Annotated in this window: 60 protein-coding genes (2 of these 60 only partly in view); 29 read left to right on the top strand and 31 right to left on the bottom strand. The window is 72.2% G+C overall.

What is annotated here, in order from left to right; all coding sequences use genetic code 11:
• Both AB0B57_RS12480 and AB0B57_RS12475 read left to right on the top strand, forming a co-directional pair.
• Positions 1-581: the end of an MFS transporter gene (locus tag AB0B57_RS12480; RefSeq protein WP_357068290.1), read on the top strand. It extends 697 nt beyond the left edge of the window; the window shows 581 of its 1,278 coding nt (coding positions 698-1,278); its start codon lies beyond the left edge, outside the window; it ends in the stop codon at positions 579-581.
• Between the two features lie 75 nt (positions 582-656).
• The gene (locus tag AB0B57_RS12475) at positions 657-1,922 is read left to right on the top strand and encodes an MFS transporter (RefSeq protein ID WP_357068288.1); all 1,266 of its coding nucleotides are present in this window, start codon (positions 657-659) and stop codon (positions 1,920-1,922) included.
• A 372-nt stretch (positions 1,923-2,294) separates the two neighbouring features.
• On the opposite strand, the gene AB0B57_RS12470 is transcribed toward AB0B57_RS12475, so the two are convergent.
• From AB0B57_RS12470 to mshA, 3 genes are all read right to left on the bottom strand, one after another.
• Positions 2,295-3,218 carry a hypothetical protein gene (locus tag AB0B57_RS12470; RefSeq protein WP_357068449.1) on the bottom strand — a complete coding sequence of 308 codons (924 nt, stop codon included), beginning with the start codon at positions 3,216-3,218 and terminating at the stop codon, positions 2,295-2,297.
• Between the two features lie 541 nt (positions 3,219-3,759).
• Positions 3,760-4,275 carry a YbjN domain-containing protein gene (locus AB0B57_RS12465; RefSeq protein ID WP_357068286.1) on the bottom strand — a complete coding sequence of 172 codons (516 nt, stop codon included), beginning with the start codon at positions 4,273-4,275 and terminating at the stop codon, positions 3,760-3,762.
• 93 nt (positions 4,276-4,368) lie between these two features.
• Positions 4,369-5,733, bottom strand: coding sequence for a D-inositol-3-phosphate glycosyltransferase (gene mshA, locus AB0B57_RS12460; protein WP_357068284.1), 1,365 nt, complete (start codon positions 5,731-5,733; stop codon positions 4,369-4,371).
• Between the two features lie 203 nt (positions 5,734-5,936).
• Here mshA and AB0B57_RS12455 point away from each other — a divergent pair, with 203 nt between their 5' ends.
• Positions 5,937-6,704 carry an SDR family oxidoreductase gene (locus AB0B57_RS12455; protein ID WP_357068282.1) on the top strand — a complete coding sequence of 256 codons (768 nt, stop codon included), beginning with the start codon at positions 5,937-5,939 and terminating at the stop codon, positions 6,702-6,704.
• Between the two features lie 129 nt (positions 6,705-6,833).
• The gene (locus AB0B57_RS12450; protein WP_357068280.1) at positions 6,834-7,631 is read left to right on the top strand and encodes a class I SAM-dependent methyltransferase; all 798 of its coding nucleotides are present in this window, start codon (positions 6,834-6,836) and stop codon (positions 7,629-7,631) included.
• 236 nt (positions 7,632-7,867) lie between these two features.
• Here the strand turns inward: AB0B57_RS12450 and AB0B57_RS12445 are convergent, their stop codons facing one another.
• Positions 7,868-8,950: a UDP-N-acetylmuramate dehydrogenase gene (locus AB0B57_RS12445; protein ID WP_357068278.1), complete on the bottom strand. Its 1,083-nt coding sequence runs from the start codon at positions 8,948-8,950 to the stop codon at positions 7,868-7,870.
• 69 nt (positions 8,951-9,019) lie between these two features.
• Here AB0B57_RS12445 and AB0B57_RS12440 point away from each other — a divergent pair, with 69 nt between their 5' ends.
• The 4 genes from AB0B57_RS12440 to AB0B57_RS12425 all read left to right on the top strand — a co-directional run bounded on the left by AB0B57_RS12440 (position 9,020) and on the right by AB0B57_RS12425 (position 12,564).
• Positions 9,020-9,778, top strand: a complete 759-nt coding sequence (locus AB0B57_RS12440) for a maleylpyruvate isomerase family mycothiol-dependent enzyme (RefSeq protein ID WP_357068275.1) — start codon at positions 9,020-9,022, stop codon at positions 9,776-9,778.
• A gap of 278 nt (positions 9,779-10,056) precedes the next feature.
• A complete protein-coding gene (locus AB0B57_RS12435) occupies positions 10,057-11,064 on the top strand; it encodes a LacI family DNA-binding transcriptional regulator (protein ID WP_357068273.1) in 1,008 nt (335 codons plus the stop codon).
• A 188-nt stretch (positions 11,065-11,252) separates the two neighbouring features.
• Entirely contained in the window at positions 11,253-11,666 is a 414-nt protein-coding gene (locus AB0B57_RS12430) for a RidA family protein (RefSeq protein ID WP_357068271.1), read from the top strand.
• A gap of 1 nt (position 11,667) precedes the next feature.
• A complete protein-coding gene (locus AB0B57_RS12425) occupies positions 11,668-12,564 on the top strand; it encodes a GNAT family N-acetyltransferase (RefSeq protein WP_357068269.1) in 897 nt (298 codons plus the stop codon).
• 51 nt (positions 12,565-12,615) lie between these two features.
• Here AB0B57_RS12425 and AB0B57_RS12420 read toward each other — a convergent pair whose 3' ends face one another.
• Both AB0B57_RS12420 and AB0B57_RS12415 read right to left on the bottom strand, forming a co-directional pair.
• Positions 12,616-13,131 (bottom strand): O-acetyl-ADP-ribose deacetylase, encoded by a 516-nt coding sequence (locus AB0B57_RS12420; protein WP_357068267.1) that lies wholly within the window; start codon positions 13,129-13,131, stop codon positions 12,616-12,618.
• Position 13,132: 1 nt separating this feature from the next.
• Positions 13,133-13,924 (bottom strand): EI24 domain-containing protein, encoded by a 792-nt coding sequence (locus tag AB0B57_RS12415; protein ID WP_357068265.1) that lies wholly within the window; start codon positions 13,922-13,924, stop codon positions 13,133-13,135.
• 63 nt (positions 13,925-13,987) lie between these two features.
• Between AB0B57_RS12415 and AB0B57_RS12410 the strand changes: the two genes are divergently transcribed.
• Positions 13,988-14,956, top strand: a complete 969-nt coding sequence (locus AB0B57_RS12410; protein ID WP_357068263.1) for a WYL domain-containing protein — start codon at positions 13,988-13,990, stop codon at positions 14,954-14,956.
• On the opposite strand, the gene AB0B57_RS12405 is transcribed toward AB0B57_RS12410, so the two are convergent.
• The 6 genes from AB0B57_RS12405 to AB0B57_RS12380 all read right to left on the bottom strand — a co-directional run bounded on the left by AB0B57_RS12405 (position 14,947) and on the right by AB0B57_RS12380 (position 19,317).
• Positions 14,947-15,861, bottom strand: coding sequence for an SDR family oxidoreductase (locus tag AB0B57_RS12405; protein WP_357068261.1), 915 nt, complete (start codon positions 15,859-15,861; stop codon positions 14,947-14,949). The two genes, AB0B57_RS12410 and AB0B57_RS12405, sit on opposite strands and share 10 nt — an antisense overlap.
• Before the next feature lie 46 nt (positions 15,862-15,907).
• A complete protein-coding gene (locus AB0B57_RS12400) occupies positions 15,908-16,645 on the bottom strand; it encodes an alanyl-tRNA editing protein (protein ID WP_357068259.1) in 738 nt (245 codons plus the stop codon).
• Positions 16,646-16,656: 11 nt separating this feature from the next.
• Positions 16,657-17,544, bottom strand: coding sequence for an alpha/beta hydrolase (locus tag AB0B57_RS12395; RefSeq protein WP_357068257.1), 888 nt, complete (start codon positions 17,542-17,544; stop codon positions 16,657-16,659).
• Complete coding sequence (locus tag AB0B57_RS12390; protein ID WP_357068255.1) at positions 17,541-17,855, bottom strand: DUF2516 family protein; 315 nt, start codon at positions 17,853-17,855, stop codon at positions 17,541-17,543. Before AB0B57_RS12390 ends, AB0B57_RS12395 begins: the two co-directional genes overlap by 4 nt.
• Before the next feature lie 71 nt (positions 17,856-17,926).
• Positions 17,927-18,697, bottom strand: a complete 771-nt coding sequence (locus tag AB0B57_RS12385) for a hypothetical protein (protein ID WP_357068253.1) — start codon at positions 18,695-18,697, stop codon at positions 17,927-17,929.
• Positions 18,694-19,317, bottom strand: a complete 624-nt coding sequence (locus AB0B57_RS12380) for a helix-turn-helix transcriptional regulator (RefSeq protein WP_357068251.1) — start codon at positions 19,315-19,317, stop codon at positions 18,694-18,696. Before AB0B57_RS12380 ends, AB0B57_RS12385 begins: the two co-directional genes overlap by 4 nt.
• 111 nt (positions 19,318-19,428) lie before the next feature.
• On the opposite strand from AB0B57_RS12380, the gene AB0B57_RS12375 reads away from it, so the two are divergent.
• A complete protein-coding gene (locus AB0B57_RS12375) occupies positions 19,429-20,226 on the top strand; it encodes an alpha/beta hydrolase (protein WP_357068249.1) in 798 nt (265 codons plus the stop codon).
• 145 nt (positions 20,227-20,371) lie between these two features.
• On the opposite strand, the gene AB0B57_RS12370 is transcribed toward AB0B57_RS12375, so the two are convergent.
• The 4 genes from AB0B57_RS12370 to AB0B57_RS12355 form a co-directional block, all read right to left on the bottom strand.
• Positions 20,372-21,331: an asparaginase gene (locus AB0B57_RS12370; protein ID WP_357068247.1), complete on the bottom strand. Its 960-nt coding sequence runs from the start codon at positions 21,329-21,331 to the stop codon at positions 20,372-20,374.
• Positions 21,332-21,425: 94 nt separating this feature from the next.
• Positions 21,426-22,253 carry a 3-keto-5-aminohexanoate cleavage protein gene (locus AB0B57_RS12365; protein WP_357068245.1) on the bottom strand — a complete coding sequence of 276 codons (828 nt, stop codon included), beginning with the start codon at positions 22,251-22,253 and terminating at the stop codon, positions 21,426-21,428.
• Positions 22,254-22,276: 23 nt separating this feature from the next.
• Entirely contained in the window at positions 22,277-23,389 is a 1,113-nt protein-coding gene (locus AB0B57_RS12360) for a folate-binding protein (protein WP_357068243.1), read from the bottom strand.
• Positions 23,386-23,814, bottom strand: coding sequence for a Fur family transcriptional regulator (locus AB0B57_RS12355; RefSeq protein WP_357068241.1), 429 nt, complete (start codon positions 23,812-23,814; stop codon positions 23,386-23,388). Before AB0B57_RS12355 ends, AB0B57_RS12360 begins: the two co-directional genes overlap by 4 nt.
• Positions 23,815-23,883: 69 nt before the next feature.
• Between AB0B57_RS12355 and AB0B57_RS12350 the strand changes: the two genes are divergently transcribed.
• Positions 23,884-24,762 carry an aminotransferase class IV gene (locus AB0B57_RS12350; protein ID WP_357068239.1) on the top strand — a complete coding sequence of 293 codons (879 nt, stop codon included), beginning with the start codon at positions 23,884-23,886 and terminating at the stop codon, positions 24,760-24,762.
• A gap of 62 nt (positions 24,763-24,824) precedes the next feature.
• On the opposite strand, the gene AB0B57_RS12345 is transcribed toward AB0B57_RS12350, so the two are convergent.
• Positions 24,825-25,415: an FABP family protein gene (locus tag AB0B57_RS12345; RefSeq protein ID WP_357068237.1), complete on the bottom strand. Its 591-nt coding sequence runs from the start codon at positions 25,413-25,415 to the stop codon at positions 24,825-24,827.
• A 5-nt stretch (positions 25,416-25,420) separates the two neighbouring features.
• Positions 25,421-25,525 (bottom strand): small membrane protein MtfM, encoded by a 105-nt coding sequence (gene mtfM, locus AB0B57_RS12340; protein WP_030327764.1) that lies wholly within the window; start codon positions 25,523-25,525, stop codon positions 25,421-25,423.
• A gap of 12 nt (positions 25,526-25,537) precedes the next feature.
• Here mtfM and AB0B57_RS12335 point away from each other — a divergent pair, with 12 nt between their 5' ends.
• From AB0B57_RS12335 to AB0B57_RS12325, 3 genes are all read left to right on the top strand, one after another.
• A complete protein-coding gene (locus AB0B57_RS12335) occupies positions 25,538-25,912 on the top strand; it encodes a DsrE family protein (RefSeq protein WP_204942287.1) in 375 nt (124 codons plus the stop codon).
• Between the two features lie 79 nt (positions 25,913-25,991).
• A complete protein-coding gene (locus AB0B57_RS12330) occupies positions 25,992-26,372 on the top strand; it encodes an SCP2 sterol-binding domain-containing protein (protein ID WP_357068235.1) in 381 nt (126 codons plus the stop codon).
• Complete coding sequence (locus AB0B57_RS12325) at positions 26,369-28,423, top strand: glycogen debranching N-terminal domain-containing protein (RefSeq protein ID WP_357068232.1); 2,055 nt, start codon at positions 26,369-26,371, stop codon at positions 28,421-28,423. Before AB0B57_RS12330 ends, AB0B57_RS12325 begins: the two co-directional genes overlap by 4 nt.
• A gap of 19 nt (positions 28,424-28,442) precedes the next feature.
• On the opposite strand, the gene AB0B57_RS12320 is transcribed toward AB0B57_RS12325, so the two are convergent.
• The 6 genes from AB0B57_RS12320 to AB0B57_RS12295 form a co-directional block, all read right to left on the bottom strand.
• The gene (locus AB0B57_RS12320; RefSeq protein WP_357068230.1) at positions 28,443-29,306 is read right to left on the bottom strand and encodes a hypothetical protein; all 864 of its coding nucleotides are present in this window, start codon (positions 29,304-29,306) and stop codon (positions 28,443-28,445) included.
• A 191-nt stretch (positions 29,307-29,497) separates the two neighbouring features.
• Positions 29,498-29,818: a DUF1416 domain-containing protein gene (locus AB0B57_RS12315; protein ID WP_357068228.1), complete on the bottom strand. Its 321-nt coding sequence runs from the start codon at positions 29,816-29,818 to the stop codon at positions 29,498-29,500.
• 2 nt (positions 29,819-29,820) lie between these two features.
• The gene (locus tag AB0B57_RS12310) at positions 29,821-30,669 is read right to left on the bottom strand and encodes a sulfurtransferase (RefSeq protein WP_357068226.1); all 849 of its coding nucleotides are present in this window, start codon (positions 30,667-30,669) and stop codon (positions 29,821-29,823) included.
• 204 nt (positions 30,670-30,873) lie between these two features.
• On the bottom strand, positions 30,874-30,951 hold the full coding sequence (locus tag AB0B57_RS12305) for an Ms5788A family Cys-rich leader peptide (protein ID WP_310503780.1): 78 nt from the start codon (positions 30,949-30,951) through the stop codon (positions 30,874-30,876).
• Between the two features lie 90 nt (positions 30,952-31,041).
• Positions 31,042-31,830, bottom strand: a complete 789-nt coding sequence (locus tag AB0B57_RS12300) for a DUF2993 domain-containing protein (RefSeq protein WP_357068224.1) — start codon at positions 31,828-31,830, stop codon at positions 31,042-31,044.
• Between the two features lie 102 nt (positions 31,831-31,932).
• Positions 31,933-32,991, bottom strand: coding sequence for a hypothetical protein (locus AB0B57_RS12295; RefSeq protein ID WP_357068222.1), 1,059 nt, complete (start codon positions 32,989-32,991; stop codon positions 31,933-31,935).
• Between the two features lie 241 nt (positions 32,992-33,232).
• On the opposite strand from AB0B57_RS12295, the gene AB0B57_RS12290 reads away from it, so the two are divergent.
• From AB0B57_RS12290 to AB0B57_RS12245, 10 genes are all read left to right on the top strand, one after another.
• On the top strand, positions 33,233-33,952 hold the full coding sequence (locus AB0B57_RS12290) for a response regulator transcription factor (RefSeq protein ID WP_192580148.1): 720 nt from the start codon (positions 33,233-33,235) through the stop codon (positions 33,950-33,952).
• Positions 33,953-34,106: 154 nt separating this feature from the next.
• Entirely contained in the window at positions 34,107-34,970 is an 864-nt protein-coding gene (locus AB0B57_RS12285; protein WP_357068220.1) for a polysaccharide deacetylase family protein, read from the top strand.
• Positions 34,971-35,060: 90 nt separating this feature from the next.
• The gene (gene mshD / locus AB0B57_RS12280; RefSeq protein WP_357068218.1) at positions 35,061-35,987 is read left to right on the top strand and encodes a mycothiol synthase; all 927 of its coding nucleotides are present in this window, start codon (positions 35,061-35,063) and stop codon (positions 35,985-35,987) included.
• Positions 35,988-36,277: 290 nt separating this feature from the next.
• Entirely contained in the window at positions 36,278-37,378 is a 1,101-nt protein-coding gene (gene pstS, locus AB0B57_RS12275) for a phosphate ABC transporter substrate-binding protein PstS (protein ID WP_357068215.1), read from the top strand.
• A 39-nt stretch (positions 37,379-37,417) separates the two neighbouring features.
• Positions 37,418-38,509, top strand: coding sequence for a phosphate ABC transporter permease subunit PstC (gene pstC / locus AB0B57_RS12270; protein WP_357068213.1), 1,092 nt, complete (start codon positions 37,418-37,420; stop codon positions 38,507-38,509).
• A complete protein-coding gene (pstA, locus tag AB0B57_RS12265) occupies positions 38,506-39,594 on the top strand; it encodes a phosphate ABC transporter permease PstA (RefSeq protein ID WP_357068211.1) in 1,089 nt (362 codons plus the stop codon). Before pstC ends, pstA begins: the two co-directional genes overlap by 4 nt.
• Before the next feature lie 17 nt (positions 39,595-39,611).
• Complete coding sequence (pstB, locus tag AB0B57_RS12260; RefSeq protein ID WP_357068446.1) at positions 39,612-40,388, top strand: phosphate ABC transporter ATP-binding protein PstB; 777 nt, start codon at positions 39,612-39,614, stop codon at positions 40,386-40,388.
• Positions 40,389-40,501: 113 nt separating this feature from the next.
• On the top strand, positions 40,502-41,605 hold the full coding sequence (locus tag AB0B57_RS12255; protein ID WP_357068209.1) for a histidine kinase: 1,104 nt from the start codon (positions 40,502-40,504) through the stop codon (positions 41,603-41,605).
• The gene (locus AB0B57_RS12250; RefSeq protein WP_357068207.1) at positions 41,602-42,282 is read left to right on the top strand and encodes a response regulator transcription factor; all 681 of its coding nucleotides are present in this window, start codon (positions 41,602-41,604) and stop codon (positions 42,280-42,282) included. Before AB0B57_RS12255 ends, AB0B57_RS12250 begins: the two co-directional genes overlap by 4 nt.
• Positions 42,283-42,356: 74 nt before the next feature.
• Positions 42,357-43,886 (top strand): tannase/feruloyl esterase family alpha/beta hydrolase, encoded by a 1,530-nt coding sequence (locus AB0B57_RS12245; RefSeq protein WP_357068205.1) that lies wholly within the window; start codon positions 42,357-42,359, stop codon positions 43,884-43,886.
• Positions 43,887-43,937: 51 nt separating this feature from the next.
• On the opposite strand, the gene AB0B57_RS12240 is transcribed toward AB0B57_RS12245, so the two are convergent.
• Entirely contained in the window at positions 43,938-44,771 is an 834-nt protein-coding gene (locus AB0B57_RS12240; RefSeq protein WP_357068203.1) for an NUDIX hydrolase, read from the bottom strand.
• A gap of 223 nt (positions 44,772-44,994) precedes the next feature.
• Between AB0B57_RS12240 and AB0B57_RS12235 the strand changes: the two genes are divergently transcribed.
• Positions 44,995-45,963 carry a Gfo/Idh/MocA family oxidoreductase gene (locus AB0B57_RS12235; RefSeq protein ID WP_357068201.1) on the top strand — a complete coding sequence of 323 codons (969 nt, stop codon included), beginning with the start codon at positions 44,995-44,997 and terminating at the stop codon, positions 45,961-45,963.
• 53 nt (positions 45,964-46,016) lie between these two features.
• On the opposite strand, the gene AB0B57_RS12230 is transcribed toward AB0B57_RS12235, so the two are convergent.
• The 3 genes from AB0B57_RS12230 to AB0B57_RS12220 all read right to left on the bottom strand — a co-directional run bounded on the left by AB0B57_RS12230 (position 46,017) and on the right by AB0B57_RS12220 (position 48,731).
• Positions 46,017-47,030, bottom strand: coding sequence for an inorganic phosphate transporter (locus AB0B57_RS12230; RefSeq protein ID WP_357068198.1), 1,014 nt, complete (start codon positions 47,028-47,030; stop codon positions 46,017-46,019).
• A gap of 4 nt (positions 47,031-47,034) precedes the next feature.
• Positions 47,035-47,661, bottom strand: a complete 627-nt coding sequence (locus AB0B57_RS12225) for a DUF47 family protein (protein ID WP_053655020.1) — start codon at positions 47,659-47,661, stop codon at positions 47,035-47,037.
• Between the two features lie 128 nt (positions 47,662-47,789).
• A complete protein-coding gene (locus AB0B57_RS12220; RefSeq protein ID WP_357068196.1) occupies positions 47,790-48,731 on the bottom strand; it encodes a PPK2 family polyphosphate kinase in 942 nt (313 codons plus the stop codon).
• 259 nt (positions 48,732-48,990) lie between these two features.
• On the opposite strand from AB0B57_RS12220, the gene sigJ reads away from it, so the two are divergent.
• Positions 48,991-49,956 carry an RNA polymerase sigma factor SigJ gene (sigJ, locus tag AB0B57_RS12215; protein ID WP_357068194.1) on the top strand — a complete coding sequence of 322 codons (966 nt, stop codon included), beginning with the start codon at positions 48,991-48,993 and terminating at the stop codon, positions 49,954-49,956.
• Between the two features lie 19 nt (positions 49,957-49,975).
• Here sigJ and AB0B57_RS12210 read toward each other — a convergent pair whose 3' ends face one another.
• The gene (locus tag AB0B57_RS12210) at positions 49,976-50,482 is read right to left on the bottom strand and encodes a DUF402 domain-containing protein (RefSeq protein WP_357068192.1); all 507 of its coding nucleotides are present in this window, start codon (positions 50,480-50,482) and stop codon (positions 49,976-49,978) included.
• A gap of 101 nt (positions 50,483-50,583) precedes the next feature.
• Between AB0B57_RS12210 and AB0B57_RS12205 the strand changes: the two genes are divergently transcribed.
• Positions 50,584-52,788, top strand: a complete 2,205-nt coding sequence (locus tag AB0B57_RS12205; RefSeq protein ID WP_357068190.1) for an ATP-dependent DNA helicase — start codon at positions 50,584-50,586, stop codon at positions 52,786-52,788.
• A gap of 13 nt (positions 52,789-52,801) precedes the next feature.
• Here the strand turns inward: AB0B57_RS12205 and AB0B57_RS12200 are convergent, their stop codons facing one another.
• On the bottom strand, positions 52,802-54,187 hold the full coding sequence (locus AB0B57_RS12200) for an AI-2E family transporter (RefSeq protein WP_357068187.1): 1,386 nt from the start codon (positions 54,185-54,187) through the stop codon (positions 52,802-52,804).
• Positions 54,188-54,281: 94 nt separating this feature from the next.
• On the opposite strand from AB0B57_RS12200, the gene AB0B57_RS12195 reads away from it, so the two are divergent.
• A complete protein-coding gene (locus tag AB0B57_RS12195) occupies positions 54,282-54,620 on the top strand; it encodes a co-chaperone GroES (protein ID WP_145778711.1) in 339 nt (112 codons plus the stop codon).
• 93 nt (positions 54,621-54,713) lie between these two features.
• Positions 54,714-54,881 carry a hypothetical protein gene (locus tag AB0B57_RS12190; protein WP_357068185.1) on the top strand — a complete coding sequence of 56 codons (168 nt, stop codon included), beginning with the start codon at positions 54,714-54,716 and terminating at the stop codon, positions 54,879-54,881.
• 23 nt (positions 54,882-54,904) lie between these two features.
• Here AB0B57_RS12190 and AB0B57_RS12185 read toward each other — a convergent pair whose 3' ends face one another.
• A protein-coding gene (locus AB0B57_RS12185; RefSeq protein WP_357068183.1) for a PrsW family intramembrane metalloprotease crosses the window boundary here: on the bottom strand, positions 54,905-55,498 show its 3' end. 888 nt of this gene lie beyond the right edge of the window; the window shows 594 of its 1,482 coding nt (coding positions 889-1,482); its start codon lies beyond the right edge, outside the window; the stop codon is at positions 54,905-54,907.

The following is a 55,498-nucleotide window of genomic DNA, read 5'->3' as shown; positions in this document are numbered from 1 at the left end:
TCCTCCAGCACATCTCGATGCTGCCAATCGCCATGGGCGACGACGGCCTGAGTCCGGCCACCTACGGCTCGGTGATCGCGCTCAACGGTGTCCTCATCGTGGTCGGCCAGCTCTTCGTGCCTCGACTGATCCGGGGTCGGAGCCGATCCCACGTGCTCGCGCTGGCATCCGTGGTGATGGGCGTCGGGTTCGGGCTCACCGCGTTCGCCGGCACCCCCTGGTTCTACGGGCTGACCGTGCTGATCTGGACGGTCGGCGAGATGCTCAACTCGCCGTCCAACTCCACACTGATCGCCGAACTCTCGCCGGCCGAGCTGCGCGGTCGCTACCAGGGCGTGTTCTCCCTGTCCTGGCAGATCGCCGGGGCCAGCGCACCGATCCTCGGCGGCCTGGTGCGCGAGCACGCCGGCAACGACACGCTCTGGTACGGCTGCGCCGCGCTCGGCGTACTGACCGCGGTGGCCCACCTGGTGTCCGGCCCGGCCCGGGAGCGGCGGGCCGCCGCGCTGCGCCGCTCCGGCGAGGCGCTGGCACCTGTCGACACCCGCCGGACGCCGCAACCCGCCGAGGCGGCCGCCTGACGACTGGCGCCGGGGCGGCCCGGGTTCCTACTCTGCACTCGAAACAGTTAAGAAAGCGAACTGTCGGGAGGACGAGTGCACGCCCTGCGGCGCCTGTGGCACGACACCGCAGGTGGGCTCCCCGCCACCTTCTGGTACCTCTGGGCCGGCCTGCTGATCAATCGGGCCGGCGCGTTCGCCATGCTGTTCCTGTCGCTCTACCTCACCGACGTACGCGGGGCGAGTCTCGGGCTGGCCGGCACGGTCGTCGGCGCGTACGGGGCCGGCGGCGCGGCCGGCGTGCTCCTCGGCGGTGTCCTCGCCGACCGGTGGGGCCGCCGGGCGACCCTGCTCGCCGCACACCTGACCACGGCCGGCCTGATGGTGGCCCTCGCCTTCAGCAAACCCCTGCTCCTGATCGCGGTGCTCTCCGCACTCGTCGGCGTGGTCCACTCGATGCCCAGCCCGGCGTTCGTCGCGGCGATCGTCGACGTGGTGCCCGCCGAACGCCGCTCACGCGCGTTCAACCTCCAGTTCTGGGCGTTCAACCTGGGCATGGCGGTCGCCTCGCTGCTCGCCGGAGTGCTGGCCGAGGCAAGCTTCACCGCGCTGTTCCTGGTCGACGCCGGTGCCACCCTGACCGCCGCCGCCGTGATCGGCTGGAAGGTGCCGGAGACCCTGCGGCTGGCCGCCCCACCCGCCGACAGCCCGACACCCACGGCGATCCGGCCCCGTCGACCGGGACTGCACACCGCGCTCACCGACCGCACCTTCCTGGTCTTCGTCGGGCTCACCTTCGCGCTGGCCGTGCTCACCATGCAGACGTCGACGATCATGCCGCTGGCCATGCGCGCGGACGGCCTGGGCCCGTCGGCGTACGGGCTGGTGGTGGCGCTCGGTGGCGCGCTGATCGTGATCGGGCAACTGTTCGTGCCCCGGCTGATCGACAGGCACCGCAAGGACGTCGTACTGGCCGCCTCCACCGCGCTGCTCGCGCTCGGTTTCGGGGTGCTCGCCGTCGCCGACGAACTGGCCGTCTACCTGATCGCCGCCGTGGTCTGGACGATCGGCTCGATGCTCGCCGCCCCGCCCAACGCGCAGATCAACGCCGACCTGGCACCGCCGCCGCTACGCGCGCGCTACCAGGCGGTCTTCTACCTGACGTTCCCGGCCGCGGCATTCGTCGCTCCCACCCTCGGCGGGGTGAGCCTGCAGCACCTCGGCGAGGGGCACTGGCTGCTGGTGGGTGGGCTGGGCCTGGCGGCCGCGGTCGGGCACCTGCTCGCCGGACCACCCCGGGAGCGGCACGTCGCCGCGCTGCGCCAGGAGCAGACGCCGGCCACGGACCGGGTGAGCGCATGATCGGCGGAACACGGCAAAGCGCCCACCACGGCCCTGAGGTCGTGGTGGGCGCCCGCCGGTGGGGCCGGCGGCGGCGGGCAACACTCACCCCCGTAAGCATCGCCCGCTCAGCCGCCGGTCCAAACAGGTGGGCACCGTCCCCCAACGGTAGGTCCACCCGTCCCCTCGCGCCTCGCCTGGTGCGCGGATCTGATCGATCCGCCGCTCCCCCGAACGTTTCCAAGCGTGGCGCGGTGCAATAAAGCTAGTTCGCCCAGATTCTGGATTCAACCCAGAACGGCTGTCTCGCCGGTCACAACTGACGAGTATCCGCTGCTCGGGACTCAGTCTCTGACAACAGCCGCGTACCCGTCAGCCATTCCCGCAAACACCTCAGCCGTCCTCCCGATCGGGCGACTCGGTCCGGAAAAAGCTGCTCTGCCGGCCGTCGCGCAACTGTTCCTGATAAATCAGGTTCAGCCGCCGAAGGTCAAAGGTATAGAACCACTCATCCCAGGTGATCTCGCGAATTCGGCTACTTTCCCGGTAACCGGGGATGTTGAAGGTCAGAACGCCCGCACGGCCGTCTCGCTCGGTCCCCGCGATGGTTGCCGGCCTGGCCCCACGCCCCCGGGCCCAACGCTGGATCACCTCGTGGTTCGTGGTGATCAGGCTCCGCCCCGGCCGCTCCGGCCGGTCCTGGACCGACGAGATCACCTGCGAGCTGCGGACCGACCGTCCGGTACCCCGTCCGGTCCGGATCCCACCGGTCGTCGTGCCACTGCTGGCCGACGGGGTCGCCGCGCGCTTGGCGGGTGCCGCCCGCTTCGCGGTGGTACGCGTGGCGGGCGCCGCCCGCTTCGCCGCCGGCCGCGCCGGGGCCTTCTTCGCCGGCGCCTTACCCGCGGGCGCGGTACGGGCCGTCGTCGTCTTACGGGCCGTCGTGGTCTTACGGGCCGTCGTGGTCTTACGGGCCGCCGTGGTCTTACGGGCCGCCGTGGTCTTACGGGCCGCCGTGGTCTTGCGGGCGGCTGCCGTCTTACGGGCGGCCGTCGACGTCGCCGCTGTCGTCCTCTTCGCAGCTGTCGCCTTCTTCGCCGGCGCCCTCTTCGCCGCCGCCGACTTCCGCGCGGCGGTCGCCTTCGTCGCGGCGGCCCGCTTCGCGGGCGCGCTCTTGTTCGCTGGCGCGGCCTTCGCGCGGCTCGACGCCGGCCTGGCCGCCGACTTCTTGGTGGCGGCGGCACGACCCGCCGACACCCGGGTGCCGGTGGCCCGGCCCGTCGGACCGGTGCTGCTCCGACCCGCGCCAGCCCGCATCGAGCGGACCAACTGTTTCACCAGGTCGGGCTTGCGCAGCGCGGAGATCCCAGAGACCCCGCGTTTACGCAGTTGCCCGCGGATGTCGTCCACCCGCATCCGGGAGATCTCCGACTCGGAGACTCCTGGGGTACCCGGCGTCTGGTTGCCGGCCTGTCGCTTCGTCCTGGTCGCAGTCGCGCCGCGACCTGAGCTGTTCCGCTGAGCCATGGGACGCTCCGCTCCTTGACACTCCGTCCTCGGCGCGCGGGGGTCCCTCGCCGCACCGCGCGGTGCGGCATACCCGTCAGGAGCAGTCCGAACCTCCGACGACTCACCATGATCGTGCTCGATCCAGGATCGAGTGGCATCGGCGCGTGGGGCGGCCACTACTTCCTGAGTCGAGCGCGACCGTGGCGGCGGTAGAAGCCCCAAACTCCGCTCCGGGGCGGTGTGAGTCGTCAAGATCCGCACAAGATCGGGGATGTTGCTGTCTCTCGGCGGTCGGAGGCAGCAACAACGGGGAAGTTGCGCAGATCTTGGCGCGGGAGCGCGGGGGCGGTCAGGCTGGGTCGGGGCCCGAGCCGGAGGGCTCGAAGAGGTGGGCGAACGCGGCCAGGTTGGCGGTCGACTCGCCACGCTTGACCCGCCACTCGTACTCGCGGCGGATCGAACTGCCGAAACCGATCTCCAGCATCGGGTCGAACGACTCGTCGGCGTACGTGAGCACGGAACCGAGCAGCCGGTCCAACTCGTCGGCGTCCACGCCGGCCGGGTTGACCCGACCGGTCAGGTAGACGTCGCCGACCGCGTCGGTGGAGAAGGAGACGCCGTACATCCGGGCGTTGCGCTGCAACAGCCAGGCCCACAGCTCCTCGCGGCGCTCGTCCGGCTGGCGCATCACGAACGCCTCGATCCGCAGCGCGTGCTCGCCGACGATCAGGTTGCAGACCGTCTTGAGTTTGTGTGTGCCCGGCAGGGTCACCGCGTACGAGCCGGGGCCGGTCGACTCCCAGGCCAACTCCCGCTCGGCACAGACCGACTCGATCAGGGTCGCAAGATCGCTCTTCGGGCTCACCGGACCCACTCTACGACCGACCCGGCCCGCGCACCGGTTGGCGGCAACGCCCCCGGTTCAGGCGACCCCCATCGGTCAGCCGACGCCCACGGGTCACCAGGAGCAGGAGAGTGCCGGGTCGCCTGCCAGGTCGGCCGCGAGCCGGTCCCGGTGTGCGGCGATCGCCTCGCCGTAGACGCCGAGCAGGCCGGCCACCGTACGGTCCCAGGAGAAGTGTCGGGCGTGCTGCTCGGCCCCGCGGCCCAGCACCGCCCGGAGGGCCGGGTTCGGCAGCAGGCGGCCCAGCGCGCGGGCCCAGTCGACCGGGTCGTGGCCGTCGATCAGTACGCCACTGACCTCATCCCGCACGGCGGTGACCAGCCCTCCGACGGCGGCGGCCAGCACCGGCGTACCGCAGGCCTGCGCCTCGAGGGCGACCAGCCCGAACGATTCGTTGTGCGACGGGACCGCGACGAGATCGGCCGCCCGGTACAGGGCCGGCAGGTCGTCCCCGGTGAGCGGTGGCAGGAACCGCACCCCGTCGGCGACACCGAGTGTGGCAGCCAGCTCGATCAGTGCGGTCGGACGGTCCAGTCCGCTGCCGCTGGGCCCGCCGCAGATCACCACTGTCACCTGGGCGGCCAGCGCCGGGTCGCGTTCGCGCAGGGCGGCAACCGCGCGGATCAGCACGTCGGGGGCCTTGAGCGGCTGGATCCGACCGACGAAGGCAACCACGTACCCATCGGCTGGAAGCCCCAGCCGGCGGCGGGCCGCGCGGGCGGCCGCGGACCGGTCGCCCGGCGCGGGCCGGAACCGGCCCAGGTCGACACCCGGCTGTACGACGGACACCCGGGCCGGATCGGCGTCGTACCTGTCGACGAGGTCACCGGCCTCGACCCGGGTGTTGGCGACCAGGCGGTCCGCCTCGGCGACCACCTGCTCCTCGCCGATCACCCGGGCCTTGGGCTCGGGCCGGTCGCCGGCCGCGAGCTGGGCGTTCTTGACCTTCGCCAGGGTGTGTGCGGTGTGCACCAGCGGCACCCCCCAACGCTCCTTGGCCAGCCAGCCGACCTGGCCGGAGAGCCAGTAGTGGGAGTGGATCAGGTCGTAGTGCCCGGGCGGGCGGGACGCTTCGGCGCGCAGCACCCCGGCGCTGAAGGCGCACAGCTGACCGGGCAGCTCTTCCTTGGTGAGGCCCTCCAGGGGGCCGGAGGTGATGTGGCGGACCTGCACCCCGGGTGCCATCTCGACGACCGGGGGCAGGTCGCCGGAGGTGGCCCGGGTGAAGATCTCCACCTCGACGTTGGCTTCGGCGAGTCGCCGGGCGACCTCGAGGATGTAGACGTTCATGCCGCCGGCGTCGCCCGTGCCGGGCTGGTGCAGGGGGGAGGTGTGCACCGAAAGGGTGGCGATACGGCGAGGCCGGGGCCACGGTTGGGCACCTCGCTGACGCCCGACACCGGTGTGCAGTTCCGCCACATCCGCTCCTTTGTCACGGTAGATGCCATCTCGCACGACCGGTGCTTCTCGGTCAACCTGTACGCCAGGTGTCATCTTCCCCATCGGGCTTCGGAAATTCCCCGGCGCGGGTCCCGGGGGTGACGGACCTCATCACCGCACGCCCATCGATGGCCGCCCCGCCCGGTCCGCTCGGGTCCCACGGGCGGGGGGACAATGTCGCAATGACCCCTGTCGCCATCGTCACCGGAGCGTCCAGCGGAATCGGCGCGGCCACCGCCCGCCGACTCGCCGCCGAGGGCTTCCACGTGCTCGCCGCCGCCCGTCGCGCCGAGCGGCTCGCCGACCTGGTCGCCGACATCACCGCCGCCGGCGGGCAGGCCACCGCCGTGACCTGCGACATCACGTCGGACGAGTCGGTGGCCGGGCTGGCCGAGGCCGCCGCCCAGGCCCCCGGGCCGGTCACCCTGCTTGTCAACAACGCCGGCGGGGCGCGCGGGCTGGACCCGGTGGAGTCCGGCTCGGTCGCCGACTGGCAGTGGATGTACGACGTGAACGTGCTCGGCACGCTGCGGGTCACCCAGGCGCTGCTGCCGGCGCTCGAGGCGTCCGGCTCCGGCACCATCGTGGTGGTCTCCTCGACCGCCGGCCTGACGGTGTACGAGGGCGGGGGTGGCTACGCCGCCGCGAAGCACGCGCAGACCGCCATCGCCGGCACGCTCCGCCTGGAGTTGTGCGGCCGACCGTTGCGGGTGATCGAGATCGACCCGGGCATGGTGCAGACCGAGGAGTTCGGGCTGGTCCGCTTCGAGGGTGACGTGCAACGGGCCGCCGCCGTCTACGCCGGGGTGCCGGGGCCGCTGGTGGCCGAGGACGTCGCCGACTGCATCGCCTGGTGCGCCACCCGCCCCGAGCACGTCAACATCGACCGGCTGGTGGTCCGGCCGCGGGCGCAGGCCGCACAGCACAAGGTCCACCGGGTCGGTCAGTGAAGCGCGAGGAGTGAGCCGGGTCTGCGAGCCCCGCAGTCGCGAACAGAGACGACGCCGTGAAGCGCGAGGAGTGAGCCGGGTCTGCGAGCCCCGCAGTCGCGAACGAGCGCCGACCGGGCAGGGTGCGGAGTGAGCGGCGGGGCACGGCGCCGGCCGTTCGGTGTGGTCACGCGTGGCACGACCAACCCGAACCGGCTCCGTCGGGTGGACAACTGGATCGTCGCCACCTGCGCCGACCGACTGTTGGCGGCGGAAGACCCCCTGGTGGTCGACCTCGGCTACGGCGCCAACCCGGTGACCGCTGTGGAGTTGCGCGCTCGGCTGGCGGCGGGGGTTCGTCCCGACGTACGGCTGGTGGGGTTGGAGATCGACCCGGCCCGGGTGGCCGCCGCGGCCCCGGCCGCCGATCCGCCCAGCCTGACGTTCGCCCGGGGTGGGTTCGAGTTGGCCGGGCTCCGGCCGGTGCTGGTCCGCGCGTTCAACGTGCTTCGACAGTACGACGAGAGCGAGGTCCCGGAGGCCTGGCGGACGATGACTGCCGCGCTCGCCCCGGGCGGGGTGCTCGTCGAGGGCACGTGCGACGAGTTGGGGCGGCTCGCCAGTTGGCTGCTGATCGACGCCGACGGCCCACGGACGCTGACCCTGGCCGCGAAGCTCACCACGCTGGTCAGCCCTGCCGAGTTGGCCGAGCGACTGCCCAAGGCGCTGATCCATCGCAACGTCCCCGGTGAGCGGGTGCACGATCTGATCCGCGCCCTGGACGACGCCTGGCAGGCCGCCGCCCCGTACGCCACGTTCGGCCCCCGCCAACGATGGCTGCGAGCGGTAACGCGTCTCCGCGAGTCAGGCTGGCCCATCCTCAACAACCCCACCCGCTGGCGCCAGGGCGAACTAACCCTCCCCTGGCCCCTCCCCACCCTCCCGTAACCCACCCGCCCCGCCCACCCCTCGCCCACCCGCGCCTCGCCAGCCCGACCGCGTTGATCATGGAGTTGTGGTGGCCGCTTTAACCCCGATCGGGGTAAACGTCCCCCACCACAACTCCTTGATCGACAAGAGCGGGGGGTGGGGGTGGGGTGGGGTGGGGTGGGGTGGGGTGGGGTGGGGTGGGGTGGGGTGGGGTGGGGTGGGGTGGGGTGGGGTGGGGTGGGTTTGGGGTGGGGTTAGAGGGTGCAGTTGATGAGGACTGGTTCGGGGTGGAGGGTTACGCCGAAGCGGGCCTGCACCGTGTCGCGGATGTCTCGGGCCAGGGTGAGCAGGTCGTCGGTGCTGGCCGTGCCGCTGTGGTTGGTCAGGGCGAGGGTGTGCTTGCTGGAGATCGAGACTCCGCCCTCGCCGGGGTGCCCCTTGGTGAAACCGGCCTTGTCGATCAGCCAGGCCGCGCTCACCTTGACCAGGCCGTCGGCTCCCGGCCAGGCGGGCGGGTCGCCCAACTCGGCGGAGCGCTCCAGGAGCAGCTCGTACGTCGCCTGGTCCAGCACCGGGTTGGTGAAGAAGGAACCGACCGAACGAGTGTCCGGGTCGGTGGCGTCGAGCACCATGCCCTTGCCCGCGCGCAGCCGCAGCACCGCCGCTCGGGCGTCCGCCAACGGCACCTGGTCGCCCACCTCGACACCGAGCGCACGCGCCAACTCGGCGTAGCGCACCGGGCCGGAGAGCGGGGACCGGGTGAGTCGGAAGTCGACGGACAGCACCACCCAGCGGTCCCGGTACTTGAAGATGCTGCCCCGGTAGGCGAACCCGCAGTCGGCGGCGGGGATGGTGTGGCGGGCGCCCTCGACCCGGTCGTACACCTCGACGCCGGTGATCGTCTCGGCGACCTCCTGGCCGTACGCGCCGACGTTCTGGATCGGGGTGGCGCCGGTCGAGCCGGGGATGCCGGAGAGGCATTCCAGCCCGGCCCAGCCGTTGGCCACCGTGGCGGCGACCAGGTCGTCCCACGGCTCACCGGCGTCGACCCGTACCGTGACGGATTCGGCGTCCTCGGCGACGACGCTCAGGCCACGGGAGCGCACCAGCACGACGGTGCCGGCGAAGCCCGGCTCGCCGACCACGACGTTGCTGCCACCGGCCAGGATCAGGACCGGCTCGTCCGCGGCCCGGACGGCCCGGACGATCTCGTCGGCACTGCCGGCGGTCACGATCCGCTCGGCCGGCCCACCCATCCGTAGAGTGGTGTAGTTGGCCAGTGGACCGGGGATGGCACGATCGGCTTCGGTTGTCGGCTGGGCGGAGGCGTCTGGCACGCCCTTCACCTTAGGCTGACTGATAGCCGTGGCACCCACTGGTCGCCCGGCACCCCCGGGAGGATGGCGATGAGCAGACTGCAGGGCAGCAAGGATTTCTGGATCGGTGCGCTCCGAGCGGAGGGCCCGGCGTTCGCGGCGGCGGTGGCCGAGGCACCGCCGGAGACACCGGTTCTGTCTTGTCCGGGCTGGACGGTCAACGACCTCACACTGCACCTCGCTGGCGTCTACCACTGGGTTTCGTCGTTCGCCGGGTCCGGCCAGACCGCTCAGCCGGCCCGCCGGGAACCGCTTGCGGCGGACCCGGGCGTGAGCCCGCTCCAGCTGTGGCAGCAGGGGTACGACAGGCTGATGACCGTCTTCGACGGGCTCGACCCGGAGGCACCGGCGTGGAACTGGGCCCCGCAGCCGAAGAAGGCCGGCTTCTGGCCGCGTCGGATGGCGCACGAGACGGCTGTGCACCGGTGGGATGCCCAGCTCGCCATCGCCGCCGGTGATCCGGTGGAGGCGAAGCTCGCGGCCGACGGGGTGAGCGAGGTGCTGGACACCTGGCTGCCGGCGGGTCGGCGGCGGACGCCGGGCGACTGGCGCGGGGTGGTGCAGCTCACCGCGACCGACGCGGCTCAGGAGTGGTATTTGCGGCTGCGCGGCGAGGGGGTGGCGCTGCTCGACACGGCGACCATCTTCGATCACGACGATCATCACGCTCGGGCGCAGGTCAGCGGCACGGCGAGCGACCTGTTGCTGGCGCTCTGGGGCCGGGTGAGCTTCGAGACGCTTGTCGTTGCCGGCGATCGTGCCCTGCTGGACGGCCTGCGGGCCAAGTGATCGATTCGGCATGATCGAGGGCGTCACCCCGCCGGGTGGCGCCCTCGATCGGGTCGGGAGTCGTGGACCCGAGAGAGCGCTCTCTTGACAGGGCGTGCCGCATCGGCCACCCTCGGCGGGGCGCTCTGCCGTGGCGGTCTTCTCGTATGGTCATTCCTGGACACCTCTACTGGGCCGAGGGTCACCGCGAACGGTTCGGGACGCGGCGCGTCGACCACCTGACCCAGCGGCGCGGGGTGTTTCCCGGAACGGGCTGTGACGAGCGGGGGGAAGGCACGATGACGACGGCGCAACGGCCGACGCTCGAAGCGGTGGCGGCGCGGGCCGGGGTGTCCCGGGCCACCGTGTCCCGAGTGGTCAACGGCTCCACCACCGTCGCCGAGCCGATCCGGGAGGCGGTCACCCGGGCCGTCGCCGAGTTGGGGTACGTGCCCAACCTCGCCGCCCGCAGCCTGGTCACCCAACGCACCGACTCGGTCGCCCTGGTCATGCCGGAGGCGGCCACCCGGGTCTTCTCCGACGACCAGGTCTTCCCTGGCATCATCCGCGGCGTCAGCCAGGAGCTGGAGGCGGCCGACAAGCAACTGGTGCTGATGCTCGCCGGCTCACCGGCCGGGCACCACCGGGTCGAGCGGTACACCACCGGCCGGCACGTCGACGGGGTGCTCTTCGCCTCGCTGCACGGTGCCGACCCGCTGCCCGGCACGCTCGCCCGGCTCGGCATCCCGGTGGTGGTCAGCGGCCGGCCGCTCGGCGACGTGCCCGTGCCGTACGTCGACGTCGACCACGTGGCCGGCGTGACCGCGGCCATCCGACACCTGATCAACAGCGGTCGTCGGCGGATCGCCACCATCGCCGGCCCGCAGGACATGGTCGCCGGCATCGAACGGCTCAGCGGTTACCGCAGCGCGGTAACCGACGCGGGGCTGCCCGAGCTGATCGCCGTCGGTGACTTCACCCGGGAGTCCGGGTCGGCGGCGATGCGTCAACTGCTCACCGAGCACCCCGACCTGGATGCCGTCTTCGCCGCCTCCGACCTGATGGCACACGCCGCACTGCGGACGCTGCGCGAAGCCGGCCGGCGGGTGCCGGAGGACGTCGCCGTGGTCGGCTTCGACGACATCGAGACCGCCGCGTACACCGAGCCACCGCTGACCACCGTCCGGCAGCCGATCGTGGAACTCGGCCGGCGGATGACCCGTCAACTACTCAGGCTGGCCGCCGGGGAGACGATCGAGCAGGCGGTCATGCTCCCGACCGAACTGATCCGCCGCGCCTCCGCCTGACCGGTCGCACCCGCCCGAACGCGGCCCCGCGTGCCGCGTGCCCGCGGCAAGATCCGCACAACTTCGGGGTTGTTGGCGCCTCACGGCGTCCGGAGGCACCAACAACCCTGAAGTTGCTGCCTCCTCGGCGTGCCGGGCGCGGGCTTAACTCCTCGCTGCGGCGGGCGATCATCGTTAGCCTCGCCACCATGCCTGATCATGTCGCGTTGCTGCGCGTCCCCGCACTATCCGACGTCGCCGAATACGCGTACGCGGCCACCGTCGAGCCAACCGCCCGACTGGTCTTCACCGCCGGCGCGTGCCCGCTGGACGCCGAGGGTCGCACCGTCGCGCCGGGCGATCACGCCGCACAGGCCCGGCAGGTGCTGGCGAATCTCCAGACCGCCCTCGCGGCGGCCGGTGCCACCCGCACCGACGTCGTCAAGACCACCGTGTACGTGGCGTCCTCCCGGCAGGCCGACCTGGTGACCGTCTGGGAGGTGGTGCGCGACTTCTTCGGCGACCACGACCCGCCCAGCACCCTGCTCGGCGTCACCGTGCTCGGCTACCCCGACCAACTCGTCGAGGTCGAGGCCGTCGCCGCCGTACGGGCGGGGGCCTGACATGCGGATCCGTGTGGCGCAGCCGGACGACGCCCCGGCGGTGGTGGCCCTGCGGGCGACGGTCTTCCCGTACCTCGTGCGCGGGGTCGAGTCGACCCGGAAGATGATCGCCGAGCCGCCGCCCGAGGAGGACTGGACCGCGTTCGTCGCCGAAGCCGACGATCGCGTGGTCGGTTGGGTGTCCGCCGAACGCATCGGGACGACCGCAGCGGCGGACGTCGGTGGCATCAACCTGCTGCACGTGCACCCGGAGCACCGGCGGCGGGGCATCGGGACGGCGTTGCTGACCGCCGCGACCGACTACCTCCGCCCGTTGGGAATCCGCCGGGTACGTGCGATGGCACTGCCGGATGCGCTGCCGTTCGCCCGTCGACACGGCTACGAGCCCAGCCGAGAGGTTCGCTACTCGGCGCTCGACCTGAATCCGGCACCCGCGCTGCCCGAGCCTCCCCCCGGCGTACGGCTGCGTCCGATCGCCGATGTGGACCCGCACCTGCTGTACGTGGCGGACGTGGCCTCGGCCGTCGACGAACCGAGCGACGTGCCGGTCGACGCGAAGAGCTACGAGAGCTGGCAGTACGACGTGTGGGACAACCTCGGGCTGGACAAGACGGCCAGCGTCGCCGCCGAGGTCGACGGCGTGGTGGCCGCCTTCAGCCTCGTGAAGCGGGACGGGGACCGGATGTGGTCGGACTACACGGGCAGCGTTCCGGCGTACCGGGGACGTGGACTGGCCCGGCTGGCCAAGACGGCGGCGCTGCACCGAGCGGCCGCCAACGGCGTGCGCGTCGCGTACACCTCGAACGACGAGGCCAACGCGCCCATGCTGGCGATCAACGCCCGCCTGGGCTACCGACCGGTGACGTCCCAGTGGTCCTGCCTGGCCGACCTGACCTGATCGAGGCGGGAGCGGGCGCGGGAGCAGCGGGCGCGGCGGCGGGGGCCGCCGTCAGGCAGCGTCGAAGAGCTGGCGGGCTGTCGCGTGGGTGTCGGCGCCGAACAGCACCAGGCGTGCCCCGGTGACGGCGACCGGCGTGGCCGAGCGCAGCACCGACAGCGCCTGCCGGACCGCGTCGTCGAGCGGCCAGCCGTAGATGCCGGCGGAGATCAGCGGGAACGCCACAGTGGACGCGCCCAGGTCGTCGGCCACCCGCAGGCTGTTGGCGTAGCAGTCGCGCAGCAACGCCGACCGGTCCTCGCTGGCCGACCAGACCGGCCCGACGGTGTGGATCACCCAGCGGGCCGGCAGCTCCCCGGCAGTGGTCGCCACCGCCTGACCCGTGGGCAGGCCCCTGCCGTAGTGGGACGCCCGCAGCGCCCGGCACTCGGCCAGGATGGCCGGCCCGCCGCGCCGGTGGATCGCGCCGTCGACGCCACCGCCGCCGAGCAGGGAGGAGTTCGCGGCGTTCACGACGGCGTCCACCCGCTGGGTGGTGATGTCCCCCTCGACCAGGGTGATCTCCATGTCAGTCCCTCTCGATCGATTGGCCCAACGATCGACGGGCCAGCAGGGTGGCACCGGCGACCGCCGCCGGCATGATCAGCACCGCGCCGAGCGGGATGAGGAAGCAGAGGAAGACCGCCACCCCGAAACCGAGCGAGGTGGCTCGGTCGGTCTTCAGGATCGTCCGGCGCTGCGGCAGCCGCATCCCCCGCCGGTAGAACGGTGCACCGACCAGCTCCACGGCGAGGAACCACCCGCCTACCGCCGCCCCGATGACCGGAACGACAGTCTGCCCGACCACCGGGATGAAGCCGGCGAGGAACAGCGGAATCCCGACCAGCGCCGTGAGCGCCACCAGCCGTACCGAGTCGGCGAGGCTGCGACGCAGCGACGACCAGAAGGGCACGTCCACCGCGCCGGGCGTGCCGCCGTACCGCTGCTCGACCTGCTCGGAGATCTTTTCGTAGAACGGGTCGCCGATGACCAGGGTCACCGCGGTGAAGGTGAGCACTCCGAGCAGGCCGCCAACCCCCAGGAAGGCCAGCCCGGCAATCACCCGGACCAGGCTGCGGGAGGTGCTCGACCAGCCGTCGGCGAACGGGGTGACGAGCGCGGCGAGGTCGTCCACGAAGTACACGAGCGTGGCGAGCGCGGCCAGGAACAGCGCACCGGAGATCAGCGCCGGCACGATGCCGAGCAGCATCAACCCCGGGCTGCGGACGTAGAGGCCCAGCCCACGCAGGAGCAGCCCCGCCCCGGCGAGGAAGCGTCCGACGACCCCGGTCACCGGGCTGGCGATTCTGCTGGCATCCACGATCGAGCAGCCTAGCGAGCGGTGATCGGATCCGCCCGACGGTGAGCGGGGCAGGATGGGCGGGTGCGTGCCTCCCGACTGATCTCGTTGCTGTTGCTGTTGCAGTCGCGCGGATCGATGACCGCGAGCGAGCTGGCGCGGGAGTTGGAGGTCTCCGAGCGGACCGTCTACCGGGACGTGCTGGCCCTCTCCGCCGCCGGGGTGCCGGTGTACGCGGACCGGGGTCGGGCCGGCGGTTACCGGCTGCTCGGCGGCTACCGCACCCGACTGACCGGGCTGACCCGGGACGAGGCGGAGGCGCTCTTCCTCAGCGGCCTACCCGGGCCGGCCGGCGAGATGGGCCTCGCCGACGCGGTCGCGTCCGCCGAGCTGAAGGTGCTCGCCGCACTGCCACCCGCCCTGCGCGACGCCCCGGCCCGTACCGGGCAGCGGTTCCACCTGGACGTACCGGGCTGGTTCCGGGAGACCGCGCCACCGCTCTGGCTTCCCGAGCTGGCCCGGGCGGTCTGGGCGGACCGGGTGGTGGAGTTGCGCTACCGGCGCGGCGACCGGGAGGTGAGCCGCCGGGTCGAGCCGTACGGACTGGTCCTGAAGAGTGGGGTCTGGTATCTGGTCGGCCGGGTCGGCGACGGTGTGCGCACCTACCGGGTGGACCGGGTCACCGGGGTCGAGGTGGGCGAGGAGCACTTCGACCGCGACGGGGGCTTCGACCTGGCCGGGCACTGGCGCGAGCAGGCCGGGTCGTTCCTGCGGACCATGCTGCGGGCCGAGGTCGCCGTCCGGCTCAGCCCCGCCGGCCTGCGCCAGCTCCGGCACCTGGTCGATGCCCCCTTCGTGTACGACGAACTGGTCGCCGCCGCCAGTCCGCCCGACGGGCAGGGCTGGGTGGTGGCCCGGCTGCCCGTCGAGTCGGTCCAGGTGGCGTACCACCAACTGCTGGGGCTCGGCCCCGAGGTGGAGGTGCTCGATCCACCCGAGCTGCGGAAGCTGTTCGCCGAGGCGGCCGACCGCCTCGGCGCGCTCTACCGGTAGCCGGTGACGTCCGCCGGCTTACCCGCGTCGACCACCTCGGTGATGTAGCGGAAGCCCTCTGGTTGGCTGCCGTCGAGGTCGGTGAACCCGTACACCTTGGACAGCGTGCCGGCGTCGACGGACCTGCCGCTCCAGCGGTCCTTCTCCTCGTCGGCGGCGAGCGCGGCCACCGCCCGGCCGACGAAGGCCGGGGTCTCCGAGATGAGGAAGTTCGGGTCGGTGGCGGCACCGTCGCGCCAGTTGTCCTCGGTGACGCCGAAGTGCTCCAGCATCGCCTCGGAGCGGATCCACCCGGGGGTGAGCGCCACCGCCGTGCAGCCGTGCGGCTTCAGCTCGTGCGCCTGGCTGAAGGCGAGCCGGTTGACCGAGACCTTGGCCAGGTCGTAGAAGACCGACAGCCGGTAGTTCTCGTCGTTGTACGCCTTGGTCCCGTCGCCCATCTCCACCACCAGACCGCCGGGCTTACGGATCAGCAGGGGCAGGGCGAAGTGGCTGGTGATGATGTGCGTGTCGATGGCCAGTCGCAGGGTGCGGAAACCCGCCTCCAGCGGCTGCTCCCAGACCGGCTTTTCCCAGGTCACCAGGGGGTCGCCGCCCCAGATGTCGTTGACCAGCACGTCGAGTCGGCCCTGCTCGGCGTCGATCCGGGCGACCAGGTCGCGGACCTGTTCGGGCACCAGGTGGTCGACCCGCACGGCGATGCCGGTGCCGCCGGCCGCGGTGACCAGCTCGGCGGTCTCCTCGATGGTCTCCGGCCGGTCCATCTCCGAACGGCCGGCGCGGCTGCTGCGACCGGTGGCGTAGACGGTGGCACCAGCGGCGCCGAGCTGGACGGCGATCTGCCGGCCCGCACCCCGGGTGGCACCGGCGACGAGCGCGATCTTTCCTACGAGCGGCTGTGTCATACCTGCGAGATTGTCAGCGATACCTGACAACCGCCGTCCGAATTTGTCAATCGACAAGTCGGACGCGTACCCGGCGGTTGGCCCGGCCCTTGCTCTCCACCTTGACCACCTGCACCTTGCCGATCTGCGCGGTGGACGCGACGTGGGTGCCGCCGTCGGCCTGCACGTCCAGCCCGACGATGTCGACGATCCGGACCTCCTGCTCGTCCGGCGGAATGAGGTTGGACTGGGTACGGATGATGTCCGGCAGGGCCAGCGCCTCGGTACGCGGCAGCACCCGGGTGGCGACCGCCCGGTCGGCGGCCACCTCGGCGTTGACCAACTCCTCGATGCGGCTCTTGAAGTCCGGGGGCACCTCGGGGAGGTTGAAGTCCATCCGGGCCTCGCCCGGCTCCATCGAGTTTCCGGTCACCAGCGCGCCGAAGTCGCGGAACACCACACCGCAGAGCACGTGCAGGCCCGAGTGGGTACGCATCAGCCGGCTGCGGCGCTCGTCCTCCAGCGCGCCGACGACCTCGGTGCCGGCCGGCGGCAGCGGGTCACCCTCGGCGGGGATCAGGTAGAGGTCGTCGCCCTTGCGGGTGCCGACGATCCGGGTCTGCACGCCCTGCCACAGCAGCACGCCGTGGTCCGGTGGTTGGCCGCCGCCGCCCGGGTAGAACGCCGATCGGTCCAGCACGATGCCCTGCTCCGGGTCGGCGTGCAGGACCGTACAGGTCCACTCGCGCAGGGTCGGGTCGGCGAGGTCGAGTCGGTGTGTGCGGCCGTGTTGTGTGACACCCATGACAGGGCACGTTACTCGTTGAGGAAGCCGGCGATGCGCTCCCGCAGGTCGGCGCGCTCCGTCCAGAGGACGCCCGGCCTGTCGTACACGTGCAGGGTGGCCTGCGGCAGCGCGGCGGCGAGTCGCTCGGCGACCTCGACCGGATGCAGGTCGTCGCCCACGCAGCCGATGACCAGCGCCGGCGCGGTGACCGCCGCCAGGTCACCGATCTGGCGCAGCGACGTCTGCGCCGCGAGCGTGGCCAGCCCTCCGGCCAAACCGTCGCGCAGCAGTTGGTCGAGCCGCTGCCGCAGGTACGCCCAGCCGGCCGGAGTGTTGCGCACCGCCGGGGGCATCTCCAGGGAGACGACGTCGGCGACCGCCGACGCGTCCCCGCTCTCCACCGCCTCCAACAGACCCATGATCCGTTCGTGGGCGACCGGCCCGCGCGGCTCGTCGAGCGCCGCCGGCAGGAAGAAGACAAGCTTCTCGAAACGCTCCGGGCTCTCCGCGAGCAGGCGACAGAGGGCACCCGCACCGAGGCTCGCGCCGAACGCCCGGCTGGCCCCGCCGAGGTCCGCGATCGCGCGCAGATCCCGGGCCAGGTCCAGGTAGTCCCACGACCCGTCCGGGGCATCGGAACGGCCGTGCCCCCGGAACTGGAAGAACACCTTGCGGCCGGTCACCCCGCTGCCGAACGGGCGGGTGGTGGCGATGCCGTTGCCCAGCCCGTGCGCGAAGACGGTGACCGGGTTACCGGTGCCGGTGACCAACCGCTCCAGCCGTACGTCGTGCGGGGTGGTGACCAGCTCGGTCTCCGGCTCCGGCAGCGCCGGTCGGCCGGTCCGCGGCCCACCGGGGCCGGGGCCCCAGGTGCGGGGCCCGCTGTCCGGTGGGGGTGGCCAGCGGAAACCTCTCACCAGGACCCTTTGCCGTCACCGAGTTCGCGGAGGCCGACTCGGACATCGAGGAGGTAGATCAGACCGGCGGCGATGCCGACAAGTCCGAAGAGGCTGATCGGGCCGAAGCCGAGCAGGGTGAGCACGAGGCAGACCGCCAGGATGGCGATCCAGCCGCCCTTGGGTAGCGTGCCGATGGCCGGGAAGGCGTCGGAGCGCTGCGTGATCGCGTGCACCAGGGCGACACCCTGGACGATGAGCGCGAAGACGAGCAGGATCAGCTGGATCACTTCACGGACGGCGAAGGCGAAGATCGGCGCGGCGTTGGCCATGCCGGCAAGTTTATGTCCACGACCCCGGCTACGTCCGACAAGGACGCCGCCGGGGTCGTCGACCGGTCGAACTACTCGGCCGCCGGGCGGGTCCGCTTGGTGGCCCCGGGCAGCTTCGCCGACGGGGTCGCGGCCGGCTTGGGGGCCTTCGGGGCACGGGCTGCCTTCTTGACGGCGGCCGGCTTGGCCTCGGCGATCTCCGCCACGTCGGCCGGGGTCGGCACGTCGGCCGGGGTCGGCACCTCGGTCGGGGTCGGCACCTCGGTCGGGGTCGGCACCTCGGTCGGCGCGGTGGCCGTGGCGGCGGGGGCCGTGGTGACGGGCGTCACCGCCTGGGTGGCCTCGATGTCGGCGTTGACCGTCTCGGCGGCCTCCAGCACACCGGCGCCGACGACCCGCTCACCACGGGCGACAAGCGCACCGTACGCGGCGAAGGCCCGCTCCTGGGCGGCCTGCGCTCCCGCGAACACCATGATGGCGTTGCGGGTCGCGGCGGCACGCAGCTTGTCCAGGTCGGTGACCTCGCGCAGCTTGGCCAGGTCGGCAACCTCGCGGAGCTTGGCCAGGTCGGCCGACTCGCGGAGCTTGGTCAGGTCCAGCTCGGCCTGCGCCCGGTCGCGCAGCGTCCCGGCCGTCTCATTGGCGGTACGCAGCGTCTCGGTGGCCTTCTGACGCAACTCGAAGCCGGTCAGCACGGCCCGACCACCCAGGTCGGCGACGACCCGGGTGCCGAGGACGCCGACCACGGCGGGCAGCTTGCGCAGCTGCTCGATGGCCAACTCACCGGCTCCGGCGGCGGCGTAGATCGGGGCGGGGATGCGGTTGGTCTTCGGCTCGCTCATGACGTCTCCTCTTCGGCCGCCGCGGCGGCCTTCTTCTCGGGGGTGCTGGTGCTGCGCGGGGCGGGGGCGGCGCCCGCCTCGGTGACGGCAACCGACTCGAGCACGGCCTCGGTCGGGGTGCCGCCTGCGGTGGTGGGGCCGGTGGCGGCCAGGTTGGCCACGTCGGCGGGCTGGTCGGCGACGTCGGTCGGGGTGGTCGAGCCGGTCGGGGCGGTCGGGGCGGTCGGGGCGGTCGCGCCGGTGCCCTCGCCCTCGGTGTCGGCCCGGGCCTCGGCCAGCCGGGCGTTCTCCCGACGGAACGTCTCGTAGATCTGGCTGAGCGACTGCTTCTGGGCCATCGTCAGGTCGGCGTCCACGGCGATGGCGGCGAGCACGCCGTGGCCTTCCTTGTCGTCGAGCAGACCGGCGCGCAGGTACATCGCGGGGGTGGACACCCGCAGCGCGCTCGCCAGTTGCTGAAGCACCTCGGCGCTCGGCTTGCGCAGGCCGCGCTCGATCTGGCTGAGGTACGGATTGCTGACCCCCGCCTGCTCGGCGAGCTGCCTCAGCGAGATCTTGGCGTTGCGCCGCAGATCGCGGATGAACCCGCCGACGTCGGGAAGGTCCTTCGGTGTGGCCATGACAGCGACGCTAACCGGCCGCGCTAGCTCTTGCAAGCAAAACGCTAGCCATAGTTAGCGACGTCTCAGCACCCGTTTGCGCACCGCTTCGCCGATCCGTACGGTCCGTTCGTGCACAAGATCACAGTCAATGGAGCAAGCATCGCGTACGACGAGGCCGGCACGGGTTCGCCCGTCGTGCTGCTGCACGCCGGCATCGCCGACCGGCGGATGTGGCGGGGGCAGCTGCCCGCGCTCGCCACCCGGCACCGGGTGATCGTTCCGGACCTGCGCGGCTACGGAGATTCTGAGCTGCCCCCGACCCCGTTCGCACACCACGACGACGTGGCCGGGCTGCTGGACGCGCTCGACCTGCCCCGGGCCGCCCTGGTCGGCTGCTCCTTCGGCGGGTCGGTCGCCATCGACACCGCGCTGGCCCACCCCGACCGGGTGAGCGCGCTCGCGCTGTTCGACACCGCGGTCTCCGGCAACGAGTGGTCCGAGGAGGCCAACGACCTCTGGGACAGCCTGGTCGGGGAGGTCGATCCCGACGACTTCGTCGCCGGGGCGGCCGGCGAGGTGCGGTTCTGGGTGGTGGGCCCGGCCCGCCGACCGGAGGACGTCGACCCGGAACTGCTCGCGTTCGCGCAGGAGATGGACCAGCGCGCCCTCGCCGCCGAGTTGGCGCTCGGCGCGGTCGAGGTGGGCGAGCTGACGCCACCGGCGATCGGCCGCCTCGGCGAGCTGAGGATCCCCGTCCTGGTCACCGCCGGTGCCGCGGACGTGCCGGACATCAGTCGACTCGCCGACCGGATCGCCGCCGAGGTCCCCGGCGCGGTACGACTGCCCGACGTGCCGGACGCCGCGCACCTGCTGCCGCTGGAGCGTCCGGAGCCGGTCAACGCCGCACTGCTCGACTTCCTGAGCTAAGGCCCGCAGCAGGCCCGGCCGCGGCGACGTCAGGCGGCCGAGAGCACCACCCGCCGGCGGACCTACCGCGACGAGCGCTACACCCGTGCGGTGTAGCGTTCGTTCCGGGCGTTGGCCGCCGAGCCGGGCCGCCGGACCGGTGGTGTCACCAGAGCGGGCGGACCGCGCCGACCGGGACCCCGCCGCCGAAGAGCGGCACCTCCGCGTACTCGGTCAGCACCGGCGCGTCCACGCCGAGCCGGCGCAGCGCGGAGACCAACACCGGCATCCGGGCGCGGTCGGCACCGTCGTCGATCTTCAGCGCGACGGCGCCGACGCCCGGTAGCGCCACCGCGAACACGCCCTCGGCACCGACCTTGGCCAGCAGGCCCGGGACGCCGCGCATCAGCCGGGTGTCGTCGGCCTGGGTGCCACCCACGATCTCCGGGTGCGCGCGCATGGCATCGGCCACCGCGCGCGGCGCCGAGCCAGGCTCGGCGTCGACAAGCCGGAGGTACGCCCCGGCCAGGCCGGTCAGCGACACGGCGAGCACCGGGGCGCCGCAACCGTCCACGCCCACCGCCGCCGCCCGCTCGCCGGTGAACTCCTCGATGGCCGCCCGCAACCGCTGCTGCAACGGGTGCTCCGGCCGCCAGTAGCCCTCCTGCGGCCAACCGGCGGCCGCGCAGGTCAGCAGCATCCCGCTGTGCTTACCGGAGCAGTTCATCTGCACCCTGCTCGGGCCGCCACCGGCGCGCAGCACCGCCTCCCGGGCGGCCGTGCCCACCGGCAGGTCGGGCGGGCAGTGCAACGCTTCCGCGTCCAGCCCGGCGCGCTCCAGCAGCGCACCGACCCGGGCCAGGTGGAAGTCCTCACCCGCATGGCTCGCCGACACCAGGGCCAGGTCGGCCGGGTCGGTCAGAACCAGACCGGCCCGAAGCATCCCGATCGCCTGCATCGGCTTGCTGGCCGACCGGGGAAAGACCGGCGAATGCACGTCCCCGGCGGTGGCCACCGGCACACCGGCGGCGTCCAGCACCACCACCGAGCCGCGGTGCGCACCCTCCACGAACCCGGACCGGACCACCTCGGCGAGCGGCGCGCCGCCCTCGTACGTCTTCGTCACGCGCTGGACGGTACCGACGGTCCCGGGGTGCCCGTCGGCGGGGTGACCAGGTCGTCCACCGCCCGGGTGACAGGGGCGTGGGACGCACCCGTCCTTACAGGCCGAGCAGCTCGCGGGCCTCGGTGGTGGTCAGCGGCGGGCGCTGGGCGAGCTGGGCGAAACCCACCGCGCGGGCGACCAACTGCATGTTGGACTCCACCGGGCGGCCCTTCGCGTACGTCACCGTGTCCTCCATACCGACGCGCAGGTGCCCGCCCGTCGACAGCGCGGCCAACAGCACTGGGAGGGTGCTGCGGCCGACGCCGGTGGCCGAGAAGGTGGTGCCCTCGGGCAGGTCGCGCAGCATCCGATGGGCGGCGACAAGCGTCTCGGTGGTGCCCGGCATGCCGCCCGGCACCCCCATCACGAAGTCGACGTGCACGTGCCCGCCGGCCGGCAGCCCGTACTTGCCGAGCAGTCGCTGCAACGCGGACAGGTGGCCGAGGTCGAAGATCTCGTACTCCGGAACGATCCCGCGCTCCTGCATCCGGGTGTGCAGGTCGACGATGAACTCCCAGCGGTTGAGGAAGACGTCGTCGCCGAAGTTGACGGTGCCCATGGTGCAGGAGGCCATGTCCGGCCGGGCGTCGAGCACGGCCAGCCGGGCGGCCTCCGGGTCGGTCACCGCCCCGCCGGAGGAGAGCTGCACGATCAGGTCGGTGCTGGCCCGCAGCGCCGCCACCGTGTCGGCCAGCCGCACCGGGTCCAGCGTCGGCCGGGCCTCGTCGTCGCGGATGTGGACGTGGATCACTGCGGCGCCGAGCGCCTCGCACTCCTTCGCGGTGAGCAGCAGCTCGTCGAGGGTCACCGGCAGGGCCGGCACCTCCGCCTTGGCCGACTCCGCGCCGGTCGGAGCCACCGTGATCAACGTCCCTGTCGTCATGCCGGCGATCCTAGACGGCCCGCTCAGGAGGGGTCGATCGCCGCCGCGGTCTCCCCGATCATCAGCGCGGCGTCGTCCGGGACGTTCCGCTTCAGCACCGCGAGGGCGACCTGGCCCAGCTCGTGGTGCAGCACGGCGGTGCCGACGAAGCCGACCGCCCGACCGTCGAGGGTCACCGGCGTACCGGCGGTCGGCGGCTGATCGGTGGTCACCCCGTCCAGGTGCAGCAGGACGAGGCGACGCGGCGGCCGGCCCATGTTGTGCACCCGGGCCACCGTCTCCTGCCCCCGGTAACAACCCTTGTCCAGGTGCACCGCCGGGCCGATCAGATCCACCTCGGCGGGAATGGTCCGGTGGTCGGTGTCCACCCCGACCCGGGGCTGCCGGGCGGCCACCCGGATCGCCTCGTACGCCCACAGGCCGGCGACCGGCACGCCCGCGCCACGCAGCTCGGCCACCACCTGATCCATTGCCGGGCGGGGCACCAGCAGGTCCACCCCGAGCAGGCCCCGTCGTGCCCAGCCGCCGATCGGCAGCGGTTTGACGTCGTACCGGACGCTCGCCCGTGGTGGGACGGCGCCGGCGGCGAACTTCGGGCCGGGCACCGCGACCAGGTCCGGTTCGGCCAGCCCGGTCACGCCGAGCGTGGCCAGCGCCTCCGTCGCCGCCGGCCCGACAAGCGACAGCAACGCCCGTTCGGCGGTCGCGTCGCGCGGGTCGACCCGGCTGAAGAACCGCATCTTCTCCAGGTAGGTCAGCAGGCCCTCGGTCGCACCCGGCTCGGTGTCCAGCCACGCCGTCTCGCCGTCCTCGGCGACGAGCGCGTGCTGCTCGACGTGGCCGTGCGGGGAGAGCACCAGCAGCTCGGTGCCCTCACCGGCGGCCAGCGTCGTCAGGTACTGCGAGGTGATCGTGTGCAACCACCCGGCGCGCTCCTCCCCGGGCACCGCGATGACCCCCCGGTGCGACCGGTCGACCAGGCCGACCTCGGTGTCGAGGGTGCGCTGCTCACGCAGCGGGTCGCCGTAGTGCGCGGCCACCCCCCGCACCCCGGCCGCGACGTGCGCCGGATCCGGCTGGTCGCGGCTGGCCTCGTCGATGCTCTCGACGGCCACCGCACCCGCGATGTCGATCATTTGTTGTCCCCGTTCTCGCAGCGTGCGCAGACGCCGAAGAGTGACACGTGCCCGATATCCACCCGGAACCCGCGCTGCGCGACCAACTCGTCGGCGAGTGGGCGGAGCAGCAGCGGATCGATCTCGTCGATCGCCCCACACTCCCGGCAGACCAGGTGGACGTGCTGGTGCTCACCCGCGGCGTGATAGGTCGGTGAGCCGTGCGACAGGTGGGTGTGGGTGACCAGGCCGAGCCGTTCCAGCAGCTCCAGCGTGCGGTAGATGGTGGTGATGTTGACGCCGGCGGCGACCTCCCGGACCGCGGTGTGCACCTGCTCCGGTGTGGCGTGGCCCAGATCGAGCACCGCCTGGAGGACGAGCTGCCGCTGGGCCGTCAGCCGCAGCCCACGGGCCCGCAGCATTTCCGCGAGGGAGGATTCGGACACCCTCCGATCATAGTTCGGCCACCATGCCGGTCCGCGCACCGCGATCGACCGCCGCTACGCTCGACGGTCATGGTGACGACGCCCACCGGTACGACCGCGACCCAGCCGACCACGCGAATCGCCGTCCTCGGGCGCGGCCCGGTGGCGGCCGGCGATCCGGTGCTCCGCGGTGACGACCTCGGCGTCCTCCGTGGCGACGGCCTCTTCGAGACCATGCACCTCCGTCAGGGCCGGCCGTGGCTGCGCGACGAACACCTGGCCCGCCTGGTCGCGGCCGCCGACGCCGTCGAACTGGCCGTGCCGCCCACCGCGGCGCTGATCGACCTGCTCGACGAGGTACGCGCAGGCTGGCCAGCGGCTGTGGAAGGGACACTTCGGCTGGTCTGCACGCGAGGCCCGGAGAGCGGCGGACCGCCGACGGTCTACGCCACGCTGGCCGAGGTGCCGGCGGCCTCCCGGGCAGCCCGCCGGGACGGGATCGGGGTGGCCACCCTGCCGCTCGGGGTGCCCGCCGACGCCCGCAACGGGCTGAGCTGGCTGCCCGCCGGGATCAAATCCACGTCGTACGCGGTCAACAGCGCCGCCCGCCGCTGGGCCAACCGGGCCGGGGTGGACGACGTGCTGTGGGTCTCCTCCGACGGGTACGCCCTGGAGGGCCCCTGGGCCAACGTGGTGTGGCTCACCGACGACACGCTCTGCACGGTGCCGGCCGCCACCACCGGCATCCTCGCCGGCACGACAGTCGCCTGGCTGCTCGCCCACGCCGGCGAGCTGGGCCTGAACGCCGCCGAGCGGATGGTGACCACCGCCGAGCTGCACGCGGCGGACGGCGTGTGGTTCACCTCGTCCGTGCGCGGGGCCGTCGAGGTCCACACGCTGGACGGGGTGCGTCGGGACCGCTGCCCGCGCACCCCCGCCCTACAGTCCCTGCTGGGTTACCCCGTCTAGCGCCTGTGCCAAAAGCCCCTGGCCGGCCTGCGGCGGGCCCAGGGCGTTGACACCAACCCTGGTCAGCCGCCGACCCGGACGAGCCGGGCGGAGAGGTGCGGGCTGAGCCCGTGCCCCATCGCGGCCATCTCCTGGGCGTAGAGCAGCGCGCCCTCGACGATGCCGAAGAGCCGCTTCCCGCCGGTGACCTCCTTGGCGGTCGGAGTGCGTACCACCGCGTCGGTGGCCAACTCCACCTGCGTGCCGGTGCGCTTGCCCAGGTGCAGCTCCATCACCCCCGTGGGCGTGGTCAGCAGCACCTCCAGCTCATCTGTCGCGCGTCCGTCCACCAGCACCGGTCGCCACCAGCCGATCTCACGGCCGGCCGGCCGGACCGGCCTGCTCTGCTCGTCCAGGATCCAGGCACGGGACTCGTAGTGCAGGAACGGTCGGCCGTCGTGGCTGATCCGGATCTCCTGCGCGTAGTCGAAATCCTCGATGGTGGGGAAACCACCCTTGCCCCGGCCGCGCCACAGACCGACGTAGGGCAGCAGGCCGTCCAGCGCGGGATGCAGCTTCGGCCCGACCCGCAGGTCGTGACTCTCCTCGAACGGGTACTCCTCGACCGGCGGCGCGTTCAGCCACGGCGGCTGCAGCGGATTCTCGTCGCTCACCAGCGTCACCAGCGTCCTCTCGAAATGCGTACGGCAAGGTAGACCAGGCCACCGGCGAGCCCGCCCAGGCCAGCGACCAACAGGCTGACAAACCCGATCTCGGTAACCATCCCGGCCATCCTATGCTGGGCCACATGGCCCGCACTCTCGTCGTCAAGGTCACCGCGGGGGCGGACGCCCCGGAGCGGTGCGCACAGGCATTCACGGTCGCCGCGACGGCCGTCGCGGCCGGAGTGGACGTGTCGCTCTGGTTGACCGGTGAGTCGACCTGGTTCGCCCTGCCCGGTCGTGCGCAACAGTTCGAGCTGCCGCACTCCGCGCCGCTGGCCGAGCTGTTGCACGTCATCCTGACCAGCGGCCGGGTGACGGCCTGCACCCAGTGCGCGGCCCGCCGGGAGATCGGCCCGGACGACGTCCTGCCCGGGGTCCGGATCGCGGGTGCGGCGGTCTTCGTCGAGGAGGCGATGGCCGAGGGCGCGCAGGCGCTCGTCTACTGACCGGCCCGACGCGGGCTGTCGATTCGAGCGGAGTGCCGATACCGACCCGACAACTCGGGCGGCTGCCTACGATTCGGATGTGACCGAGGCGACGGAGAGGTTCTTCGAAGCACTGCCGTCGCGCGCCCCCGACGTCCTGGGCGGCCTGGCCGACGGAACCCTGCAGATCGACCTCGGCGACGACCACCGGACCGAGCACTGGCTGGTCCGGATGCGGCCCGGGTCGGTGCAGGTCAGCCGCGGGCGCGGGCCGGCCGACGCGATCTGGTACAGCAGCGCCGCGCTCTTCGACCGGCTGATCACCGGTGAGGCCCAGGGTGTCGCCGCGGTGCTGCGCAACGAGAGCACGTTCAGCGGCAACGTGGTGCTCTTCCTCGCCTTCCGGCGGTTCTTCCCGAACCCGCCCGGCACCCGCGACCCCCGCGAAACGGCGCGCCGCGCAGCCGGACGGCCGGCGTGAAGGAACTCGTCAGCATCCTGGACGGCAACACCTTCCTGGTCAGCGACCGGCGGGGAGACATCGAACCGTCCTACGACTTCCCCACCGGGCTGTTCTCCTTCGACACCCGATTCCTGTCCACCTGGGTGCTCACCCTGGACGGCGAACGGCTGCACGCCCTCTCCGTCGACGCCACCGAGTCGTACCGCACCAAGTTCTTCCTCGCCCCCGGGGAACCCACGCACTATCTGGACGCGAAGGCGTCGGTGATCCGCAGCCGGGCGATCGTGGGCAGCTTCGAGGAGGAGCTGACCGTGCTCAACCACCTCGGCGCGGAGTCCGAGTGCACCATCCGCATCGAGGTCGGGGCCGACTTCGCCGACCTGTTCGAGATCAAGAACTCTCGGCAGAAGCGGGGCCGGACCACCGTCTCGGTCGCCGAGAACGAGCTGCGGCTGACCTACCGGCGGGAGGCGTTCCACCGGGAGATGGTGGTCACCACAAGTGCGCCCGCGCAGGTCGACGCCACCGGGATGACCTTTCAGGTCCGGATCGCCCGCAACAGCACGTGGACCACCCGGCTGCACGTGTCAAGCGTCGTCTACGGGGCGCGTGGCGAGGACATCCGGGCCACCCTGCCGTACGGGGGCAGCCGCAACGCGGACGCCATCCGGGCCGAGCAGCAGGAGCTGATCGACCGGGCGCCGAAACTCGGGTGCGACTGCGAGCCGTTGGCCGGGGCGTACCGGCGCAGCCTCAACGACCTGGCCGCCCTGCGCTACGAGTCGATCGCCCTGGGCGTGCGGCTGATCGCCGCGGGACTGCCCTGGTTCATGACCCTGTTCGGCCGGGACAGCATCATCACCTCACTGCAGGTGCTGCCGTTCCTGCCGGAGCTGGTCCCGCCGACAATCCTGATGCTGGCCGGACTACAGGGGCACCGGGTGGACGACTTCCGGGACGAGGAGCCCGGCAAGATCCTGCACGAGCTGCGGTACGGGGAGACCGCCGGCTTCGAGGAGCAGCCACACTCGCCGTACTACGGGTCGGCCGACTCGACACCACTGTTCGTCATCCTGCTCGACGAGTACGAGCGTTGGACGGGTGACTCCACGCTTGTGCGACGGCTGGAGCCGCAGGTCCGCGCGGCGTTGCAGTGGATCGACACCTACGGCGACCTGCTCGGCACCGGCTACCTGTGGTATCAGACCCGCAACCCGGAGACCGGCCTACAGAACCAGTGCTGGAAGGACTCCTGGGACGCCATCTCGTACGCCGACGGCCAACTGCCCGGCTTCCCCCGGGCCACCTGCGAGTTGCAGGGGTACGCGTACGACGCGAAGATCCGGGCGGCCCGGCTGGCCCGGACCTTCTGGAACGACCCGGAGTACGCCGACGAGCTGGAGCGGCAGGCCGCCGATCTCAAACGGCGGTTCGACCGTGACTTCTGGATCGCCGACCGCGAGTACTACGCGCTCGCGCTGGACGCCGACGGCCGGCAGGTGGACGCGCTGACCTCGAACATCGGGCACCTGCTGTGGAGCGGCATCGTGGACGAGTCGCGTGCCGGCAAGGTGGTCGAGCACCTGCTCGGGCCACGCCTGTTCTCCGGCTGGGGGGTGCGGACGCTCGCCGCGGACCAGGGGCGCTACAACCCGATCGGCTACCACGTGGGCACGGTGTGGCCGTTCGACAACTCGATCATTGCCTGGGGGTTGTGGCGGTACGGCTTCCGGGAGGAGGCCGGCAAGCTCTGCGACACGATGCTCGCCGCGTCCCGGTACTTCGAGGGGCGGCTGCCGGAGGCGTTCGCCGGCTACGCCCGGGACCTCACCGACTACCCGGTGGAGTACCCGACCGCGTGCAGCCCTCAGGCCTGGTCGACAGGCACTCCGCTGCTGCTGCTGCGGGTGATGCTGGGGTTGGAGCCGCAGGGCGAGCACCTGATCATCGACCCGGCCGTGCCGCCGGGGATGGGTCGGGTCGAGCTGCTGGACATCCCCGGCCGCTGGGGCATGGTCGACGCGTTGGGGCGCAGCCGCGACCCGGAGGACCAGCCGGGCGGCGGCTGACCCGGGCGGGTTGCCCCGCTCAGTTCGGGCAGCCGACGGTGGCGGCCAGTCGGGTGGCGTCCGGCGCGAGGTCGGCGAACACCGTGACCGGGCCGGCGCGGTACGCGTACACCGGGGGTTGGTCCAGCAGTGGGGTGTTGCCGGCCAGCGGGGCGAGGGCGTCCTTCGACGCGGCCGGGCCGGGACCGGCCGCGGACCGCGCGGTGCGGGCCAACCCGCCGCCCGGGCAGGGCGCCACGACCAACTCCGGCGGGGCGTCACCGGGCCGGCCGAGCGCCGTCAGCGCGGCGGTCAGGGCCGCGGCTTCCGGGCCGGCAGCAGGCGACAGGCCTGGCCAGTAGCCGGAGCCGACCGGCCGGCAACCGGTGTCGACGAGCAACAGCACCCGGCCGTCCACGGTCGGGCGCCCCACGACGGCCACGAACTCGCCGGCGTCGGCGTGCAGCTCGGGGCCGTCCAGGCCGGGGCCGACCCCGGCCCGCCAACTCGCCGGCAGCCGATCGGCGATGCCGGTCAGGACGGCCTGCTCGCTGCCGGTGGGCGCGAGCACGCCGACCTCGCGTCGCAGCCTCGCCCCGTCGGCGAACGGGGTGACCCGGCAGCCCGACACGACCCGCGGCGGGCTCAGCTCCAGCAGCCCGCCCACACCGGCCGCCCGGGCAAGCTCGCCGACCGCCCGGTCGACCACCAGACCGGCTTGGTCCAGGGAACGCTGCTCGCGCACGGTCGGCGGATCCTGGCGGACCGACATCCAGGTGAGCAGGGCCAACAGCAGGGCCCAGGCCACGGTCGCGGCCAGCAGCCAACGCCGCCACGACCGGGCGGGTGCCGGCGCGGCGGGACCGGCCGAAGAGGCCCAACCCGTCTGGACAGCACCGCTCACCCGGTCATGGTGTCACGCCTGCGCCGCCGCCCCGGCAGCGGAGGCGGTGGTTCCACATCCCGCTCGGTGGTTGCGCCGGACTCGGCCCCCGCCGACAACCAGAGCAGGATGCGCGCCTACTGACGTGGCGGGAAACGACCGGGGCCGGTCACCCGTGTGGGTGACCGGCCCCGGTCGATCAGAGCGGTGGGTCAGACGACGGTGACGGCAACCTCGTTGACGCCCCGACCGGCGGTGATGGCGGTGTCGCCGTTGCCGTGCCGGGACAGTGCGCGCAGGGTCCAGGAACCAGGCGCGGCGAAGAACCGGAACTGACCGGCGGCCGAGGTCACCACCTCGGCGGTGAACTCGCCGGTCGAGTCGAGCAGCCGGACGTACGCGCCCGGCACCGGCTCGTCCTCGGCAGAGCGGACGATGCCGGTGATGACGGTTTCCTTCTCCAGGTCCAGGCTGGCCGGCAGCGGTGCGGCCTGGTCAGGTGCGGCGCAACCAGCGGCGGTGGGGAGAGTCATGATCAGGCCTCCCCGGGTTCGTCGCCGAGCGCGACCGGCACGCCGACCAGCGAGCCGTACTCGGTCCAGGAGCCGTCGTAGTTCTTGACGTTGCGGTGACCCAGCAGCTCCTGGAGCACGAACCAGGTGTGCGAGGAGCGCTCGCCGATGCGGCAGTAGGCGATGGTCTCCTTGCCGTCGTCGAGGCCCGCGTCGCCGTAGATCCGGCGCAGCTCGTCGTCGGACCGGAAGGTGCCGTCCTCGTTGGCCGCCTTGGACCACGGGACGCTGATCGCGGTGGGGATGTGGCCGGCCCGCTGCGCCTGTTCCTGGGGCAGGTGGGCAGGGGCGAGCAGGCGGCCGGCGAACTCGTCGGGGCTGCGCACGTCGACCAGGTTCTTGGTGCCGATCGCGGCGACGACCTCGTCGCGGAACGCCCGGATGGAGGTGTCCGGCTCCTGCGCGACGTACTGCGTCGCCGGGCGGGCCGCCGCCTCGGTGACCAGCGGACGGGCATCCAGCTCCCACTTCTTGCGACCGCCGTCGAGCAGCTTCACGTCGCGGTGGCCGTAGAGCTTGAAGTACCAGTACGCATACGCGGCGAACCAGTTGTTGTTGCCGCCGTAGAGGATGACGGTGTCGTCGTTGCTGATGCCCCGCTCGGAGAGCAGCGCCTCGAACTGGGTCTTGTTGACGAAGTCCCGGCGGACCTGGTCCTGCAGGTCGGTCTTCCAGTCAATCTTGATGGCGCCGGCGATGTGGCCGGTGTCGTAGGCCGAGGTGTCCTCGTCGACCTCGACGAAGACGACGCCCGGGGCGTCGAGGTTCTTCTCGGCCCACTCGGCCGAAACGAGTGCGGTGTCGCGACTCATCGAATCACTCCCTGGTGAGGATGGATGGTGAGCCAACGCGCGAGATCGATGGGTGTAACTGTCGCACCACGCGCGGACCCAGCGGAAGGATGGATCACGGGTTCGTGCGACGGCGCCGCTGCCGGGCGTTCGGTGGGATTTACCGGAGGGTGCGAGAACCCTGTGCCGGTGGCCGCCATAAGGCGGCCGGAGACAGCCCCGCCGTCAGATGACGGGGCGACACAGGCAGGTGGCCACGCGGCACAGGTCGACCGCGCGCCGTTTGGTGAGGTGGGTCCCCATGAGCAGGGAGCCTACCAGCCGGTGACCGTGCTGCCACTGAGCCGACCACCATCCGGGAACGACCCGGGCCAGCGCGGCCCGGGTCGCGGCTCAGCTGGCGGAATTGATCGGCACGTTCTTCGCGTCGGCGGTGACCGCCAACCCCTCCGGCAGCGGGCGGACCTCCCGGACGGCGAGCTGGAACGGCAGGTCGGGCAGGGGTACGTCGATGGAGATGCTCTTGGCGTAGTTGCTCACGAGGGCCCGGGCCAACGGCAGGTTCGGCAGGCCCGCGGCGTCCAACTCGTTGAAACGCAGGGCGACCGCGCCGTTGTCGGCGACCGTGACGTCGGCGGTGCCGCTGACCGTGAGCTTCTGACCGAGGATGTCGACCGGGGCCGTGACGGCGAGCTTGCCGTTCTGCTCGCCGAGGGTGAGGCCGGGCCGCTTCAGCAGGGCGGCAAGACTCTCGTAGCTGATCGTGCCCGTGCCCTTGACGGTGTCCGCCACGACGTCACCCTGGCCGCTGCGCAGGGTGTCCAGTGCGGCCCGCACGTTGCGAGCGTCCACGTTGAGCACCGGCAACAGCACGGTGTCGCCCTCGACCGGGGCCTGCACGTCCCGCAGTTTGATCGAGATCCGCTCATAGCGGCCGTCGAGCACCTGGGTGAGGAACGGGACTCCGGCGACCTCCACGTCCGGCTTGGTGGACTGCGCGCCCTGCTTGGCGACCTCCTGCTGGACGCGTTCACCGATCATCCGCTCGGCGACCCCGACCGCCACCCGGTCGGCGACCACCAGCAACCCGGCCAGCAGCAGGAGCAGCACGAACAGCCCGATGAGCAGCTTGCGGCCGCGGCGTCGGGGTCGCGCCTCGTCCACCGGATAGTCCTGCGCCACGCCGCCTCCTGTCTCCGCCCGCCGAGCTGACGGGTCGTCCGTGCCGGTGCCGCAGCGCGGCGCACCCATAGGTACCCGACCGACTCCGGGCTCAACCGTGACTCAGAGGAACAGCATGCACATGGCGTACGCGGCGGGCGCCGCGAGGGCGAACCCGCCGAGCGGACCCTGCATGTGCCGAGCCACCCACATCGTGGGCGTCTCGCCGGCCATCAGCCGGCCCGCCTCCGCGTACCCCACGGCGAGATCGGAGAGGACGGCGGTGACCGCCGCGACCAGGCCGATCACGGCGGCCCGGGTCGGCGTGAAGGGAGCCACCAGGTAGCTGCCCAGCAGCGCGCTGGTGAGCGTGCCGACCATCGCGCCGGCGACCACCCCGGCGGCGCCCCGCGGCACCTGCGGAGCCAGCCGGGGCCAGGGCAGCACGGCGTCGGTCAACCGGGCGACGGTCAGCGCGACACCGCTCGCCGTCAGGCAGACGGTGATCGCCTGGGTGCCGGCCGGAATCCGACTGAGCACGATCAGGGTGCCGAAGGCCACCACCCCGACCACGATGAGCAGCGTGGCGCCGAGCGAGTCGGTGACCCGGACCCGGTCGACCCGGCGGACCAACTGGCCGAGCACCGCGGCGAGGAACCCACCGGCGGCCAGGTAGCCCAGCGGCGCCAGGCCGGCGACGTCGGTCTGCACCGCGGCGATGTCGACGAGCGCCGCGACCGCGGCGCTGATCCCGGCGACCACCAGCAGCGCCGGCGGTCGCATCGCCATGGTCCAGGCGAGCACGAACAGCAACTGGACGCCGAAGATGATGAAGGCGAACGGCAGGCGGTGACCGGGGCCAGACGTCTGCGCGCCGAGCACCAGACCGACACCGAGCAACGCGGCGAAGCCGGCGATGGTCACCGCCAACTGGCGGCGCACGTCGACCGGGGGTACGACCTCCTCCTCCGGCTCGTCGACCTCGTCCTCGGAGCGGCGAGCCGGCTCACCGGCGCGACGGGCACGACGAGGCCCACCCCGCACGCGGCGGTCGCCGTCGGTGGTGGCCGGACCGGTACGCGGCGCGGGCGGGTGGCCGCGGGACGGCGTGGCGGCCGGACCCGGGTGGGGCCCGGCGGGCCACGATTCGCGGCCGGCCTCGGGCGACGTGGAGGGAAACACGACCCGATCGTGCCAGACCGACCGCCCGACGCGGTGGTCATGGGTTTCGGCAACGTTAAAACCTGGGCCACGATCAGGGGCAAGGTAGACAAACAGGAAATGGCCTGACGGCGCGGCCGAGGCGATCGGTTACGCTCAACCCGTTACCCGCCCGTCAGCGACGCCGGGACCACGCAATTTCTCAGCGCGCTCCCTCGTGAGTGTGTCTGGTCGCGTGCGGCCGTGCGCCGCCGGGACGGAGGTGATCGTGGAGATCCTGCTGTTGGTGACCGCACGCGCAGGTGAACCGTCGGCTGTGCTGCCGGCACTCGACCTGTTGCCGCACTCGGTCCGCACCGCGCCGCGTGACGTTCGCACCCTGGTCGCGGGCCCCAGCCCGGACGCGGTGCTGGTGGACGCTCGATCGGAGTTGAGCGAGGCCCGCGCGACCTGTCGCATGCTGCACGCCACCGGGCTCGGCGTGCCGCTGGTCGCGGTGGTGACCGAAGCCGGCCTGATCGCACTCAACGCCGACTGGGGCGTCGACGACGTCATCCTCGCCTCGGCCGGCCCCGCCGAGGTCGAGGCCCGGCTGCGGCTGGCGGTGGGCCGGCTGAGCAACGCGACAGCTGGCGCGGGCGGCTCGATCCGGGCCGGCGAGCTGAACATCGACCCGGACACCTACGCGGCCAAGCTCAAGGGTCGCCCGCTCGACCTCACCTACAAGGAGTTCGAGCTGTTGAAGTTCCTGGCCCAGCACCCCGGTCGGGTGTTCACCCGGGACCAGCTCCTGCGCGAGGTCTGGGGCTACGACTACTTCGGCGGCACCCGCACGGTGGACGTGCACGTCCGGCGGTTGCGCGCCAAGCTCGGCTCGGAGTACGAGTCGATGATCGGCACCGTGCGCCAGGTCGGCTACAAGTTCGTCGTCCCGCCGTCGCGATCGTTGCCCGAGGCGGAGCACGCGCCACTGCCCGTCTGACCCGCGAGTCGCCCCGGGCAATTTCCCATATGCCCTTTTTGCGCAGCTTGGTAGTCCTATTCTGACTGCCGGGTTTGTCGGAGAAAGGGGCGACTGTGCGTGCAGTGACCACGGGGGCGACGGGCCGGCCTGACCGGCCAGCCGGGCAGCAGTCGTGACACGGGGCAACTCGACCGTGCGGGCGGCGGGGATCGTGACGGTGGTGGTGGCGGCCCTGCTCGGCTCGGCGTACGCGCTGGGCCGCAGCCTCGTCCCCGACCAGGTCCCGGGGCACTCCACCGGGGCCACGACGAACGCCGACGGGCCGCACTACGCCGACCAGCCCGGCGGCGGCGAGCCGAGCGGCACCCCGAGTGCCAGCTCCGGCCCCGCCGAGACCGGTCAGGACGGTACGGGGCAGGACGCCGGCGGCGACAACCTGTTCGGCGCGCACGCCACCTCCGGCTCCCGCCGGCTCGCGCTGACGTTCGACGACGGCCCGGACCCGCGGTACACCCCGCAGGTCCTCGCCATGCTGCGCGAATTCGACGTGCGGGCCACGTTCTGCGTGGTCGGCGAGAACGCGCAGAACCACCCCGACCTGATCCAGGCGATCGTCGACGAGGGGCACACCCTGTGCAACCACTCGTGGCACCACGACGTCGGCCTGGGTGCCCGATCGGCCGACGCCATCCGCTCCGACCTCCTGCGCACCAACGAGGCGATCCGGGCGGCGGTGCCGAACGCGCCGATCGTCTGGTACCGCCAGCCCGGCGGCGCCTGGACGTACCCCGTGGTGACGGTGGCCCGGCAACTCGGCATGACCCCGCTGCACTGGTCGGTGGACCCGTCGGATTGGGAACTCCCCGGCGCCAACAAGATCACCACGACCGTCCTGACCCAGGCCGCACCGGGCTCGGTGGTACTGCTGCACGACGCCGGCGGCAACCGACAGGGCACGGTGGACGCGCTGCGCCGGATCCTGCCCGACCTGACCGCGCGGTTCGAGCTGGAGGCACTGCCCACCGACCCGACGTGAGGCGCGGCTTTACGGCGACGGTCCGGGCGTTCCGAGACGCTTTACGGCGACGGTCCGGGCGTTGCGAGACGCAGCGGATACGGTGACGGGATGAGCAGCGCGGAGCCGACCAGCGACCAGGTGACCCGGACCGACCGACTGGCACCGGCGGAGATCGCCGACGTGTTGGCCCTCGCCAGCGCCGCGGGCGACACCGACGGCGCGGATCCGCTGGACGAGCACGTCCTGCTCCGCCTCCGCGACTCGGACGCCCCCGCCCTGCACCTCATCGCCCGCGCCGACGACGGCACCCTCACCGGGTACGCGCACCTGGACACCACCGACCCGGTCGGCGGGATCGGGGTCGAGCTGGTGGTGCACCCCGCGTACCGGCGGCGGGGCACCGGTCGCGCGCTGGCCCGGGGCGTACTCGCCTCGGCCACCGGGCCGCTGCGGGCGTGGGCGCACGGCGACCACCCGTCCGCCGCGGCGCTCGGCGTCGACCTCGGGTTCACCCGGGCCCGGGTGCTCTGGCAGTTGCGCCGGCCGCTGGCGGCCCCGCTGGGCGAGCCGCGCCTGCCCGACGGGGTGGTGCTGCGCGCGTTCCGCCCCGGGGCGGACGACACGGCCTGGCTGACCCTCAACTCACGCGCCTTCGCCGAGCACCCCGAGCAGGGGCGGTGGACCTCGGACGACCTGCGCGTCCGCCTCGCCGAGCCGTGGTTCGACCCGGCCGGCTTCCTGCTCGCCGAGGAGACCGCGACAGGTCGACTGCTCGGCTTCCACTGGACCAAGGTGCACGAGCGCCCGGGGTCGGCCCGGATCGGTGAGGTGTACGTGCTGGGCGTGGAGCCGACCGCGCACGGTGGCGGGCTCGGCCGGGCCCTGACCACCGCCGGGCTGGCGTACCTGCGGGACAGTCGGGGCCTGGACCGGGTGATGCTCTACGTGGACGAGTCGAACTCCGGGGCGGTCGCGCTCTACGAGCGGATGGGCTTCGCCCGCTGGTCCGCGCACATCAACTACCACCTGGGCTGACCGTCGACCCGCTTCCCGGCCGATCACCGCGCGGTAACGGCCGGGCTTCGGCGGCATAACACTGAACCGGAAATATGCCCATACTTCCGACAGGTGCGCCCGAGTTCACTTAACGGACAACTCACCCTCAGCAAGCGGTCATCTTGGCGGCCGTACGTGTTCACCCTGCGTTCACTTGCGACCGGCGAACCGGCTACCTGGCACTTCTAACTTTCGTGTCAGCCGGTCAGTGCCGGTCCTCGGGCCCCGGCATCGGGGTGCCAAGTCAGACGCGAAGGGAAACCCCTCAGGTGAAGCTCCAGCGGTACGGCACTCTTGCCTGCCTCGCTCTTACTGCGACGCTCGGTCTCAGTGCTTGCGGCTCGGACAACAACGAGCCCAGCACCAGCGCTTCGGGCTCGGCCGCCGCGGCCGACTGCGCCACCGGAACGGTGAACGCCCAGGGTTCGTCGGCACAGAAGAACGCCATGGACGAGTGGATCAAGGCGTACCAGCAGAAGTGCCAGGGCGTCACGATCAACTACGAGCCCTCCGGCTCCGGCGCCGGCATCACCGCGTTCATCAACGGCACCGCGGACTTCGCCGGCTCCGACTCCGCGCTCAAGCCGGAGGAGCAGCCGAAGGCCGACGCCAAGTGCGCCGGCGGCGCCGCCATCAACCTGCCGATGGTGATCGGCCCGGTGGCCATCGCCTACAACCTCAACGGCGTGGACAACCTCCAGGTCAAGCCGGCCACCCTGGCGAAGATCTTCGCCGGCAAGGTGACCAAGTGGGACGACCCGGCGATCAAGGCCGACAACCCGGACGCCAAGCTGCCGTCGACCGCCATCCAGGCGGTGCACCGCTCGGACGAGTCGGGCACCACCGACAACTTCACCAAGTTCCTCTCCAAGACCGCCGAGGCGGACTGGACCCTGGGCAACGCGAAGGCCTGGAAGGCCCCGGGTGGCGTGGGTGCCGCCAAGTCGGACGGTGTTGCCAGCAAGATCAAGGGCACCGACGGCACCATCGGCTACGTCGAGTGGTCGTACGCCGAGAACGCCAGCCTGAAGATGGCCAAGGTCGGCAACGGCGCGGGCGAGTTCGCCGCGCTGACCGCCGAGTCGGCCGGCAAGACGATCGCCGGGGCCAAGATCGAGGGCCAGGGCGACGACCTCAAGATGTCGATCGACTACAACACCAAGGAGGCCGGGGCGTACCCGATCGTCCTGGCGACGTACGAGATCGTCTGCAGCAAGGGCCTCGCAGCCGACAAGCTGAAGCTGGTCAAGGGCCTGCTCGGCCACGCCGCCAGTGCCGAGGGCCAGGCCTCTCTCACCGAGCTGGGCTACGCCCCGCTGCCGGAGACGGTCCGCACCAAGGTCGAGACCGCGGTCAAGAACCTCTCCTGACCCGAACCCACCACCTCAGCAACCGAATCGAGCGAGCAGATGGGTGAAACCCCTCACCGCTCGGCCGACGCCGGCACCGGCGGGACGCGCGTGACCCAGAGTCACGAGTGGCCCGCCGGTGCCTCGGCGCGTGTGGCCGAGGCACCAGTCAGCACCCGTTCCCCTGACGGCTCCGGCCTGGGCGGCGGTGGCGCGCTGCCCCGGGCCCGCGCCTTCGGCGCCGAGCGGGCCTTCCACGGCCTCACCCTGGCCGCCGGCACGACGGTCCTGGTCATCATCGTCGCCATCGCGGTCTTCCTGATCGCCAAGGCGATTCCGGCGCTACGGGCCAACTCCGCCAGCTTCTGGACCTACGAGGGCTGGTTCCCGAACGACGACCCGCCCACGTTCGGCATCGGCGCGCTCGCCTTCGGTACGGTGCTCACGGCCGCACTGGCGCTGCTCATGGCGGTGCCGGTGGCGATGGGCATCGCGCTCTACCTGTCCCACTACGCGCCCCGGCGGCTCGGCAACGCACTCGGCTTCCTGATCGACCTGCTGGCCGCCGTGCCGAGCGTGGTGTTCGGCCTCTGGGGGCGCGACTACCTCATCGGCCCGGTCACCGATCTCTCCGGCTGGCTGAACAAGTACTTCGGTTGGATCCCGATCTTCGGCGGCGACGGCCCGTACGGAAACTCGATCCTGCTCGGCTCCCTGGTGCTGGCGATCATGGTGCTGCCGATCATCACCTCGCTGACCCGTGAGGTGTTCCGGCAGACCCCGACCGCGAACGAGGAGGCCGCCCTCGCGCTGGGCGCCACCCGGTGGGAGATGCTGCGCACCGCGGTCCTGCCGTACGGGCGGCCCGGCATCATCGCCGCGGTGATGCTCGGACTGGGTCGGGCGCTCGGCGAGACCATCGCGCTGGCGCTGACCCTCGGCGCCACCTACAGCATCTCGTTCAACGTGCTCGAGTCCGGCGGCAACACCATCGCCGCCAACATCGCCAACCGCTTCGCCGAGGCGAACGACACCGGTCGCGGGGCTCTGATCGCGTCCGGTCTGGTGCTGTTCGCGATCACGCTGGTCGTCAACATCATCGCGCGGGCGATCATCTACCGCCGCCGGGAGTTCACGGAGTCCGCCGCATGAGCGCCACGATCACCTCACACCGCACCCGGCCGCCGGTCCAGCCGGACACGTTGCGGGCCCGGCGGCTGCCCGCGTACGCCGCACCGGCCATCGCCGTGGCCGCGCTGGTCCTCGCCGCCGCGATCGTCTACGGCGCGAGCATCGGCGGGCCCGTCCTCGTCATCGTGCTGGGCGCGGTGCTGTACCTGGTCGGTCTCTTCGCGGCGTCCAACGCCGTCGAGGGGCGACGAGCGGCCCGCAACCGCACCTGGAGCGCGCTGATCCACTCGGCGTTCGTGCTGGCCGTGGTGCCGCTGGTCTCGGTGGTCTGGACGCTGCTCAGCAAGGGTGTCCAGCGGTTGGATGCCGACTTCTTCCTCACCTCGATGAACAACATCGGCGCCCGGGACCCGAACGGCGGCGCCTACCACGCCATCATCGGCACCCTGGAACAGGTCGGCATCGCCGTCCTGATCACCGTGCCGCTCGGGCTGCTCTGCGCCATCTACATCGTCGAGTACGGCCGGGGCAAGTTCGCCTTCGCGATCCGCTTCTTCGTCGACGTGATGACCGGTATCCCGTCGATCGTCAGCGGCCTGTTCGTGCTGGCGTTCTGGGTGCTGATCGTCTCGCCGTGGTTCAACGACGGCCGACCGAGCTTCTCCGGCTTCGCCGCCGCGCTGGCCCTCGCGGTGCTGATGCTGCCGACCATCGTCCGCTCCACCGAGGAGATGCTGCGCCTCGTTCCGGCACCGCTGCGGGAGGGCGCGTACGCCCTGGGTGTGCCCAAGTGGAAGACCATCCTGCGGGTGGTGCTTCCCACCGCACTCCCGGGCATCGTCACCGGCGTCATGCTCGCCATCGCCCGCGCGGCTGGCGAGACCGCCCCGGTGCTGCTGATCGCCGGCGGTGGCGCCGCGATCAACTTCAACCCGTTCGAGAACAACCAGTCGTCTCTCTCCCTCTACGTCTACCAGCAGGCCGGCAACGCGTCGAAGTACGCCCCGGACCGCGCGTGGACAGCGGCACTCACCCTGGTCGCCCTCGTGCTCATCCTGACGATCGCGGCGAAGTTGCTGGCCCGTCGCAACAGGCTCAGCCGATGAACCCCGGAGGTACCACCATGGCCAAGCGCGTCTCCGCCTCGAACGTCACCGCGTACTACGGCGGGTTCAAGGCGATCGAGAACATCAACCTGACCGTCGAGCCGAAGACCGTCACCGCCCTGATCGGGCCGTCCGGTTGCGGCAAGTCGACGTTCCTGCGGTCGATCAACCGGATGCACGAGGTGCTGCCGGGTGCCCGGGTCGAGGGCAGCCTGACCATCGACGACCAGGACATCTACCACCGCGAGGTGGACGTCACCGCGGTCCGGCGCACGATCGGCATGGTCTTCCAGCGGCCGAACCCCTTCCCCACCATGAGCATCTTCGAGAACGTGGTGGCGGGCCTGAAGCTCAACGGGGTCCGCAAGAAGTCGATCCTGGAGGACGCGGCCGAGAAGGCGCTGCGCTCGGCGAACCTGTGGGACGAGGTCAAGGACCGGCTGGGCAAGCCCGGCGCGGGCCTCTCCGGCGGTCAGCAGCAGCGGCTCTGCATCGCCCGGACCATCGCGGTCGAGCCGCAGGTCGTCCTGATGGACGAGCCGTGCTCGGCCCTGGACCCGATCTCCACGCTGGCGATCGAGGACCTGATGTTCCAGCTCAAGGACAAGTTCACGATCATCATCGTGACCCACAACATGCAGCAGGCCGCGCGGGTGTCGGACCGGACCGCCTTCTTCTCGATCGAGAAGACCGGCGACCCGGGTCGGCTGATCGAGTACGACAACACCCAGAAGATCTTCAGCAACCCGAGCGTGAAGAAGACCGAGGACTACATCACCGGCCGCTTCGGCTGAGCCGCTGGTCTCCTCCGCTCTCCTCCGCGACGCGGGCGGTCCGTCTCCGGACGGACCGCTTCGTCGTTCCCGCGGCCGATGACCGCCGATCGTGCGCTGCCTACGATCAGCGGGTGCGTACACCCGGCAGACCCCTGCGCGGATGCCGGCCCGAACCGCGAGTCGCCGTCGGCCTGTTCCTCGTGCTCGCGACACTGATCGTGGTCACACCGAACGGCCCGCAACGCCCCATCGGATACGCCGCCGCCCTCGTGCTGGCGGCGGTGCAGGCCAGCACCATCGTGGTGCTGCGTCGCCACCCGGAGGCCGCGATGGCGGCGGCCGTCCTCGCCGGGGTCGGCATCGAGTCGCTCAGTCCGGACATCGGTTGGCTCGGTCAGGTCGCCGCCGTGTTGGCCGGGTACGCGCGGAGGCGATCGCCGTCGCGGTCGCTGTGGGTGCTCGGCCTGCTGCTGGCCGGTACGCCGTGGAAGCTGGCGCATGGTGACTGGCGCAACGTGCTGCTCGCGATCGCCGGCCCGGCGCTCGGCTGGGCCCTCGGCGAGCTGGGCCGGACCCGCGCGCTGCGCCGGCAGGACTCCGAGCGCCGCATCGTCGCCCAGGAGCGCGACCGGATCGCCCGTGAGCTGCACGACGTGCTGGTCCACACGGTGTCGGTGATCGTGGTGCAGGCCGGTGCCGCGCAGGACGTCTTCGACCGCCGGCCCGACCTGGCCCGCGCGGCGCTCACCTCGATCGACCTGGCGGCCCGGTCCACCCTGTCCGAACTGCGGGTGTTGTTGCAGACGATGAGCGCCGACACCGGACCCGACTCGGCCACCCCGCAGCCCGGTCTGGCGCAACTGGACACCCTCGCGGCGTCGCTGCGGGCCACCGGGCTGACCGTCGAGCTGGATCGGAAACCGGCCGTGTCGACGTTGCCGGCAGCGGTGGACCTCTCGTCGTACCGGATCGTGCAGGAGTCGCTGACCAACACCCTGCGGCACAGCCAGGCCACCCTGGCCCGGGTGACGGTGCGGTGCTCGCCCCGGTCGGTGCGGCTGGAGATCCGCGACGACGGGCCGGCCCGTCCGGTCGGCCGGGTCGACCGTTCCGCCCGCCGCGGCATCGTGGGGATGCAGGAACGGGCCCGGCTGCTGGGCGGAACGCTGGACGCCGGGCCGGTGCCGGGCGGCGGCTTTCGGGTACGGGCGGACCTGCCGCTCAGCTCGGCATGACGACGACGGCCATCCGGGTGTTGATCGCCGACGACCAGGCCCTCGTCCGAGCCGGCTTCGCGATGATCATCGGGAGCCGCGCGGATCTTGAGGTGGTCGGCGAGGCGGGCGACGGTCTGGAGGCCGTCGCGCTGGCCGGGCGCCTGCGGCCGGACGTGATCCTGATGGACGTGCGGATGCCCCGGCTGGACGGCATCGAGGCGACCCGTCGGCTGGTCGCGGCCGGCCAACCGGCGAGGATCATCATGCTGACCACGTTCGACCTGGACGAGCCGGTGTTCGCGGCGCTGCGGGCCGGCGCCAGCGGCTTCCTGCTCAAGGACATCCGGCCCGACGAACTGGCCACGGCGGTACGGGTGGTGGCGCGCGGTGAGGCACTGCTCGCGCCGACCGTCACCCGGCGGCTGCTCGACCGGTTCGCCAGCGAACTGCCCGGCGGCACTCCCCCGCCGACGCTCGACGCGCTCAGTGCCCGGGAGATCGAGGTGCTCACGCTTGTGGCGCGGGCGCTCTCCAACGACGAGATCGCGGAGCGCCTGGTCCTCAGCCGGGCCACCGTGAAGACCCATCTGTCGGCGATCCTGCTCAAGCTCGGCCTCCGCGACCGGGTGCAGGCGGCCGTGCTCGCCTACGAGTGCGGCCTGGTCCGGCCCGGCACCGCTCCGCCTCGGGGATGACCGGGAGTCCCGTCCCGAGACCGATCCGACAGGCCCTCCGACCTGCCTAATCTCCCTCCAAAGAGGAGGGAAGCATGATTCGTTCAGTGCTGGCACTGCTGGCCGCCGTACCACTGCTCGTCACGCCCGGAGCCGCCACCGACCCGCCCGCCGACCGGTGCGCGGGGTTGACCGGGGCGCGCATCCCGCAGGTGTCGGTGTCCTCGGCGGAACGCGACACGAACGACGAGGGCCAGGAGTTCTGCGTCGTGCAGGGGGTGATCCGGCCGCAGACGCGGTTCACCGTCAAGCTCCCCGTCTCCGGCTGGACGGGGCAGTACGTACAGCAGGGCTGTAGCGGGCTGTGTGGCACGGTGCCCGACCTGACCCTGCCGCTCTTCGGGTTCCAGTGCGCGGCTGCCCGGGACGGTCGGCTGGTGCTGGCCGCCGACGACACCGGGCACACCGGCGACCCGCAGACCAGCGAGCCGGCGACCTGGGGCGCCGACCCTCGGGCCCGACTGGAGTTCGGGCTGCTGTCCGAGCACCGGCTGCGGAGGGTCGCGGACGCGGTGATGGTCGCGTACTACGGGCACGGGCCGACATACCGGTACTTCGACGGCTGCTCGACCGGCGGGCGGCAGGGGCTGATGCTGGCGCAGCGGTTTCCGGCCGACTTCGACGGCATCCTGGCCGGCGCGCCGGTGCACAACCTGGCGCCACTGGCGCTGCTGAACGCCTGGGTGGCCCTGCGGAACACGGACGCGTCGGGCCGACAGATCCTCGGCCCGGAGAAGATTCCCGCGCTGCACGAGGCGGTTGCCCGAGAGTGCGGCGCGGTCATCGAGGATCCGCGGCGGTGCGGGTTCCAGCCGTCGTCGCTGCGCTGCCCGCGGGGCACGGACCGGCCGGACTGCCTCACGGCGGCCCAGGTGGCGGCCGTGGTGGCGTTCTATCGAGGGCCGAACGGCCTCTACCCCGGGGGCATGCCGTACGGATCGGAGCTGGGCTGGATCGACCAGTTCGTGGTGCGCTCCGGCTCCCCGTCGGACGGCAACGCCGGAAGGATCGCCCTCAACTACCTGAAATACCTCGCGTACCCGCAGAACCCGCCAGCCGATTTCCAGCTGACCGACGTGCGGTTCACCCGGGCCACGTTCGACCGGCTGAACGTGCTGGGCGACGCCATCTACAACGCGACGGACGCGGACCTGTCGGAGTTCCGCGCACAGGGCGGCAAGTTGATCCTCTACCACGGTTGGGCGGACCCGTCCGTCCCCCCGTTCACCACCCTCGACTACTACGCGGCCGTGCAGCGGCGCGGCGGCAGCGAGGCGTTCACGCGGCTGTACATGGTGCCCGCCGGCTACCACTGCCTGTTCGGGCCCGAGCCGAGCCCGCACCCGTCGGAGGTCGGCATCCCGGAGTTCCTCCAGCCGCTGATGGACTGGGTCGAACGCGACGTCGCGCCGAGCGACATCGACGTCCTCACCTTCGCACCCAACGAGGAACCGGACCAGCAGTTCGTCCGCTTCCTCACGGTGGCGCCATTCGACGCGCTGGCACCCGCGCACGCCGCCCCGGGCAGCCTCAACGCCGGTTACCGGTACGTCGGGCACTACTGAGGGACCGCCGGTCCGCCGTGCCTCAGGGACACGGCGGACCGCCGGCCGGGGTCAGCCGAGCACGAAGCGGGGTTCGCCGTCCGGGGGCAGGTCCAGGCGCGGGGTGACCGGGGTGGCGGCGTCCCGGTCGGCCGCCGCGCGGGCCACGCCGGCCAGGTCGCCGGCCGCCGCCACCTGCGCCAGCGTGACGAGCGTCGGCGGCAACATGGTCAACTCGCCCGCCTCGGCGCGGGCCAGCGCGTCCGCCGGGCGGATCCAGAGCGTGTGGTCGGCCTCGCCGGAGACGTCGCGGGTCCGCTGTCCCGCCGGCAGCAGGGCCACGAAGAAGTACGTGTCGAAGCGGCGCGGCTCGAACTCCGGGGTGATCCACCGGCTCCACGGCAGCAACAGATCCGATCGCAGCGTGAGCTGGCGGTCGGCCAGCAGCTCGGCGAAGCCCAACTCACGCCCCTCCAACCGCTGCCGGGCCGTCTCCCAGTCGTCCCCGCTGACGTCGCCCACCACGGTCGCCGGGTCCGGGCCGGCGAGCAGCACGCCGGCCTCCTCGAAGACCTCCCGGGCGGCGGCGCAGACCACCGCCTGGGCGGCGTCCGGCGTCACCCCGAGCCGACCCGCCCACTCGGTCGGTGGCGGGCCCGCCCAGTCCAGGTGTGCCGCGGAGTCGGAACGGTCCACCCCGCCGCCGGGGAAGGCGTACATCCCGCCGAAGGTCATGGCGGCGACCCGGCGGATGACGTACACCTCGAAGTCGGCGTCGGTCGGACGCAACAGCAGCACGGTGGCCGCGACCCGCGGCGTCGCCGGGGTGCCGCCCTCGGCCCGGAACCGGCGGGCGTGCTCGACCAGGGCGGCCGGGGCGGCGAAGCCGTCGCTGTCGATCGTCATACCGCGAGCCTAGTTCCCGGCAGCGCGACCGCCGGCAGCGCGCCAGCCTCGTTGATCATGAAGTTATTGCCACGACACGCCGTGCCGCCGGGCAATAACTCCATGATCGACGAGGTTGGTCGGGGGGGCGGGGGGCGGGGGGTGGGGGGTGGGGGGTGGCGGGGGCGGGGCGGGCGGGGGCGGGGGCGGGGGGTGCTCAGGTGGCTCGGCTAGCGTTTTGGGCATGACTCGTTGGGGCATCCTGGCCACCGGCCACATCGCCAGCCGTTTCGCCGAAGACCTCCGGCTGGTGCCGGACGCCGAACTGGTCGCGGTCGGTTCCCGCGCCGCCGACAGCGCGCGCCGCTTCGCCGACACGTACGGCGCGAAGCGCGCGTACGGCTCCTGGGTGGAGCTGGCCGCGGACCCGGAGGTCGACGCGATCTACGTGGCGACTCCGCACTCCGCGCACTACGAGGCGGCGATGACCTGCCTGACCGCCGGACGGGCGGTGCTGCTGGAGAAGCCGTTCACCCTCGACCTGGCCACCAGCACCGAGTTGGTGGACACCGCCCGCGCCGCCGGGGTCTTCCTGATGGAGGCCATGTGGATGCGGACCAACCCGCTCATCCTGCGGGTGGTCGAGCTGATCGCGGAGGGGGCGATCGGCACGGTGACCGGCGTCCGGGCCGATTTCGGGGTGGCCGGGCCGTTCCCGCCGGAGCACCGGATGCGCAACGCGGCGCTGGGTGGGGGTGCCCTGCTCGACCTGGGGATCTACCCGATCAGCCTGGCCCACCTGCTGCTGGGTGTGCCGCAGCACGTCCGGTCCTGGGCGCAGCTCGGCCCGGAGGGGACGGACGAGAACACCGGCATGCTGTTCGGCTACGACAGCGGAGCGCTGGCGACGCTGAGCTGCGGCATGGTCGGGTTAAGCGGGCTGACCGCCTCGATCACGGGCACCACCGGCCGGATCGACCTGCCGGAGCCGTTCTTCCGGCCGGGTTCCGTGCTCCTGCACCGGGCCGGCGCGGAGCCGGAGACGATCGTCGCCGACCAGGCCGGCAACGGCTACCAGTACGAGGCGATCGAGGTGCAGCGCTGCCTGGCGGCCGGGCTGACCGAGAGCCCGCTGGTGCCGCACGCCACGACCCTTGAGGTGATGGCGCTGCTGGACACGGTGCGGGAGCAGATCGGCGTGCGGTACGAGTGAGACGACGAACGGCCCCGGTCACGGTGACCGGGGCCGTCGAGGTGCCGGGCCGGTCAGCCGAAGAGCGGCCGGACCAGCAGGTAGGTGACGCAGGCGATCAGCGCGGCGGCCGGGAACGTGATGATCCAGGCGAGCACGATGTTGCCGGCGACGTTCCAGCGGACCGCGGAGAGCCGCTTCGTCGCACCCACGCCCATGATCGCCGAGGTGATCGTGTGCGTGGTCGAGATCGGCGCCTTCAGCACCAGCGCGTTGAAGTAGAGCACCGCGCTGGCGACCGTCTCGGCGGCGAAGCCCTCCGGCGGCCCCAGGTCGATGATCTTGCGACCGAGGGTGCGGATGATCCGCCAGCCACCGGCGTACGTGCCCAGCGCCAGCATCGTCGCCGACGTCCAGAACACCCAGCCCGGGATGTGCGTCTTGCTCTCCTGGAAACCACCGGTGTAGAGCGCCAGGACCACGATGCCCATGGTCTTGGCGGCGTCCTGCATGCCGTGGCCCACCGACATGGCGGCGGCGGAGACGGTCTGCGCCCACCGGAAGCCCCGGTTGAGCTTGCCCGGCTGCCCCTTGCGGAACAGCCAGAGGATGGCCAGCATCAGCAGGTAGCCGAGGGTCAGGCCGACGATCGGCGAGAGCACCATCGGCAACAGCACCTTCTCGCCGATGTTGCCCCACTGCACGATGCCGCCGGTGGACAGCAGGGTCGCGCCGACCAGCCCACCGAAGAGCGCGTGCGAGGACGACGAGGGCAGACCGAAGTACCAGGTGATCAGGTTCCAGGCGATCGCTCCGAGCACCCCGGCGAAGACCACACCGAGGCTGTTCACCCCGGTCGGCAGGGTGACCAGGCCGTCGCCGACGGTCTTGGCCACGCCGGCACCGAAGTGTGCGCCGACGAAGTTGCCGACGGCCGCGAGGCCGAGGGCGATCCGGGGGGTCAACGCGCGGGTGGAGACGCTTGTCGCGATCGCGTTGGCGGCGTCGTGGAAGCCGTTGGTGTAGTCGAACGCCAGGGCTACTCCGATCACCGCCAGGACGGCGATGAGTTCGGGTGTGAAAGTCACCGGATCAGGACTCCTTGACCGCGATGGTCTCGACCGTGTTGGCCACGTGCTCGAAGGCGTCGCAGGCGGCCTCCAACTCGTCGGCGACCTCCTTCATCTTCAGCACCGTCAACGCGTCGTACTCACCGGAGAAGAGGCGCACAAGCAACTGCCGGTTGATCCGGTCGCCCTCGTTCTCCAGCCGGTTGCACTCGATCCAGTAGTCCTCGAGATCCTTCATCGACTTCAGCCGGGGCATCGCGTCGGCGGTCAGCTTGGCCTGCTGGTCGAGCACGTTGACCATCTCGTGCAGCTCGCGGGGCAGCGCCGGCAGCTCGGTCAGCCCGTACAGGTAGAGCAGGTCGCCGACCGCTTCCAGATGGTCCATCACGTCGTCGAGCAGCGAGCCGAGCCGGTAGATGTCCTCCCGGTCGAACGGCGTGATGAAGGTGGAGTTGATCTTCTTGTACAGGTCGTGGGTGATCTGGTCACTGTCGTGCTCGACCTCGGTCAGCCGCTCGCTGACCGACTGCACGTCCACGCCGGGCAGGGCCAGCTCGTTGAGCAGCGCGGTACCCCGGACCAGGTTCTGCGCGGCCCTGGTGAAGAGCTCGTAGAAGGCGCCCTCGGTGGGGCGGAAGGAAAACTTCACAGCACAGACCTCGTCGCGTCGGTGGAAGGGTGGCGGCACCCGTCGGGCACCCGCTCGGTGAATGCTAGGAAACGACAGAACCGTGAATTCGCCGGCCCACCCCTGGCCAGGCGTCATTCATCGGTCGTTCATCTGCTGTTCATCTCGGCAGTCCCACCCGCACCCGCTCCCCCAGCAACCAACCGCTCCCGCTCGTGCTCGACGTCGAAATCGGCAGCCGGATACCCCAGGTCGAGGGTGTCGAACGTCTCACGCAGCAGATGGGCCACCGCCCAGTCCCGATACCACTTGCGGTCCGCCGGCACCACGAACCAGGGCGCGGCGTCCGTGCCACACCGGCGGAGAGCCTCGGCGTACGCGGCCTGGTAGTCGTCCCAGTGCGACCGCGAGTCGACGTCGGAGGGGTTGTACTTCCAGTGCTTGTGCGGGTCGGTGAGTCGTTCCAGCAGGCGCTTGCCCTGCTCGGCGTACGAGATGTGCAGCATCACCTTGATCACGGTCACCCGGTCCTCGGTCAGCTCCCGCTCGAACGCGTTGATCTCGTCATAGCGGGCCCGCCAGGTCGCCTCCGGCACCAACGAACCGACCCGGGCGATCAACACGTCCTCGTAGTGCGAGCGGTTGAACATCCCCACGTACCCCGGCGGCGGCAACTCCCGCCGGATCCGCCACAGGAAGTCGTGCCGCAGCTCCTGGCGGGTCGGCGGCCCGAACGAGCGGATGTGCAGGCCCAGCGGGTTCATCGCGCCGGCCACCCGCTTGATCGTGCCGTCCTTGCCACCGCAGTCCATCGCCTGGAGCACCAGCAGCACCCGGCGGGGCGGCCGCTCCGACCCGGTCTTGGCCATCGCGAAGAGCATCTCCTGCTGTCGGCCCAGCTCGCCGCCGACCAACTCCACCTGCTCCCGCGCCCAGGCCTTACGGTGCTCGCCGCGCCCCGCCGTGCTCGGCACGCCGGGCGTGGAGCGCGGATCGACCGCGCTGAGATCCACAGGTGCGCTGACCCGCAGCAGCTCCCGTACCGAGCCGCCGTCCGGTGCCACGATCTGCCCTTGCTGGGGTGCGCTCATCCACGGATCATCGCCCACCCGCAGGCAATCCGCCCGCCGAGGCCCGCCCCACCCCACCGCCGGTCGGCACGGTCCCCGCACCGGCCGCCCGCCAGGCGCGGGCCGGTCGGGTCGGCATGGTCGCGTGCCGGCCGGCCGTCGGTCGCGCGGCGGGCCGGCACGTCCGCGCGCCGGCCGGCCGCCGGGCGCGGGGCTGCCGGCGCGTGCGGTCGGCGGGAGGATGGACGCCAGGGCGGTGCCGGCGGGGAGGTGGTGGGTCGTGCGGGATCTGGCGACGGAGTTCGAGGCCGAGCGGGGGCGGCTACTCTCGGTGGCCCGCCGGATGCTGGGCAGCCGCAGCGAGGCGGAGGACGCGGTGCAGGAGACCTGGCTGCGCTATGCCGGGGCGCTCGCCGACCCGGGTGCCGGCGCCGAGATCCGCGAACTGTCCGCGTGGCTGACCACCACCTGCTCCCGGATCTGCCTGGACGTGCTCCGCTCGGCGCGGGTCCGCCGGGAGACGTACCCCGGGCAGTGGTTGCCGGAGCCGGTGGTGAGCCCGTTGGACGCCGCGGCGCCGACGAACGGGTACGCTCCCGACCCGGCCGAGCGGGCGGTCCGCACCGACCAGGTCGGTACGGCGCTGCTCGTGGTGTTGGAGCGGCTCGCGCCGGAGCAGCGGGTCGCGCTCGTGCTGCACGACGTGTTCGCGGTGCCGTTCGCCCGGGTCGCCGACGTGCTCGGCACCACCGAGGTGGCCGCCCGGCAGCTCGCCCACCGGGCACGCCGGGCGGTCACCGCACCGGACGTCCCCCGGCACACCGCCGACCTCGCCGAACAGCGCCGGGTGCTCCAGGCGTTCGTCGCCGCCACCGAGTCCGGCGAGCTGGACCAGCTGCTTCGGGTGCTCGCGCCGGACGTGGTCTTCGTCGGTGACTCGGGTGGGCACTACCCCTCGGCCCGCCAACCGGTCGTCGGCGCGGACGCCGTGGGTCGCTTCACGCTCGGCCTGTTCGGCCGGGCCGGCCGGTACGACGGCCGGGTGCGGGCCCGGCTGGTGCTGGTCGACGGCGTGCTCGGTCTGCAGATGGAGACCGTGCACAGTGACGGTCGGCCGATCCGCCTGGTCACCGTGTTCGCCGTGGACCAGGGTCGGATCACCGCCATCTACAACCAGATCAACCCGGAGAAACTGGCCGACCTGCCATCGCTCGGCGCCGACGACCACTGGCCGCCGCGCTGGTGAGCCGGCCGGGCGTGCGGGGTCAGACCACCAGGGCCAACCACTTGCGGTACGAGGTGGCGAACGGCTCGGTGCCGTCGCCGAGCGCCCCGAAGAGCCGTTGCGCCGCCGCTTCGGCCTCGGCGACCACGTCGTCCGGGTAGCCGAAGCGCGCCCGGTGCTCGGCGAACTCGTCCTCGTCGAGCAGCTCCACCAGGCCGGTGGCGCGCCGGCGGACGACGTCCAGGTCCAGGTCGATCAGGTGGACGGTGTCGCCGGACTCCCAGCGGGCCGGGGTGGTGATGTCGCAGTAGACCTCGCTGGTGCGCGGCGGCGGGTTGAACATCGCCGTCCACCAGGCGCGGTGTGGCACCAGCAGGACGAACGGGATCTTCTCCACCGACGGACGGCCATGGTAGACCGACTCGGTGCCCTGGGGGACGCCGAGCCAGATGCCGAGGTCGTCCTCGGTGAGCCGGCGGGCCGGGTAGTCGCGGTGGGCGCTGCCGTCGTACTTGCGGTAGATCACGCGGACCATGTCGCTCGGCATGATTCGCACCCTAACCGATACTGGCCACGCGTCGTAGCGCGGCCGTAACCGGACGACCTGCCCACCACGACCAGCCCGGCCGGCAGCGCGCCACGCGGCGGATGGGCGCGGCCGGTGTCGGCGGCGGCGGGTACCGTCGCACGGTGACTCCGCCCCGCGCCGCCACCGGTTCCGCCACCCCATCGGCCCGTGCGAAGGGTCGGCGCCGGGGTGCCCGGCCCAGCGGCACCGAGCTGCTGGCGGCGGCGGTCGGCGCGGTGCCCGGCGGTGCGGAACGCCCCGGCCAGCTGCAGATGGCCACGGCGATCGAGGAGTGCGTGGCCGACCGGGAGCATCTGCTCGTGCAGGCGGGCACCGGCACCGGCAAGTCGTTGGCCTACCTCGCGCCGGCGCTCACCGTGGACGGCCCGGTGGTGGTCTCCACGGCCACCCTGGCGTTGCAGTCCCAGCTTGTCGACCACGACCTGCCCCGGCTCGCCGACGCGGTCGAGCCGGTGCTCGGCCGTCGGCCCACCTTCGCGGTGCTCAAGGGTCGCCACCACTACCTCTGCCTCGCCCGACTGGACAACTCCACCGAGGAGGAGCCGGAGGACACGCTCTTCGACGCCCCGGCGGCCCGCCCCGGCGGCGGGACGAAGTGGCTCGGTGAGGCGGGTCGGTTGGGCAAGCAGGTCGAGCGGCTGCGCGACTGGGCCGAGAAGACCGCAACCGGCGACCGGGACGAGCTGGACCCGGGCGTCGACGACCAGGCCTGGCGGCTGGTGTCGATGCCGGCCCGGGAGTGCGTCGGGGCGACCCGCTGCCCGTTCGGGCAGGAGTGCTTCGCCGAGGCGTCGCGGGCCCGCGCCCGGGAGGCCGACATCGTGGTCACCAACCACAGCCTGCTCGCGGTCGACATGCTCGCCGACCGGCACATCGTGCCACCGCACAAGCTGCTCATCGTCGACGAGGCGCACGAGTTGGCCGACCGGGTCTCCTCCGCCGCACAGGCGGAGCTGGTGCCCGAGTTGATCGACCGGACCACCCGCCGGGCCCGTACGCTGCTGCGGCCGGAGACCGCCGAGGCGCTCACCGCGGCCGGTGACGCTCTCGCGGTCGGGCTGGCCGAGGCGCCGGCGGGGCGGCTCACCGCCGGGCTGCCGACGCCGTTGCGGGAGGCGTGCACGCTGCTCGACGCGGCGACCCGCTCCGCACTTGACGCGATCGGCGACATCAAGGCCGATGATCCCGACCCGGTCCGCAAGCAGCAGGCCAAGGCAGCACTGGACGAGCTCTCCACCACCGCGCAGCGGCTGCTGGAGGAGGCCGACCATGACGTGGCCTGGGTGGAGAAGAACGACAGCGGCAGCCGCCGGGCACTTGTCGTCGCGCCGCTGTCGGTCGCGGGCACGCTCGCCACCCACCTGTACGACGAGCGCACCGTCGTCGCCACCTCGGCGACCCTGGCGTTGGGCGGCCGGTTCGACACGGTGGCCCGCGCCCTCGGGTTGGACGCGCCGCCGCCCGCCCCGCCGTCCCCCGCCGCGGCCGCACTGGCCGCCCGCACCGGCCCGGGTCGACCGGCCGCCGAGGCGCCAGGCCGTCGGCTTGCCGGCGAGGCCGTCCCCAGTGCCGTCGTCCCGGCGACCGAGGGCCCCGGTTGGCGGTCGCTCGACGTCGGGTCGCCGTTCGACTACGCCCGCCAGGGCATCCTCTACGTCGCCGCGCACCTGCCCAGGCCCAGTGTCTCCGGGCTGCCCGACGCTGCCGGGGAGGAGCTGCTGGCGCTTGTCGGGGCGCTCGGTGGCCGTACTCTGGGGCTCTTCTCGTCTCGGCGGGCCGCGCAGCAGGCGGCGGAGCTGCTGCGCGCGCGGACCGACCTGCCGGTGTTGTTGCAGGGTGAGGAGGCGCTGCCGCTGCTGGTCCGGCGCTTCCGGGAGGATCGCGCCAGTTGCCTGTTCGGGGTGATGTCGCTCTGGCAGGGGGTGGACGTGCCGGGTGACGCCTGTCAGCTCGTCGTCATCGACCGGCTGCCCTTCCCCCGGCCGGACGAGCCGTTGGCGGCGGCCCGCGCGGCGGCCGTGGACGCGGGTGGCGGTTCCGGCTTCTCCGCCGTGAGCGTGCCGATCGCGGCGGTGCGGCTGGCCCAGGGTGTGGGCCGGCTGATCCGGGCGACCGGCGACCGGGGTGTGGTCGCGGTGCTCGACTCCCGGTTGGAGACGGCCCGTGGCTACGGGCCGTTCCTGCGCCGTTCGCTGCCGCCTTTCTGGTACACGACCCGTCCCGAGGTGGCCCGCGGCGCCCTGGAACGCCTCGCCAAGTCCTGAACCCGCCCTTTGGTCAGGGGGCGTGGGAGGCGACGACCACGGCGTCGGGCGGGGTGTCCGGGACCCGGCGGGCGGCGAGCCGGCGGACCGCGGTGTTCAGCACGGCGATGAGCGGCACGGAGACGAGCGCGCCGGTGATGCCGGCGAGGACGACACCGGCGGCGATGCCGATGATCACCGCGAGCGGGTGCAGGGCGACCGCTCGTCCCATGATCAGCGGTTGGAGCACGTGCCCCTCGATCTGTTGCACGGCGATCACCGCCCCCAGGATGATCAACGCGATGCCCGGGCCGCTGTCGACGAGCGCCACCAGCACCGCCACGCCACCGGAGAGCGCCGCGCCGACGATCGGGATGAACGCGCCGAGGAAGACGAGCGCGGCGAGCGGGAAGGCGAACGGGATGTCGAAGACGACCAGGAAGATGCCGATGCCGACCGCGTCGATGAAGGCCACCAGCACGGTCGCTCGGACGTAGGCGCCGAGCGTGTGCCAGGAGGCCCGGCCCGCGTCGTCGACCTTCCACCGGGCGGCCACCGGCAACAGCCGGACCAGGAAGCGCCAGATCCGGTTGCCGTCGCGCAGGAAGAAGAACGTCGCGAACAGCACCAGGAGCGTGCCGGTCAGCACCTCGGCCAGCGTCGCGGCGGTGCTCAGGGCACCGCTGGTGAACTTCGAGGTGTTGTCGTTGATCCAGGCCTGAGCCTCGTCGATGTAGCGGTCGAGCTGGGTGTCGGAGAGGTGCAGCGGGCCGGTCTTCAGCCAGTTCTGGATCTGCCGGACGCCCTCCGAGGACTTCTCGCTCAGCTCCGGCACACCGCGGATGAACTCGTTGACCACAAGCGTCAGCGTGCCGATCACCGCGGCGAGACCACCGACAAGCACCACCGCCGTCGCCAACGACCGGGGCAGTCGGGCCCGCAGCAGCCAGCCCACCGCCGGCGCGAGCAGCGCGGAGAGCAGCAACGCGATGGCCAGCGGAATGATCACGATCTTGACGGTGCTGACGACCCTGACCAGCGCCCAGGCGACCACACCGATCACGATCAGCCGCCAGCACCAGGCGGCGGCGATCCGCAGCCCGTGTGGGACGTCCGCGTCGTCCCGGCTGGAGGTCGAGCTGTGCAGGTCCACCGGGGGTTCCGCGCCGACGACAGTGGCCGTCGGTGGCGCGACCGGCCCCGGCGCGGCCGGCGACGCCACCCGTGCCGCCTCCGACGCGTCACTCACCGCGTCAGCCGGCACGCTCTCGTCGGCGCGCGCCGACTCCTGTCGTGACTGGGCCGACTCCTGTCGTGACTGGTAGGCGCGGCGGAGCCGCCCGCGTACCCGCTCGAAGCGGCTCAAGCGCACCTCCTGGCAACGAAACCGGTCCGCCCACGGCGGCAGGTCGGACAGCATACGTCCGTTCTCGGCACGGTAGGGCAGTTCCGCCACACAATGCCCCGACCACCACCGGCGTAACCACCGCTGGCGACACGGTAGCGTCTGCGGCGTGACCGCCGACAATGATCTCGACGCCGGCCTGCCGATCCGCCTGCTGCACGACCGCGTGCTGGTGCGGATGGAGGGCAGCGAGGGCGAGCGTCGCTCCACCGCCGGCATCGTCATCCCGGCGACCGCCGCGGTGGGCAAGCGCCTCGCCTGGGCCACGGCAGTCGGGGTGGGGCCGAACGTTCGCGCCATCGTCTCCGGCGACCGGGTGCTCTTCGACCCGGACGACCGCTCCGAGGTCGAGCTGCACGGCCGCGGGTACGTGCTGCTGCGGGAGCGCGACGTGCACGCCGTGGCCGCCGAGCGGATCGAGAACGACCCCACCGGCCTCTACCTCTGACGTACCTCCCCCGGTCACCGGGCCGCGCCGCGCATCGTTTGCCCGGCCGCACGACGGGAAGCCATCCGGCGACCGTGGCCCTGGGGAGGGACGATGCCAGTATTCGTCAAGAAGCTGCTGACCTGGGGCAGTGTCGCGTTCCTGATCTACTTCGTGGCCTTCCGGCCGGACGGCGCCGCGCAGATGTTCAAGGCCATCGGGGGCGCACTGATCGCGATGTTCCAGGGCTTCGGTGACTTCCTCACCACCCTGATGACCTGAGGCCGCCGGCCGGCCGCCAGCAGTCAGGGGTGACCCGGCGGCCACGGGGCCGCCGGGCGCAGGCCGGGCCAGCCGGGCGGGGCATAGCCCACCGGTGGCATTGGCGCGGGGACCAGCACCACCGGGATCGGCACCACCGGCTCGTCCGGCGCGTCCACCGCACGCTGCGTACCGTCGGGAAAGCGCAGGTGGTAGCGGCTGCCGTCCCAGACCCCGACCGGGGCCTGCGGGTCCCGACCGACGAAGTACGACCGGTACGCGCCGATCGCGTTCAGCAACTCCCGCTCCTCCCGCGCGGTCCGCTCCTGGTCGGCGGGCTGGCGGTCCAGGCCGCGCAGTGTCCCGTCGCGCAGGAGGGCCAGTCGGGTGGCGGCGGACTGGTAGCCGCGCATCGCGCGCACTCCGGCGTCGCCGGCCACCCGCCGCGCCCAACTGCGGGCCGCGTGCCGCCTGCCGAGGCTGCTCAGCGCGGCCACCTCGGGCGGGGTCAACCAGCCGGCGCGTACGTAGTCCGGCAGGATCCGCTCGGTGAGCCGCCCCTCCCAGGCGCGCAGCCAGATCGCGAGACCCACCACGCCGAAGAAGACCGGCACCATGAGACCCAGGAAGCCGTACAG

The sequence above is a fragment of the Micromonospora sp. NPDC049101 genome, assembly GCF_040648675.1.
Lineage (GTDB): Bacteria > Actinomycetota > Actinomycetes > Mycobacteriales > Micromonosporaceae > Micromonospora.
Note: the sequence above shows the minus strand (reverse complement) of the source record. Positions and strands in the feature narration are given on the sequence as shown.

Coding starts and splice junctions, on each gene's coding strand:
- AB0B57_RS12350 (WP_357068239.1), top strand. CDS start 23,884: ATGGTGACGACGCCCACCGGTACGACCGCGACCCAGCCGACCACGCGA.
- AB0B57_RS12380 (WP_357068251.1), bottom strand. CDS start 19,317: ATGGCCACACCGAAGGACCTTCCCGACGTCGGCGGGTTCATCCGCGAT.
- AB0B57_RS12440 (WP_357068275.1), top strand. CDS start 9,020: ATGAGCAGACTGCAGGGCAGCAAGGATTTCTGGATCGGTGCGCTCCGA.
- AB0B57_RS12435 (WP_357068273.1), top strand. CDS start 10,057: ATGACGACGGCGCAACGGCCGACGCTCGAAGCGGTGGCGGCGCGGGCC.
- AB0B57_RS12405 (WP_357068261.1), bottom strand. CDS start 15,861: ATGACACAGCCGCTCGTAGGAAAGATCGCGCTCGTCGCCGGTGCCACC.
- AB0B57_RS12310 (WP_357068226.1), bottom strand. CDS start 30,669: ATGAGTCGCGACACCGCACTCGTTTCGGCCGAGTGGGCCGAGAAGAAC.
- AB0B57_RS12250 (WP_357068207.1), top strand. CDS start 41,602: ATGACGACGACGGCCATCCGGGTGTTGATCGCCGACGACCAGGCCCTC.
- AB0B57_RS12220 (WP_357068196.1), bottom strand. CDS start 48,731: ATGAGCGCACCCCAGCAAGGGCAGATCGTGGCACCGGACGGCGGCTCG.
- AB0B57_RS12305 (WP_310503780.1), bottom strand. CDS start 30,951: ATGGGGACCCACCTCACCAAACGGCGCGCGGTCGACCTGTGCCGCGTG.
- AB0B57_RS12315 (WP_357068228.1), bottom strand. CDS start 29,818: ATGACTCTCCCCACCGCCGCTGGTTGCGCCGCACCTGACCAGGCCGCA.
- AB0B57_RS12420 (WP_357068267.1), bottom strand. CDS start 13,131: ATGGAGATCACCCTGGTCGAGGGGGACATCACCACCCAGCGGGTGGAC.
- AB0B57_RS12205 (WP_357068190.1), top strand. CDS start 50,584: ATGGGCGCGGCCGGTGTCGGCGGCGGCGGGTACCGTCGCACGGTGACT.
- AB0B57_RS12470 (WP_357068449.1), bottom strand. CDS start 3,218: ATGCGGGCTGGCGCGGGTCGGAGCAGCACCGGTCCGACGGGCCGGGCC.
- mtfM (WP_030327764.1), bottom strand. CDS start 25,525: ATGGTTACCGAGATCGGGTTTGTCAGCCTGTTGGTCGCTGGCCTGGGC.
- AB0B57_RS12390 (WP_357068255.1), bottom strand. CDS start 17,855: ATGGCCAACGCCGCGCCGATCTTCGCCTTCGCCGTCCGTGAAGTGATC.
- AB0B57_RS12385 (WP_357068253.1), bottom strand. CDS start 18,697: ATGAGCGAGCCGAAGACCAACCGCATCCCCGCCCCGATCTACGCCGCC.
- pstA (WP_357068211.1), top strand. CDS start 38,506: ATGAGCGCCACGATCACCTCACACCGCACCCGGCCGCCGGTCCAGCCG.
- AB0B57_RS12245 (WP_357068205.1), top strand. CDS start 42,357: ATGATTCGTTCAGTGCTGGCACTGCTGGCCGCCGTACCACTGCTCGTC.
- AB0B57_RS12210 (WP_357068192.1), bottom strand. CDS start 50,482: ATGCCGAGCGACATGGTCCGCGTGATCTACCGCAAGTACGACGGCAGC.
- AB0B57_RS12430 (WP_357068271.1), top strand. CDS start 11,253: ATGCCTGATCATGTCGCGTTGCTGCGCGTCCCCGCACTATCCGACGTC.
- AB0B57_RS12190 (WP_357068185.1), top strand. CDS start 54,714: ATGCCAGTATTCGTCAAGAAGCTGCTGACCTGGGGCAGTGTCGCGTTC.
- pstB (WP_357068446.1), top strand. CDS start 39,612: ATGGCCAAGCGCGTCTCCGCCTCGAACGTCACCGCGTACTACGGCGGG.
- AB0B57_RS12360 (WP_357068243.1), bottom strand. CDS start 23,389: ATGATCGACATCGCGGGTGCGGTGGCCGTCGAGAGCATCGACGAGGCC.
- AB0B57_RS12200 (WP_357068187.1), bottom strand. CDS start 54,187: ATGCTGTCCGACCTGCCGCCGTGGGCGGACCGGTTTCGTTGCCAGGAG.
- AB0B57_RS12365 (WP_357068245.1), bottom strand. CDS start 22,253: ATGACGACAGGGACGTTGATCACGGTGGCTCCGACCGGCGCGGAGTCG.
- AB0B57_RS12240 (WP_357068203.1), bottom strand. CDS start 44,771: ATGACGATCGACAGCGACGGCTTCGCCGCCCCGGCCGCCCTGGTCGAG.
- mshD (WP_357068218.1), top strand. CDS start 35,061: ATGAGCAGCGCGGAGCCGACCAGCGACCAGGTGACCCGGACCGACCGA.
- AB0B57_RS12235 (WP_357068201.1), top strand. CDS start 44,995: ATGACTCGTTGGGGCATCCTGGCCACCGGCCACATCGCCAGCCGTTTC.
- AB0B57_RS12400 (WP_357068259.1), bottom strand. CDS start 16,645: ATGGGTGTCACACAACACGGCCGCACACACCGACTCGACCTCGCCGAC.
- AB0B57_RS12335 (WP_204942287.1), top strand. CDS start 25,538: ATGCTGGGCCACATGGCCCGCACTCTCGTCGTCAAGGTCACCGCGGGG.
- pstC (WP_357068213.1), top strand. CDS start 37,418: ATGGGTGAAACCCCTCACCGCTCGGCCGACGCCGGCACCGGCGGGACG.
- AB0B57_RS12455 (WP_357068282.1), top strand. CDS start 5,937: ATGACCCCTGTCGCCATCGTCACCGGAGCGTCCAGCGGAATCGGCGCG.
- AB0B57_RS12425 (WP_357068269.1), top strand. CDS start 11,668: ATGCGGATCCGTGTGGCGCAGCCGGACGACGCCCCGGCGGTGGTGGCC.